Annotated in this window: 47 protein-coding genes and 2 tRNA genes (2 of these 49 running past the window's edge); 22 read left to right on the top strand and 27 right to left on the bottom strand. The window is 43.4% G+C overall.

All coding sequences use genetic code 11. The features are described from left to right. Both I3249_RS03240 and I3249_RS03235 read left to right on the top strand, forming a co-directional pair. Positions 1-884, top strand: the 3' portion of a protein-coding gene (locus I3249_RS03240) for a flavin monoamine oxidase family protein (protein WP_238068546.1). It extends 718 nt beyond the left edge of the window; 884 of the gene's 1,602 nt are visible here — the last part of the coding sequence; the start codon falls outside the window, past its left edge; its stop codon occupies positions 882-884. Positions 885-977: 93 nt separating this feature from the next. Continuing rightward, the gene (locus I3249_RS03235; protein WP_238068544.1) at positions 978-1,667 is read left to right on the top strand and encodes a cytochrome c; all 690 of its coding nucleotides are present in this window, start codon (positions 978-980) and stop codon (positions 1,665-1,667) included. A gap of 57 nt (positions 1,668-1,724) precedes the next feature. Here I3249_RS03235 and I3249_RS03230 read toward each other — a convergent pair whose 3' ends face one another. The 13 genes from I3249_RS03230 to I3249_RS03170 form a co-directional block, all read right to left on the bottom strand. Then, positions 1,725-2,138 (bottom strand): PaaI family thioesterase, encoded by a 414-nt coding sequence (locus tag I3249_RS03230; RefSeq protein ID WP_238068542.1) that lies wholly within the window; start codon positions 2,136-2,138, stop codon positions 1,725-1,727. A gap of 142 nt (positions 2,139-2,280) precedes the next feature. Then, positions 2,281-2,823, bottom strand: a complete 543-nt coding sequence (locus tag I3249_RS03225) for a DUF3124 domain-containing protein (protein WP_238068541.1) — start codon at positions 2,821-2,823, stop codon at positions 2,281-2,283. A 44-nt stretch (positions 2,824-2,867) separates the two neighbouring features. Beyond that, entirely contained in the window at positions 2,868-3,569 is a 702-nt protein-coding gene (locus tag I3249_RS03220; RefSeq protein WP_238068540.1) for a TrkA family potassium uptake protein, read from the bottom strand. An 89-nt stretch (positions 3,570-3,658) separates the two neighbouring features. After that, positions 3,659-5,419 (bottom strand): potassium transporter TrkG, encoded by a 1,761-nt coding sequence (locus I3249_RS03215; protein ID WP_238068539.1) that lies wholly within the window; start codon positions 5,417-5,419, stop codon positions 3,659-3,661. A 209-nt stretch (positions 5,420-5,628) separates the two neighbouring features. Further along, positions 5,629-6,570: a DMT family transporter gene (locus tag I3249_RS03210; protein ID WP_238068538.1), complete on the bottom strand. Its 942-nt coding sequence runs from the start codon at positions 6,568-6,570 to the stop codon at positions 5,629-5,631. 78 nt (positions 6,571-6,648) lie between these two features. Continuing rightward, positions 6,649-7,803, bottom strand: coding sequence for an FAD-dependent oxidoreductase (locus tag I3249_RS03205; RefSeq protein ID WP_238068537.1), 1,155 nt, complete (start codon positions 7,801-7,803; stop codon positions 6,649-6,651). Positions 7,804-7,934: 131 nt separating this feature from the next. Continuing rightward, positions 7,935-8,357, bottom strand: a complete 423-nt coding sequence (locus I3249_RS03200) for a tetratricopeptide repeat protein (RefSeq protein WP_238068536.1) — start codon at positions 8,355-8,357, stop codon at positions 7,935-7,937. A 443-nt stretch (positions 8,358-8,800) separates the two neighbouring features. Then, the gene (locus I3249_RS03195) at positions 8,801-9,289 is read right to left on the bottom strand and encodes a M48 family metallopeptidase (RefSeq protein WP_238068535.1); all 489 of its coding nucleotides are present in this window, start codon (positions 9,287-9,289) and stop codon (positions 8,801-8,803) included. 221 nt (positions 9,290-9,510) lie between these two features. Further along, positions 9,511-11,556: a choline BCCT transporter BetT gene (betT, locus tag I3249_RS03190; protein WP_191114027.1), complete on the bottom strand. Its 2,046-nt coding sequence runs from the start codon at positions 11,554-11,556 to the stop codon at positions 9,511-9,513. A 291-nt stretch (positions 11,557-11,847) separates the two neighbouring features. Continuing rightward, the gene (gene betA, locus I3249_RS03185; protein WP_238068533.1) at positions 11,848-13,548 is read right to left on the bottom strand and encodes a choline dehydrogenase; all 1,701 of its coding nucleotides are present in this window, start codon (positions 13,546-13,548) and stop codon (positions 11,848-11,850) included. 118 nt (positions 13,549-13,666) lie between these two features. Next, positions 13,667-15,169, bottom strand: coding sequence for a betaine-aldehyde dehydrogenase (gene betB / locus I3249_RS03180; RefSeq protein ID WP_238068531.1), 1,503 nt, complete (start codon positions 15,167-15,169; stop codon positions 13,667-13,669). Positions 15,170-15,334: 165 nt separating this feature from the next. After that, complete coding sequence (locus tag I3249_RS03175) at positions 15,335-15,904, bottom strand: TetR/AcrR family transcriptional regulator (protein WP_218870191.1); 570 nt, start codon at positions 15,902-15,904, stop codon at positions 15,335-15,337. A gap of 1 nt (position 15,905) precedes the next feature. Further along, positions 15,906-16,250: a multidrug efflux SMR transporter gene (locus I3249_RS03170; RefSeq protein WP_238068530.1), complete on the bottom strand. Its 345-nt coding sequence runs from the start codon at positions 16,248-16,250 to the stop codon at positions 15,906-15,908. A gap of 504 nt (positions 16,251-16,754) precedes the next feature. On the opposite strand from I3249_RS03170, the gene I3249_RS03165 reads away from it, so the two are divergent. The 3 genes from I3249_RS03165 (at position 16,755) to I3249_RS03155 (ending at position 18,405) form a co-directional block, all read left to right on the top strand. Next, positions 16,755-16,830, top strand: a tRNA-Asn gene (locus I3249_RS03165). Between the two features lie 190 nt (positions 16,831-17,020). Next, on the top strand, positions 17,021-17,350 hold the full coding sequence (locus tag I3249_RS03160) for a hypothetical protein (RefSeq protein WP_057761113.1): 330 nt from the start codon (positions 17,021-17,023) through the stop codon (positions 17,348-17,350). Between the two features lie 323 nt (positions 17,351-17,673). Continuing rightward, entirely contained in the window at positions 17,674-18,405 is a 732-nt protein-coding gene (locus I3249_RS03155; protein ID WP_238068529.1) for a hypothetical protein, read from the top strand. A 107-nt stretch (positions 18,406-18,512) separates the two neighbouring features. Here the strand turns inward: I3249_RS03155 and I3249_RS03150 are convergent. From I3249_RS03150 to I3249_RS03140, 3 genes are all read right to left on the bottom strand, one after another. Beyond that, positions 18,513-18,603, bottom strand: a tRNA-Ser gene (locus I3249_RS03150). Between the two features lie 92 nt (positions 18,604-18,695). After that, positions 18,696-19,844, bottom strand: a complete 1,149-nt coding sequence (locus I3249_RS03145; RefSeq protein WP_238068575.1) for a type I glyceraldehyde-3-phosphate dehydrogenase — start codon at positions 19,842-19,844, stop codon at positions 18,696-18,698. 158 nt (positions 19,845-20,002) lie between these two features. Then, entirely contained in the window at positions 20,003-21,940 is a 1,938-nt protein-coding gene (locus I3249_RS03140; RefSeq protein WP_238068528.1) for an AAA family ATPase, read from the bottom strand. A 507-nt stretch (positions 21,941-22,447) separates the two neighbouring features. On the opposite strand from I3249_RS03140, the gene I3249_RS03135 reads away from it, so the two are divergent. The 9 genes from I3249_RS03135 (at position 22,448) to I3249_RS03095 (ending at position 33,989) form a co-directional block, all read left to right on the top strand. Continuing rightward, positions 22,448-23,974, top strand: coding sequence for an aldehyde dehydrogenase family protein (locus I3249_RS03135; RefSeq protein ID WP_165597406.1), 1,527 nt, complete (start codon positions 22,448-22,450; stop codon positions 23,972-23,974). Between the two features lie 236 nt (positions 23,975-24,210). Next, complete coding sequence (gene adhP, locus I3249_RS03130) at positions 24,211-25,239, top strand: alcohol dehydrogenase AdhP (protein WP_178379299.1); 1,029 nt, start codon at positions 24,211-24,213, stop codon at positions 25,237-25,239. A 200-nt stretch (positions 25,240-25,439) separates the two neighbouring features. Beyond that, on the top strand, positions 25,440-25,766 hold the full coding sequence (locus I3249_RS03125; RefSeq protein WP_101206326.1) for a DUF779 domain-containing protein: 327 nt from the start codon (positions 25,440-25,442) through the stop codon (positions 25,764-25,766). Positions 25,767-25,956: 190 nt separating this feature from the next. Next, positions 25,957-27,585: a GMC family oxidoreductase N-terminal domain-containing protein gene (locus tag I3249_RS03120; protein ID WP_238068527.1), complete on the top strand. Its 1,629-nt coding sequence runs from the start codon at positions 25,957-25,959 to the stop codon at positions 27,583-27,585. 459 nt (positions 27,586-28,044) lie between these two features. Then, a complete protein-coding gene (locus tag I3249_RS03115) occupies positions 28,045-29,685 on the top strand; it encodes an ABC transporter substrate-binding protein (protein WP_102092275.1) in 1,641 nt (546 codons plus the stop codon). Positions 29,686-29,880: 195 nt separating this feature from the next. Further along, on the top strand, positions 29,881-30,897 hold the full coding sequence (locus tag I3249_RS03110; RefSeq protein WP_238068526.1) for an ABC transporter permease subunit: 1,017 nt from the start codon (positions 29,881-29,883) through the stop codon (positions 30,895-30,897). A 140-nt stretch (positions 30,898-31,037) separates the two neighbouring features. Further along, positions 31,038-31,952 carry an ABC transporter permease subunit gene (locus I3249_RS03105; RefSeq protein ID WP_165597402.1) on the top strand — a complete coding sequence of 305 codons (915 nt, stop codon included), beginning with the start codon at positions 31,038-31,040 and terminating at the stop codon, positions 31,950-31,952. A gap of 1 nt (position 31,953) precedes the next feature. Further along, the gene (locus I3249_RS03100; RefSeq protein ID WP_201608112.1) at positions 31,954-33,021 is read left to right on the top strand and encodes an ABC transporter ATP-binding protein; all 1,068 of its coding nucleotides are present in this window, start codon (positions 31,954-31,956) and stop codon (positions 33,019-33,021) included. Further along, positions 33,018-33,989 carry a peptide ABC transporter ATP-binding protein gene (locus I3249_RS03095; RefSeq protein ID WP_238068525.1) on the top strand — a complete coding sequence of 324 codons (972 nt, stop codon included), beginning with the start codon at positions 33,018-33,020 and terminating at the stop codon, positions 33,987-33,989. Before I3249_RS03100 ends, I3249_RS03095 begins: the two co-directional genes overlap by 4 nt. Before the next feature lie 27 nt (positions 33,990-34,016). Here I3249_RS03095 and I3249_RS03090 read toward each other — a convergent pair whose 3' ends face one another. From I3249_RS03090 to serS, 4 genes are all read right to left on the bottom strand, one after another. Further along, the gene (locus I3249_RS03090) at positions 34,017-35,063 is read right to left on the bottom strand and encodes an NERD domain-containing protein (RefSeq protein WP_238068524.1); all 1,047 of its coding nucleotides are present in this window, start codon (positions 35,061-35,063) and stop codon (positions 34,017-34,019) included. A gap of 60 nt (positions 35,064-35,123) precedes the next feature. Beyond that, positions 35,124-35,666: a hypothetical protein gene (locus tag I3249_RS03085; RefSeq protein ID WP_201608107.1), complete on the bottom strand. Its 543-nt coding sequence runs from the start codon at positions 35,664-35,666 to the stop codon at positions 35,124-35,126. 271 nt (positions 35,667-35,937) lie between these two features. Next, the gene (gene tkt, locus I3249_RS03080) at positions 35,938-37,935 is read right to left on the bottom strand and encodes a transketolase (RefSeq protein ID WP_238068523.1); all 1,998 of its coding nucleotides are present in this window, start codon (positions 37,933-37,935) and stop codon (positions 35,938-35,940) included. A gap of 295 nt (positions 37,936-38,230) precedes the next feature. Beyond that, the gene (serS, locus tag I3249_RS03075; RefSeq protein ID WP_238068522.1) at positions 38,231-39,517 is read right to left on the bottom strand and encodes a serine--tRNA ligase; all 1,287 of its coding nucleotides are present in this window, start codon (positions 39,515-39,517) and stop codon (positions 38,231-38,233) included. Positions 39,518-40,015: 498 nt separating this feature from the next. Here serS and I3249_RS03070 point away from each other — a divergent pair, with 498 nt between their 5' ends. Then, the gene (locus I3249_RS03070) at positions 40,016-40,675 is read left to right on the top strand and encodes a YcxB family protein (RefSeq protein WP_101206317.1); all 660 of its coding nucleotides are present in this window, start codon (positions 40,016-40,018) and stop codon (positions 40,673-40,675) included. Positions 40,676-40,941: 266 nt separating this feature from the next. Next, positions 40,942-41,427, top strand: a complete 486-nt coding sequence (locus I3249_RS03065) for a Dps family protein (protein WP_238068520.1) — start codon at positions 40,942-40,944, stop codon at positions 41,425-41,427. A 118-nt stretch (positions 41,428-41,545) separates the two neighbouring features. Here the strand turns inward: I3249_RS03065 and I3249_RS03060 are convergent, their stop codons facing one another. The 3 genes from I3249_RS03060 to I3249_RS03050 form a co-directional block, all read right to left on the bottom strand. Beyond that, positions 41,546-42,250 (bottom strand): DUF2057 family protein, encoded by a 705-nt coding sequence (locus I3249_RS03060; protein ID WP_238068518.1) that lies wholly within the window; start codon positions 42,248-42,250, stop codon positions 41,546-41,548. A 102-nt stretch (positions 42,251-42,352) separates the two neighbouring features. Then, positions 42,353-43,156 (bottom strand): DnaA regulatory inactivator Hda, encoded by an 804-nt coding sequence (gene hda, locus I3249_RS03055; protein ID WP_102093670.1) that lies wholly within the window; start codon positions 43,154-43,156, stop codon positions 42,353-42,355. A 306-nt stretch (positions 43,157-43,462) separates the two neighbouring features. Then, positions 43,463-44,569: an AI-2E family transporter gene (locus tag I3249_RS03050; RefSeq protein ID WP_238068516.1), complete on the bottom strand. Its 1,107-nt coding sequence runs from the start codon at positions 44,567-44,569 to the stop codon at positions 43,463-43,465. Between the two features lie 502 nt (positions 44,570-45,071). Between I3249_RS03050 and purM the strand changes: the two genes are divergently transcribed. Both purM and purN read left to right on the top strand, forming a co-directional pair. Next, complete coding sequence (purM, locus tag I3249_RS03045) at positions 45,072-46,133, top strand: phosphoribosylformylglycinamidine cyclo-ligase (protein WP_238068515.1); 1,062 nt, start codon at positions 45,072-45,074, stop codon at positions 46,131-46,133. After that, positions 46,133-46,825: a phosphoribosylglycinamide formyltransferase gene (gene purN, locus I3249_RS03040; RefSeq protein ID WP_238068513.1), complete on the top strand. Its 693-nt coding sequence runs from the start codon at positions 46,133-46,135 to the stop codon at positions 46,823-46,825. The genes purM and purN overlap by 1 nt, the downstream gene beginning before the upstream one ends. 172 nt (positions 46,826-46,997) lie before the next feature. On the opposite strand, the gene I3249_RS03035 is transcribed toward purN, so the two are convergent. Together I3249_RS03035 and I3249_RS03030 are read right to left on the bottom strand one after the other, a co-directional pair. Continuing rightward, a complete protein-coding gene (locus tag I3249_RS03035) occupies positions 46,998-48,371 on the bottom strand; it encodes an NAD-dependent succinate-semialdehyde dehydrogenase (protein ID WP_238068511.1) in 1,374 nt (457 codons plus the stop codon). 402 nt (positions 48,372-48,773) lie between these two features. Further along, positions 48,774-49,763 (bottom strand): LysR family transcriptional regulator, encoded by a 990-nt coding sequence (locus I3249_RS03030; protein ID WP_057761159.1) that lies wholly within the window; start codon positions 49,761-49,763, stop codon positions 48,774-48,776. Positions 49,764-50,446: 683 nt separating this feature from the next. Here I3249_RS03030 and I3249_RS03025 point away from each other — a divergent pair. Continuing rightward, positions 50,447-52,033, top strand: a complete 1,587-nt coding sequence (locus tag I3249_RS03025) for an isocitrate lyase (RefSeq protein WP_101206309.1) — start codon at positions 50,447-50,449, stop codon at positions 52,031-52,033. A gap of 153 nt (positions 52,034-52,186) precedes the next feature. Further along, positions 52,187-53,797: a CYTH and CHAD domain-containing protein gene (locus I3249_RS03020; protein WP_238068510.1), complete on the top strand. Its 1,611-nt coding sequence runs from the start codon at positions 52,187-52,189 to the stop codon at positions 53,795-53,797. Positions 53,798-53,942: 145 nt separating this feature from the next. Here I3249_RS03020 and I3249_RS03015 read toward each other — a convergent pair whose 3' ends face one another. Then, positions 53,943-54,458 carry a L,D-transpeptidase gene (locus tag I3249_RS03015; protein ID WP_102093075.1) on the bottom strand — a complete coding sequence of 172 codons (516 nt, stop codon included), beginning with the start codon at positions 54,456-54,458 and terminating at the stop codon, positions 53,943-53,945. Positions 54,459-54,598: 140 nt separating this feature from the next. Here I3249_RS03015 and I3249_RS03010 point away from each other — a divergent pair, with 140 nt between their 5' ends. After that, complete coding sequence (locus I3249_RS03010; RefSeq protein ID WP_238068508.1) at positions 54,599-55,867, top strand: hypothetical protein; 1,269 nt, start codon at positions 54,599-54,601, stop codon at positions 55,865-55,867. Positions 55,868-56,012: 145 nt separating this feature from the next. Here I3249_RS03010 and I3249_RS03005 read toward each other — a convergent pair whose 3' ends face one another. After that, positions 56,013-57,251, bottom strand: coding sequence for an argininosuccinate synthase (locus I3249_RS03005; protein ID WP_057761167.1), 1,239 nt, complete (start codon positions 57,249-57,251; stop codon positions 56,013-56,015). A gap of 335 nt (positions 57,252-57,586) precedes the next feature. Here I3249_RS03005 and pyrC point away from each other — a divergent pair, with 335 nt between their 5' ends. Beyond that, on the top strand, positions 57,587-57,671 hold the start of the coding sequence (gene pyrC, locus I3249_RS03000) for a dihydroorotase (protein ID WP_238068507.1). 986 nt of this gene lie beyond the right edge of the window; only the first 85 of its 1,071 coding nucleotides appear in the window; it begins with the start codon at positions 57,587-57,589; its stop codon lies off the right edge, out of view.

Raw genomic sequence — 57,671 nt, 5'->3', positions numbered from 1 at the left:
GTCTTATGCCAGATGCCAAGCCATCAACCCCCATACCGATGGACAAATTACTAGACTCAGGCATGTGGTCGGATATTTATACCAACTATACCGTCCATGTACATCAACCAACGATGTTTCAGCCTGTCGGCGGTATGGGAAAAATTAGTGATGCCTTCACGCGTGAGTGTCGCGAAATGATCACATTCAATGCCAAAGTCACCAAAATCAATCAAGACGAAACTGGAGTTACCATTGACTATGTCGATAGCAACAGCCCTGACGGTGCCACCAAAACCGTGCGAGCAGATTGGTGCATTTGTACTATTCCTTTGTCCATATTGACTCAGATTGATATCAACGTCTCCGCTCCGATGAAGAAAGCAATGGCAGCCGTTCCTTATGATAGCTCTTACAAAGTGGGTTTGGAGTTTAAACGACGGTTTTGGGAAGAGGATGAATGGATCTATGGCGGCATCACTTATACCGATATGCCCATCTCGCAAATCTCCTACCCGTCACAAGATATGTTTAGCTCAGGCTCAGGTGTGTTGCTTGGTGCTTATGGATTTGGGGAAGCCTCATACAAGTTTAACTCGTTGACTCCCAAAGAGCGTATCAATGCCGCGCTCGCCTATGGCAAACAGATTCATCCGCAATATACTAAAGAGTTCCGTTCGGGCACGTCTGTCGCATGGCACCGTATCCCTTGGTCGCTTGGCTGCTACGGTATTTGGAGCGAGTCCAGTCGTGAGCAATATTACGATACGCTTTGCGAGATTGATCATCGTATTGTACTAGCAGGAGAGCATTGCTCGCATATTCCTGCGTGGCAAGAAGGCGCTATATTATCTGGCATGGATGCCGCCAAACGCTTGCATCAAAAGGCCAAAAAGCTTGGATAGCTAAAGCTAACTTTTGAGTAATGAGCTTTGAATAACAACTCTGCCGTTCAAGCAAGGATGATAACAATGAGACTAAGCACATTAGGAACAGTCATGAACATAGTGGTAGTAAATCCAATCAAACCATCTAGCTCGCTCAGCTCGAGCAAAGCAATAATGACGATCATGGTTAGCGGGTCAATTGCATTAACAACGTTGTCAGGCTGTAGTCAGTATAAGGCAAAAAACGCAGCCACTATCGCCAATCCACAGACAGCGCCCATGCTATTTAACAATAGTTTCGACAATCAGGCCAGTCGCAATCAGGGTGCATGGGGCGGCGTATATATGTCCAAAGCAGAATTGGCTAAACCTACTACCAATATCGTCGATGTACGCTCAATACCAAAGATGAACGATGATGCCAGCATGCAGAGATGGCTCACTAAATTTGAAGGCAGCATACAAGGTAAAACTGGGTTCTTTACGATCAATGGCAAAAAGCTCTACGATGACTCTTGTGCAGGTTGTCATATGCAAAAAGGTGAAGGCGCGCAAGGCACAGGCTACTATCCACCACTGGCAAATAATAGCAAGATGCAATCGAAGTACTATATTATTAGTGTCGTTATCAATGGCCTGCGCGGTATGCCATCGTTCCACCGTATGATGAATGACGAGCAAATAGCAGCTGTCACACAATACGTGCATAGCGATCTAAATAGCTTCACTGATACAGTAACTACTGCTAATGTCGCACAGCTACGCCATGACTTCCCACCAGGATCAGACCCTAGTGAGTAAGTAAAATACACTATAAGCTAGCTACCTTACAAAGTATTCGAACTCTTATGCCTAGCTTTAACTACGCTTAGGCGGCACCGAATACGTGCCAACTACGTGAGCCACGATATCATCAGAGCCTTCTGAATAAAGAGAGACCTCGCCTACTATCAGCGTACGCCCTACTTTCATTAAGGTACATTCGGCGATAATACGAGCATTTGCTGATGGCTTACGCAAGAAGTTGATGGTCAAACTCGTCGTCACCGTTAATGGGACAATACCGATTCTTCCGAGTATCGCCACATAGATAGCGACATCAGCAACGGCCATCATGACAGGTCCCGAGACTGTGCCACCGGGACGCAGCTCATTTACACCGATCTCATGCGATAAGGTCGCGCCATTTTCGTTGACCGCCTCGACGACACATTTGGTTTGGGGAAACTCCAATGCCATAAAGGCGCTGATTTCTTCTTTGGTTGCAGACATAACTCTTCCTTGAATTGAACTGTCCATGTTGATTCACTTAATACATGTATACGATCATCGCTAGTTAGCAAAGTAGAAACTATTTTCGCCTATGCTACAGTGCTCTTTTAATACTCTAAACTACGTAACGACAATACATATATCAATGTATCACGGGCGTGCCTTCTGTACTAAAGGCAAATCCTTTATTGCTAAAGTTGCCAATCATGACTGCTTCTATCACTGGTCTGACGGTCTCATCTACACCTTCGACTTCGATGATAAAATTAGCGCCCGACCCGCCTTTATCCTCTTCTTTTTCGACGATATAGTTAAGCGTCGCCATCGCTGGTAGCTCGATAGGCTTATCTAGATATGATTTGACCAATGCTCCATCTGTATCATAATAATCAATTTTATTGATATACAGTGACTTTTTTAGCGTGGTGTTACGTACACTCAGCGTCGCCGATAGCAGCACTTTGCGAGCGTCTCTATCGGTATAAATATCAGAATAAATCGGTACATAAAAGGTTTGCTTGTAACCAAACTGACTGTGATCCACGTCTGAGGTAATCGCCAACTCTTTAATCGGGTCTTTTTGATGCTCAGACAGAAGAACGTTCGGGTCTTGCACGGACTGATCACAACCTGACAGTAGTGCCATTATAGCGATCAGTAGGACAGATATACTTCGCTTATTCATAATCATTTCCCTATACCTTCTGGTATCACTGCGATGACAAGCTGCTATTTGATTTTCACACCTACACTACGTAAGAACTGATTGATGTGTTTGTTGGCACCATAAATCACCAGTACATCGCGCTCTTGCAATACTTGCTCAGGCGTCGCCAAACCTTGAATGCTAGGCTTGCTCTGCGTACGACCAAAACTGTCTTCATAATACTCATAGCGCAACGTACTAAGCAATCGGATATTAAACTTTTGCTCTAACTGTAAGTCTTCGACAGTCTTACCAATCAACACATTTGGAATCTTAATCTCTACCATGCTGAAGTTATCGCTCAATTCGAACGAATCGACAAAATAACGTAGTGACAGACGCTTGGCCCAACGATTGGCCGCTTCTTTTTCAGGGTGAATCAAATCATCCACGCCGATGGCTTGTAGGACTTTTTCGTGTAGCGGATTGATACTACGGCTGATCAAACGTTTGGCTTTTAACGTCTTAAAGAGCGCCGTTGCCATGACATTGGCCCCTTGATCTTCGCCAATCGCCACAATGACAATATCGGTATCAACGATTGGCAATCCGCTAACCGTATATTCGTCCGTGGCATCCATACACAGCGTATGAGAAATCACTTCTTTATAAGCTTCAACCCGTTGCATACTACTATCAATAGCAATCACTTCATGCCCTTGACTGGTCAATGCCGAGCCTAATGATGCACCGAAATTTCCTAGCCCTACGATGATGTACTTCATAACTTAAACAACCTTTTTTAATATTTTTTGCTATTTATTAAGAACGACATAGTCTGTTTACGACGGTTTAATTAACTGTTTACGACGGATTAATTAATCGTTATTTCTTCCGTAGGATAGCGATAATTGCGTTGACGCATATTTTTTAGCAGTGCAATAAAAATTGTCAGCATACTGACGCGGCCAACGAACATAATGACCGAAACCACTATTTTACTAAAATCTGATAAGTCTGCTGTCAGGTTTAAACTTAGGCCCACCGTGCTATAAGCTGAGAAGCACTCAAATACCACTTTAATCAAATCAAGCTCTGGCTGATCATAACTGATGAGTGTCACGCCCGTACCGATGACCAGTAGCGACAGCCACATAATAGAAAATGCGCGGCGAACGGAAATCTCCGCAATCTCTCGTTTAAATACCTCTATCTTGGTCTGACCACGAGCTAGGCTTAATGTATTTAATAGCGCAATCGCAAAGGTACTGGTCTTGATACCCCCACCTGTAGAGTTTGGCGAAGCACCAATCCACATCAGAAATATCGTCAGCATCACCGTTGGAAACGTAAGCTCACCCATATCAATCACATTAAACCCTGCCGTACGCGGGGTAGCCGCAGTAAAAAACCCTGTTACTAGCTTACCGAGGAAACTGGTATGGTCAGCGAGCACATTATTGTATTCAAATATCATCACCCCAATCAGACCGACCAACAGTAATGCGCCTGTGGTAATCAAAGTAATACGACTATTGATATTAAGTAACCAAGGCTGATAAATATAGCGTTGGTCATGGCGATTGATCAGCCGCTGAGCACGATAACGTAAATACCTAAGCACATTGACCACAATAGTAAAACCCATACCACCGAAGATAAATGTCATCGCCAGAATCAGCTGTAGCGAATAATTAAAACGTAGCGAATCATCGTACAAGCCAGCACTAAATGTCGAAAATCCAGCATTACAAAAAGCAGAAATCGCATGAAAGACTGAAAAGAATAGCTGCTCAGACCAATCCATATTGGGTATGTCATAAATACTGATATAAATCAGCGCAGCCGCTACCGCCTCGACCGCAAACGTGACGTATAAGATAGACTTAAGTGTCGACACCACATCACCCATACCGCGCATGTAAGACATCTCGCTGATGCTGGCTTGTGTCTCATAACTGACACCGCCCTTAAAGAAATAACTAAAATAGGTCACAAAGGTCAAAATACCCAAACCGCCAATTTGTATCAGCCCCATAATAATAACTTGTCCAAAAGTCGTAAAATAGGTGGCAGTGTCCACTACGATAAGCCCCGTCACACAAACCGCACTGGTCGCGGTAAAAAGCGCATCAACAAAAGACAGTGGTTGCGTCGTCGCATTGGGCATCATCAATAGCAATGCACCAACCAGCACCACGACTAAAAAGCTTAGAATAAAAAACTGGGCAGGATGTAGAAAGGTACGATTGAGATTGAAATTGTGATCGGAGAGTTCGCGGACGAAGGTGACAAACACCGCTATCTTTATCGCGACAAAGCCATCAACGGCAGCAGATAGGCCCGAACGTACTAAGTCCGTAAAATGCGCGGTCAATAAAATGATAATGGCAATGCTGGTCAGTGCGTCAAAGACGGCGACTTTATTAAGCGTTAATGGCTTTTTGGTATAGATGTAACGCCCAGCGGTCACCATAAAGCTGAGGAAGATAATGACCAAATAGAAAATATGGAACACTTGTTGGAGCCACGTTGGTAGTGTAAAACCACTATCTAACAAGGCAATCGCTACCCCGATGACACTAATAAGAATCGTAAAATTGTTTAATAATCGATAACGCGTGGTTGCATTCATAGCCTGAGTCCATGACAACGATAACCACGATACTTATACTCCTTTTTTATCATATCCACAAAAAGTGATTTAAGTTAATCGTAACCAATTATTGAGTCATCGCAGCTATTGATAAGTTAGACACTGTTAACCAGAGCGAGATAAGAAATGCTTATTAGGAGGTAACGGCTTTAATAACTCTATAGTTTAGTGCTATCGCCTATACACATTTATGAGACTTCTTCTTTTACTTTTGATATTTTTACGCCGCCCCATGTCACCAATGCTACACCAATCGCAATTAAAGTCGCACCTAAAAACAAACCTTCTGGTGGACTCTCCCCTTGCAAAAAAATAGCAACGGGTACGCCGACAATGGCTCCTACCGCACCTAACAAACTCAGCAACACAGGCCCACCTGTCTTTTGCAATAAAAATAACAGTAAAAACTGTCCAGCAAATACGCCTGCTTGTATCGCTATCATGCTTAGCGGCAACCAGTTCTCTAAAGATACAGCGATAGAGAAGTCTGACATCATACTAAATAAACCTAGCAGCAGCGCTGCCGCAATCAACATGCCTGGAGCGAGTGCGCTAGAAGACGCATTATCAGGCCAGCGTAACGTTCGATATATATTGCCAATAGCGAGTAGCACTGGCCCACAAAGCGCGATTAAAATCCAAAGCACACTAGAATCTGGCGCAGAGAGTTTATGTATGGCTAATGCTCCTGCCCCGATGAGTGCTGCAATGACCCCAAGCGCACGGACAATATAAAATTGCTCTATACGTAGTATCAGCGCGCCAAGATAAGTTAGCAGTGGCGGTAATGATAGGATTAAGGCGACGAAACCTGCGCCCACATGAGGAATGGCAGAAAATAACAGTAAGTTGGCGGCCGCGACACTGACAAGCGCCGCGACAAAGTAATACTCTAAGCTGCGCGCATTAAGAGGAGGGAGTTCTTTTCTGATGAGCGCTACTAGTAATAAAATAACAGCAGCACCAATAATCGACCAAAACAAAAACCCTAATGGGGTTAGACCAACATCGATAGCGTACTTTGCCACATTGGTCGAGATACCAGTGAGTGCACCGCCTGCCAGTAGACAAACAAAAGGCACCAGCCAAGTGGTTTTGTGAGAAGTCTCTTGCTTGAGCGAATCATTCATCGACTATCCTATAGGATGACGAACTTTCTTAATCATGTTGAATGGCTTTTATGATAGCTTACAACAGCACCCTCATAGCTACTGGTATAAAATGTCAGCAGGTAGGCTTTGTACAGCAACGGTTGCTGCATCAATTGCTCCAGCGACATAGCCAGGGAACTGCGCTGACCACTCACTACCACAACCTGTTAGACAGTCTTGCCACATGCCAGTTTTTGGTATGGACTGCGGGGCTACTGCATGCTGACCGTTACCGTTGGTATCAGCAGGCATCGCTGTTAATGGATCCTGTGCCCAGTCTTTAAGATATTCAGCTTTCGGAGTACTTGCCTGCTCACCAAATAGTCGCACTAACTGGGCACGGCAATGTTCTTTTAGCACCGTATCAGAGACGCTCTGACGTACTTGAGCAGGAATGCCAAAGAAGCCAAACAATGCCCCATCGCCCTCTAGCGTAGAGGCATCATGTATCTCAGTAAGCGGCCCTATCGCACTGCGCGCGGCACCCGAGAGACCAGCATCTCGCCAAAATGGTGATTCATAAACAGCGACGTATTTGGCATGGGACGCCATCCAAGTGGCTGTCTCGCTCCACTGTTCACTTAAGTTTTGCGGTAGCGTTGGCTGAAATACTATCCGACCTTCTACCAATCGAGGCGGTAACGCAAGTAGCACATGCTGCGCGCGGAACGTCGTCACATGTCCGGTCACATGTCCAGAAGTATCTTCACTCTGTACTTCAATATATTGAGGCGTCCTGTTTAATTGCCTTACGGTTTGACCGGTCATGATACAACTGGCCTCTAAACGAGCATATAGCGCCTCAATCAAAGTGGCCATACCACCGACTAGCCGCACAGAAGGTGGTGCGCTTTTGTAACCTTGCATACGCACAGGTGGCTGATTGGCAGCGCGCTCAACCATCATATCGCCTTCTTCGAACTGCGCAAAACGTGATAAATCTAACGACTCAATAAGTGTGCTTAACTGCGTCTGATAATCCGGCCAAAACCATGACGGCCCTAAATCAAACGCCGCGCTTGATTCTGCTTGATCGATATCAGTACTGTTATTAGTAGCTTGCACATCTGAATATTTAGCAACTGCAATGCGACCACCCAAGGTATCACGCGCCTCTAGCAGTCTATAAGCTATACCCTTTTGCTCTAATAAAAGGGCGGCATATAATCCACTTAACCCACCACCAACGATTATCACAGGTATGTCTTGCATATCGGATTGCTCTATTTATAGTCGGTTCAATATAACTTGGATACAAGGAAGCCTAGTGAAAGTACGACAAGTAGTAAGCTAAGCGAGACTGACACCGTACCCAATTTTTGGAGGACTAACTATAATCAAAACTACTCTGCCAATAGCTTCGTAAGCATCTCATCTATCTCAACTTTAAACTCTTTATCTTCAATCTTATTTGCCGTGATTTTGGCGTTTTGTAGACTTTGAATAGCCGCTTCTTTGTTACCTGTCTCAAGCTGTAGCACCGCCATAGAAAAAGCAATCGATGACATATGATCTTTTGAGTTAATGGCAGTAGCTTTTGCCAGTGCTTTGTCATAAATGACCAGTGCTGCGTCCAAATCTTCTGTGAAGTCAGCGAGCGTTTCCCATTGTTCTGGGTGGTCTTTGTCAGTACCTTCATTATCGGTACAAATGGCGTTTAGTTCAGCATACAGCGAATCAAATTTTTCTTGATTGCTTCTGCGATCCGCTTCTAACAATTCTTCGGCTAAGGTGTAAATGGCTTTATATATTTTAGTATTAATCATTGTTTACAACCTTTTATGGACTATATCGTGTGTGGTTAGGATTATAACGTAATTCTAGGGCGTGTCCTCATTTTAAAAATGGTGATAAAAATGAGATAAATTGCAGTCAAACAAGGAAAATAGCGCAGATCATATCGGGATATTAACCAGCTATTTAACGATGTTTGGCAAAATTTAGCCATTTTTAGCCCGTTTCGATATGATCAATTGAATTGAGGACACGCCCTAACGGCTCAGATGATTGCTACAAAGAAGAACACGATATTTATGTGGCTGTTATTAACATTACTATGAACCTTATCAAGGTTGCTATTCATACTATAGTCGATTCAATTTAAAAGTAGTACAAGACAACCGAGTGCAGAGGTATATTTGATAATTCAAGCGAGGTTAACGCCGTAATACTTTTATAGTGGAATGACTATATTAAGACTATATTAGGGTTACAACTCGCGCCAGTGCAGCCACAAGCGAGTATCCAGCTCAAATTGATGATACTCAGGCTCCATATGGCAGCATAATTGATAAAACGCTTTGTTATGCTCATGCTCTTTGAAATGGGCAAGCTCGTGCACCACTATCATGCGCAAAAACTCTGGCGGCGCGTCTTTAAATAGACTGGCTACCGTGATGCTATTGTGCGATTTGAGCTTACTTCCCTGTACGCGCGACTGCGTCGTATGAATACCTAGGGCATGCTTTAAAACCTTGAGCTTACTGCTATAGCTGACATTTGATAGCTGACCAATCTTACGCATGTATTGGGTTTTTATCTCATTTATATACTGATAGAGCGCTTTGTCGCTTTGGATTTGATGCTGAGTTGGGTACTTTTTTTCCAGATACTCGCCCAACCTACCATCAGTTATAAGCTGAACAGCTTGAGTTTGAAGATGCTCTGAGTAATGCGCTATGTACTTTAATTTGGTCACAAATGTATCCTTTGCTAATACGTTGCAGCGTATCAGTCGATCAATTTAATCTTAATGAATTTTACCTTATATTTGCGGTGCTTGTTTGCCACTTATTTGGGATATATCCTCAACTTAAACGACAGTGATTTATAAATAGTTATTCATAAAAAAACCCCATAAGCTGCGTTCAACTTATGGGGACATTCTTACTGATAGTTTCACTTAGAAAGTGTGTCTGATTAACGCTCTAAATGCAGATACTGCAAGTGACGCTCGTACTGATTTAAGATATCAACCAATACTTGCTCTTTTGAGTAGCCAACCAAATCATACTCTTGCGAGCCTTCACTCAAGAAAACTTCCGCACGGTAGTAGTACTCTGCGTGCTTGGTAGATGTGCTCAATGTAAAGTTAGGACGATGAGCTTTAATCAGATTGACTTCATAAATAAAGTCATCTTCATCACCATGACCGACACGCAGTTTTAGACCGTCTACCTGACCACTGTCTTGATCCATACCTGCATCGATACCTTCGCCGATACTAGCAAGGTTTTTGGTATCTAACGATGTTTTGAGACCACCTGCTTTAAACTCTTTTTCGACCTCAGACATCGCTGGCATCACGACCGTATGCAAGAATTTTTCAACCTGTGCATGTCCTGGGAAGCTCACAATACGTTGCAAGCGCGCTTTCCAGCTCTTCCCGCTGTCCAATACATTTGCTGTGCCGATTGTACTGGCTTTACGCTTGTTGCCTTCTTCTTTTAGCGACTTCCACATAGACATCATGTAAAGCACAAGAATGATAGAGAATGGCAAGCCTGCAATGACAGAGACAGATTGCAATGAGGCAAAACCACCTGCAAATAGCAGTCCTAACGTAATAAGACCAGTCGCTGCTGCCCAAAACAGACGTAACCAAACAGGAGCATCGGTATCATTGGTCATACCTCTTGAGCTCAAGTTCGCTAATACTAAAGCGCCTGAGTCAGCAGAAGTCACAAAGAAAATAAGACCAATAACCACACCAGCAAATGACAATACTTCACTGTAAGGGAAGTACTCAAACAGCGCAAACATGCCCATTGCCGCATCATTGACCGCGATTTCGCCCAGCTCTGTTGCGCCATTGGCAACCAAATCTATCGCTGAATTACCAAAGATAGAGAACCATGCAAAGATAAAACCAAGCGGAATGAACATCACGCCAAATACAAACTCGCGCAACGTACGGCCACGGCTAATCCGTGCAATAAATAGACCTACAAATGGTGCCCAAGCAACCCACCATGCCCAGAAAAATATCGTCCACCAAGATTTCCATTCGGCACCAGCAGCACCGTCATAAGCATAAACGTCAAAGGTTTTATAAATGATGGTTTGGAAATATTGACCGATATTTTGAGTAAAGGTATTTAATAGATACACCGTATTGCCCATTACCAATATGGCAAGCAACAGCAGTATTGACGACAACATGTTGAATTCAGATAGACGACGAACACCTTTTTCGACACCTGTCATCGCAGAGATAGCAGCAGCCGCGACAACACCCACAATGATGAGCGCCTGAACCGTTTTGCTAGATTCGATACCAAACACATGGGTCAAGCCAGCATTTGCCTGCAATACCCCAATACCCAAACTGGTCGCAATACCCATCAATGTACAGACGACGCCAAAAGTATCAATACCATCGCCTAGCCAGCCCTTGATTAAACGTTCACCAAATATCGGTGTCAGCGGCGAGCGTAGCGCGAGTGGCATATTTTTGCGATAAGCAAAGTAAGCCAGCGCCATACCTATCAGCGCATAAATACCCCAACCATGCAGACCCCAGTGCAAGAAAGTCTGAGCAAGTGCTTCGCGCATGGCCTCAGCACTCGCAGGCTCTAGGCCTGTATGCGGGGTCAAATAATGCATCAAAGGCTCAGAGGCACCAAAGAACAACAGATCAATACCGATACCCGCTGAAAACAGCATAGCCGCCCACGCTAAAAACGGAAATTGTGCTTTTTCGTGGTCCTGACCAAGCTTTATATCGCCGTACTTAGAAAAACCAACAAACAACGCAAAGATACTATAAGCGGCAACCACCAACATATAATACCAGCCAAACTTGTCTGATACCCAAGTCATGCTCGCGCTCAGCAAGGCCTCACTATAATCTGGAAAAGCGATGGTCCAGATTATCAATAAAATAGAAATAATAGCTGAGCCCATAAACACGGTTTTGTTTAGGGTCAGAGGTTTCGTCACATCTTGTGATGGCGAACTGTACATAAAAGACCTCAATAGGTAAATTAAACAGGGTCCGATATTGCTTTGTCCGGCATCGTCTAATAGTAGACTGATGATCTATAACCGTATACGTAGAACCAACCGCATGACGGACAAAGCAGTACCAATAAATAAAAAGCTAATAAAATTATAAACAAATTCAACCTGAACGGTATTCATTATTCTAATACGTTAGCGCTGATAGAAAAGGCCTCTACTTGGAAAGGCCCTTTTGTTGAAATTTTCTCATATCATTATTTATTCAGTATCCTGCATGCAGGTTTATATCGCAGCCTACACCGACGAGAGATAATCACGCATTGGCTCTGAGCGCAGCGGTGCACCATTAGCCACGTAATAATCTGCCGTTGAACGTGGCAACTGTACGCCTCTCATCTTGTCGACGATTTTTTCTGCTAACATAATAGTTGTAGCATTGAGATTACCACTAATAATGTTTGGCATGATAGACGCATCGACGACTCGCAAGCCATCAATACCATGTACCAGACCTTCGCCGTTTACTACCGAATCGTTATCTTCACCCATCGCACAGGTACAAGATGGATGATAAGCCGTCTCACTATGATTGCGTACGTATTCATCTAATTGGGCGTCGGTGACCAGATCATCGGTCGGTGCAATCGCACGACCACGATAAGGGTCCAGTGCTGGCTGATGCATGATTTCACGCGTGATACGCATTGCAGCACGGAACTCTTGCCAGTCTTGATCATGCGACATGTAGTTAAACAAGATACTTGGATGTGCTTTCGGATCACGTGATTTTAGCTTGACGCGGCCACGGCTTGGTGAGCGCAGTGAGCCGACGTGTGCTTGGAAGCTGTGTGATTTCACAGCACTGCGGCCATCGTAGCGTACGGCTAGTGGCAAGAAATGATACTGAATATTTGGATGGGTAAACTTCTCATCCGTACGGATGAAACCGCCGCCTTCGAATTGGTTAGACGCACCAAGACCTGTGCCATTGAATAACCATTCTGCACCAATCGCAGGCTTATTCCACCATTTATTGGCAGGCGCGATTGACACTGGCAGTTTACATTCATACTGCATATACAGCTCTAGATGGTCCTGTAAGTTATTACCAACACCTGGCAGATCCAATATTTCAGTCACGCCAGCGTCTTTTAACCACTGACCAGGGCCGATACCTGAACGCTGCAGTAGTTGCGGCGAGGCAATCGCACCAGATGAGACAATCACTTCGCGAGCGGCATGGAAGCTTTTGATCTGGCCTTCGTGTTCGACTTTGACACCGACAGCGCGTTTGCCGTCAAATAAAATTACGTCAGTCAATGCACCTGTCAAAATCGTAATGTTGCTACGCGGTTTGGCACGGTCAAGATAGCCGCGAGCCGTTGATGCACGGCGACCGTTAGGCGTCACGAATCGATCCATCGGACCAAAACCTTCTTGCTGATAGCCGTTTAGATCTTCGGTACGTGGATAGCCTGCTTGTACACCCGCTTCAATCATAGCTTGGAACAGTGGATTGACCCCTGGCTTTGAGGTAGTCATTTCAACAGGACCGCCCACGCCGTGATAGTCGTTCTCGCCAGCGTCACAATTTTCTAGCTTTTTGAAGTAAGGTAAGCAATCCGAATACGTCCAGTCTGACAGGCCTTTTATCTTAGACCAATCATCAAAATCTAGCGCATTACCACGGATATAGCACATACCGTTAATCAATGATGAGCCACCTAGCCCTTTACCGCGACCACAGTCCATGACACGGTTATTCATATATGGCTCAGGATCTGTCTTGTAACCCCAGTTATAAGTCGTCCCTTGTAGCGGCATGGCAAGCGCAGCTGGCATTTGCGTGCGGAAATCAAAACGATAATCTGGACGACCTGCTTCTAACAACAGTACCTTAATATTGGCATCTTCGGTCAGACGTGTGGCCAGCACATTTCCTGCTGAGCCTGCTCCGACAATAATATAGTCATACTCAGGTGTGGTTGATGTCATAACATACTCCATAATATTGAAAAAACATAAATCGTTTAGGGTCAGTAAGGTGTCCTAAAAAGGCTAAATAAAAGCTGATAAGCAACCTTACTGGCTTCGTTTTTCTCAATAAGATTGATTAAAAGACAGATTCAAACGCACCCAACTCTACTTGGATAGATTTGGTCTGAGTATAGTGTTCGAGTGCTTCGATACCGTTTTCGCGGCCGACACCAGAATGCTTGTAGCCGCCTACTGGCATTTGTGCTGCCGACTCGCCCCATGTATTCAACCAGCAAATGCCAGCTTCTATCTGAGCGATGACTCGATGCGCGCGTTTTAGATCTGCAGTCACAACCCCAGCTGCCAAGCCGTAATCGGTATCATTGGCTCGGCGAATAACCTCTTCTTCGGTCTCGTACGTCAATATTGACATCACTGGGCCAAAGATTTCTTCGCGTACAATAGTCATATCATCCGTGCAATCAGTGAATACTGTCGGTGCGACAAATGCGCCGTTTGCAAGCTCGTTTGTCGTAACGCGTGCGCCGCCCGTTAGCAGACGCGCGCCGCTTTTTTTACCTTGCTCAATATAGCTAAGCACGCGCTCCATATGCGGGAAGCTAACTAGCGGACCCATATTGATGTTCTCATCCATAGGGTCGCCCAGTCTAATACGCTCAACACGGGTTAAGATGGCTTGCTCAAACTTCGCTTGTAGCGCTTTAGGAACAAATACGCGCGTACCATTGGTACATACCTGACCAGTACTGTAGAAGTTGGCCATCATAGCGATGTCAGCAGCGGTATCGATATCTGCATCATCAAATATGATCAATGGTGATTTGCCGCCAAGCTCTAAAGTTACGTCTTTTAGAGATGAGCTTGCCGCGCTCGACATGACTTTTTTACCAGTTGGTACGCCACCTGTGAACGATACTTTTGCGATATCTGGGTGTTCAGTTAGCGCTTGACCTACTTCATAGTTACCTTGCACCACGTTAAATACACCATCTGGCAATCCAGCTTCTGTCAATATCTCTGCCAGTTTCAATGCCGTCAACGGTGTCACTTCTGATGGTTTAAAAATCATCGCATTACCAGCAGCCAGTGCAGGTGCTGCTTTCCACATCGCGATTTGAATCGGATAGTTCCATGCGCCAATACCTGCAACCACGCCAAGTGGCTCGCGGCGAGTATAGACAAAGCTAGTATCACGCAATGGAATCTGACGACCCTCAATCATAGGCGCAAGCCCTGCATAGTATTCAACGACGTCAGCACCAGTGACGATATCGACGTACTTAGTTTCAGAATAGGCTTTACCTGTGTCTTTGGTCTCAAGTAGTGCCAACACATCATTGCGATCGCGCAATATCTCAACAGCCTTTGATAAGATGCGACCACGCTCGACTGCTGTCATCGCCGCCCAAACTTTTTGACCTTTATGTGCGGCTTTTACGGCCTCGTCAATCTGCTCATTGCTCGTTTGCTGAATCGTTGCCAATACTTCACCAGTGGCTGGATTGATATCTTCGAAAGTCGTCAGCGATTCATCAACCGCTAGATAGCGACCGTTGATATAGGCTGTTTGTACTTGGTCTAAATCGATAATATCTGTCAAATTATTAAAATCAGTCATAAATTCTCCTTAGGACGATTGGCAAAAGTAGCTATATAAAAGTAACTATGTAAAAGTACTGAAGCCGAATAGTATCGTCGTTAGTTAAGTTTCAAAATCTAGTCTTTAAATAGTGAAGTAAAAATTATTTTATAAATCAGAATCGTTTTATAAATCAGCAACGTTTTACAAATCAAAGTCTTGTTGTGTCATTTTTATCAAGCGATCACGTAATGACTGTTTGTCTGCGATATCGATACCTGAAAAGTCTGAGAGCCAAATACCGTCAGCGACAAGGCGAACCATACATAATGTCTCGGTATTATCCGTTGCTGCATGTTTTTTGAGTTGCTCATTCGCCCACTTAGCCCACAATTCACGCAGCTCACTATCGCCTAGCATTAGCACATATAGGGTCGCTTGATTGTCATACTCTTCCTGCCCTTGCTCGCCGAGGCTGATAGTGGCATCTATATAAGCGCGGGTAAATGAACCGTACTTAACAGGATCGTCAGCCATTGCTGCGTTTACTTCTGCCTCAAACTTAGCCATTGCATCATTGAAGACTTCTAGCACGAGTGCGTTTTTGGTAGAAAAATGATGCATCACACCACCCTTTGTCACCCCAACCGCATCAGCGACCGCCTGAAAAGTCACTTTAGATAAGCCCTGCTCCAATGTGATACGTGCTGCTTGATCTAACAACGCACGACGAATAACTTCTGGCTGTTTTTTACGCTTATAAGCATTTTCCATATCAATGCACCACAGAATTAGACAATAAGTTCATCACAACAACACCGCCGACGATCATCGTGATACCGACCACTGCTGCTGTATCGAGATTTTGCTTGAATAGCACTACACCAGCAAGTGAGGTTAGTACGATTCCGAGTCCACCCCACAGCGCGTACGCAATACCTAGCGGTATGGTCTTAAGCGTCTGAGCCATTAGATAAAATGAAACCGCATAGAGCGCGCCCATTATCAAAGTTGGCACCAAACGGGTGAACTGCTCTGACTTCATCAAAAAAGTAGTGCCGATCACTTCACAAATGATGGCAATGGCTAAGTAACCATAAGCAATAGTAGTAGGACTCATCTTTAGAACACCCGCTTTCGTTCAACGCATGCTATGAAAAAACATAGCAAAGAAACCACATGGTCGGTATTTTATAGAAATCTACTGCCAATGTGAAGGGCTGTCTTGCAACTTTATTGTGTCAAACGGTATCGCACCACCCTTGTATTCAAAAACACAAAGCCTTAAATCCAGTTTTACTTTGCCGAATCTACGTCTGGTTCTATATTCTTATCGTTTGTCCAGGTGCCGTATAAAATTTTCTGAAAATATTTTTTATTTCTAAAGCACATTTTATTTTTAAAACACATTTATCGTCATTTTCTACTAAGTTCTGCCTTGAAATAGCCTATCTGATAAGGGATTGACATTAATTTTCAATAATTGCGATAATATTTATAATTAAACGCATAATAAGGTTGACAGCCTGTGGTGACTTGGCTAAAATGTGCCCCACATAACGCAAACAAGCTAATTAACTGCTTTAATATAAAGCATCAATAACTTGCTGTTATGACCAGCTATTCTCCAATAGCTCAGTTGGTAGAGCAACGGACTGTTAATCCGTGTGTCCCTGGTTCGAGCCCAGGTTGGAGAGCCATATACTAAAAACCTTCATCATAATTTGATGGAGGTTTTTTTATTGCTGTGTCTTTTATATTTACTTCTAATAATATTAGCACGGCTGTGGTGTTCTTTTAGACATTTTTGTTGTATGGTAAGATTAGTTTTGATTGGGTTCGTTTTTGTTTGAGTGCTTCGCTCTTACTCACTAAAAGTAATGGTTTATTATGATACCTGTACGTATAAAAAATAAGTTTTCTGATCATCCGCAAAAGATCATGCGCCCGATTAGTATTCGTTTGTCTGAAGAAATGATTGGCCTATTAGAAACGACGTCATCAGACTTGGGCTTTAAGCGCATTCAAGGGCTTATTCGTCTTTATATTCGTCAGGGCTTGGATCGTGACCATCAGGATTATACGCTCGCCCATGATGAAGTATTCATCGAAACGCTACGTAAGCGCGGCGTTAGCCAGCATATTATTGATGAAGCGATTGTAGTGACTCATAATAACAACATCACTCATCCGCTATCTGAGTTACAAGACAACGATTAAACAATTAATAGTATCGTTGCTAATTAATAGTAACGCTGCTAAATAGTATTAAAATAAAAAAGACCAAGTTTGCTAACGCGAGCTTGGTCTTTTTTGTGGCTGTTATAAAAGTTAAGGCTTTACTGATATTTCTCTAACTCTCCTCTTGTTATGCTCTTCTTACATTTAATCTACAGTAAGTATGTTTTTAAGTACTCTGCGATATTTGCGGTTTTAGTTAGCCATAACTAAACACAACAGAGGTTTAAACAAGGTATATTAAATATGTAGTCGCGACTATTTATAAGGTTTCAACATAATAAAGATCTGTAAGGAGGGGTACGATGACGGGCTTACATCAGCGTTTCAACAAAACTTTGTTTTCAACCATGACGGTAGCAATGCTAGTGATTGCAACTGGCTGCTCATCGCCGCAGACTGATCCAAGTAAAACAACGATACCGACAGATTCTGACCAATGGCAAAAAAAGCTAGGGCAAACTTTTGAGCAGTTGTCTGAGGCCGATCAACAAGTACTCAGCCGATATATGCTGCGTATGAAATTGAGCGATGCTTATGAATCAGGAGCCATGCCGCGTACCACTATCAAGCAAGCGCTAATACAACAGCGTGAATATGAACGTCTGCATCCAAACAACCCAACAGGTAAGAAAAGCCCAATCGTCAAAGGTCAGGCGGCGAACGCTACTGCACAGATGTATCCTGTCGCCCTGCTCCCAGTGAAAACCAGTGATAGCGATAGCTTAAATCAAGTCAAAATGCAGTTTATGCTATCTAATCATGGCAAAGGCGCGATAAAAAGTTTTAAAGGGACGCTGACCATGAAGGATGCCAACCTGACAAAGGGCAAAAACTTTAATGTGCCTTTGACAACGTTTGACCCACCTATCGCACCAGAACAGTCTGGCAAGATCATTATTGAAAGCAGCATTGAGGATATCAATGTCATGCGCGCTATCAAAAATGCTAGTGGCATCACTATCGAGATTAATAAAGGCATGCTTATCTTAGTAGACGATCAGACAATCGAATTTGAAAACTCACTAGTGAAGTAGCTGTACAACCTACTATTGAGGATTTTATAGAAGGTACTAATTAATACTTTTACCAATGCACAATAAAAAAAAGCCCCAATCATTGCTGATTGGGGCTTTTTCGAATTTGGCGGAGACGGAGAGATTCGAACTCTCGAAGGGCTATTAACCCTTGTCGGTTTTCAAGACCGGTGCATTCAACCGCTCTGCCACGTCTCCATTGGTGCATCATTATATAGATATCATTTTATAATGCAAGCCCCTAAACTAAAAAAATTCAATTAATTTTCGAACACTTGTAAATTGGTGCATTATCGCTTGCTTGAGGCCAGATGTAAGCACATATCGAGCAACCTATTGGCATAGCCCCATTCGTTGTCATACCATGCAAAAACCTTATATTGACCGCCTACTTGCATAAGCTGCTGACCATCAATGATAAGCGACTCAGTCTGATGGATGAAGTCACTAGATACCAATGGCTCATCGGTATAAGCCATGATGTCATGCAAATGTGCCTGACTGGCAGATTTAAGTACCTCTCGTACTGTCTCGACATCGACATCTGGCGTATCAAATACAAAGGTGACATCAATCGCAGCCACATCGATAGTGGGCACCCGTATCGAATGACCATTTATTTTGCCGACCATGGCTGGTAGCACCCGTTCTGTCGCAGCGATACTACTGGATGTCGTTGGGATAATATTGTAGCCAGAAGCACGCGCCCGTCTGGGATCTCGATGCGCTTGATCGAGCACCGTCTGATCGGCGGTAACCGCATGAATTTCTGTCATCATAGCGGACTTGACGCCGAACGCTTTATCCAATGTGTCAATCAGCGGCACCAGTGCCTGCGTGGTACAAGAAACGCTGGAGATAATCGGTAAATCAAGCGTGAGCGCATCTGTATTGACCCCCATAACGATACAAGCATCCACATCATCGAATGGTGCTGCACCAATGATTACTTGCTGTGCGCCTGCATGGATGTGTAGCGTCGCTTGCTCATACGAGCGAAAATGCCCAGTACACTCTAAAACCACATCGACCCCTAGCGACTGCCAAGGTAGGTTTTGTGGATTGGGCTCTGAGAGCATATTAATGCAATAGGTCAGATTGTTTTTGGTCAGACATAGCTCAGTCTTGCTCATATCACCTGACTCACTCTCTACAATCTCAGCATTGACCCCTAATCGACTGAGGCGGCCATGTGTGCTGTCAAACTTCAATAAATGCAATAAGATATCCGCTGGCGCTAAATCATTAATTGCCACTACATGAATCGCACGGCCTAATACTTCAAAGCGCTCTAGCAAAGCGCGAAGTACATTGCGCCCTATCCGACCAAACCCATTGATAGCGACTCTCAGTGGCTGTGTGTGCTCACCAGTGGTACGGAACGTCGCCGCTGTCAGGTCAGAGGTCAATTGATAAGTAGCGCTCGAAAAATCAGGCATAACATCGGACATAAAGGGTATCGCTATAAATAGGTGTAAAAACTGAGCGTTATCACGTTGAGTACGCTAATGATTGCTAAATACTAAGAAATAGCAAAAATAAAGCCTATAAAACTAATGGTAAAAAGTTATAGGCAATAAAATTATAAGCAGCAGAACTACGGCGTGATAAAAATCAATGCGAGGCGAATGGTATTGTAGTCAATACTTTGCTTAAGATGATCATATATCGGACGCAGCTTGATGCTACCGTCATCATTGAAGTCATTTGGATTATTAGCGACTTTAATGGCGACATAGGCATTACCAACGGCTGTCATTACCTCATCATCTGGGCGCAGATGATCGCAGGCAAGACTGGGATCTTGTGATTTTAGGTCAGCAATATGACGCATGATGGTCGATTGTGACAATTGACGTGCTTCTGAAATCTCCGCAATGGTCAAACTCTCCTCCAATAACACTCGGGTTGCACGCAAGGTGCTTTCTGACTTATCAGTGACCTGATTGCCTAACTTCTGTTTCTTATCGATTTTCGCTTGCTGTTGTTCGCGGCGCTTTTTTTGTAGCGTGGCGTAAGCATCGATTACCGACTTGCTTAATGTCCCACCTGACTTCAGGACGAATTTTTCATGTGCCTGCTGCATACTTTCTTCATCTAGCATCGCATAATTAGCATCCGCTTCTTCAGACAGTACCAAAAACCGCTTATCTGCGCCGCGAGCCAATGGATCTAGTTGCAAGCTCATGTCGTTCATACCAAGCAGCTGTAGGCCAGATAGCGACTTGAGGCGTGATAATGCCACATAGCCTTGTCCCAACTCAAAAGTACGCGACAAATCGATTTCAGCTGCATCGAGGGTCATGCCCTGGGATTTATGGATGGTAATCGCCCATGCTAGACAGAGTGGCACTTGTAAATAACTTGCTAGCACATCACCCGTTTCATCTTCGATAATCCACTCTTCAGGCTCAGCGATGACTTCTCGTCCTGAATTAAGCCGCACGACAGGCATTTTCTGGGTCGTTGGTTTCTTCGACTTTGGTTTTTCTTTGTCTTTTTTAGCAGCGGACTTCTTACCTTTTGTCGTTTTTTCGCCAGCAGCCTCTTCATCAACGTCATCGCTGCTATCGTCTTCGATTAACGCGTCACTACTGTCTTTATCCTCTATCTTGACAGCAGCAAACCCAATCAACTCGCCCATCGTTCCGTTAGAGACACCAAGCTCAGCATTGTTTTTGATAAACATTACCTTGGCGCCGACTTTTAGAATCAGCTCGTCTTGGGTACGCACGGTCTTTTTTAGCGTTTCAACCAGCTTACTATCGCCTGTTGCCGTCGCCTCAAAACGCATCATATCGCCATCTAGAGACGCCAGTTCTTTGTCATTGATTTTATTGACATTGAGATTGTGGGTATACAGACGAGTACGCTTAATATCGACGCTTTGGTCATACGTCGCTTCTAAAGCGGCAATCGCCTCAAAGGTCACTTCCTGACGACGAATTTGATTAAGAATATCATCTAGATCGAGACCGCCATTGGCTGCATCGCTGACTTGACGATGCTGCTCAGACAAGTAGCAAATATGGAATTTGGCATCGAGCCACGCCTCAGACATAAAGGCGAATTTTTCACGATTCGTCTCACCTTTACTGCCAATTGGTGGTAACTGAAAAAAGTCTCCTGCGACTATGACCTGAATACCACCAAACGCTTTGTCATTTTTGCGAATATGCTTGAGGACTTGGCTGACTAAGTTAAGCTGCTTGGCATGTAGCATCGATATCTCGTCAATAACCAACACAGCCGTGTCTTTTAGTCTGTCTGCTAAGAACTGCTTGCGTGATAAATTTGTCAAATCTCGATCAGACAGCTCATCCTTGATACCAATACCCGACCAACTATGAATCGTTGTGCCGTTCATGTGTGTGGCAGCAATACCGGTACTGGCAGTCACCGCAACAGGCACACGGCGAGCGCGTAGATAATCAATATATTGATTGAGCGTATAGGTCTTACCTGAGCCTGCTGAGCCCGTTAAAAAGACATTTTGACCTGTTTTTAAGATATCGAGAGCAGAAGATTGACGCATAGATTCAAACCAGCCAGTAATGTGAAAAAAGAGAATAATAAAACCATCATCATAATGGAAAAAAACGCAACATTTGCCTAAAATCACCTAAAATTTGCGGGCTGTGCAACCTTGAGGTATCGACAATAAAATAAACAATTGTCAATAGAATATAGATAAAAAATGCTTTATTTTTTATAAATGCAAAAAATCAATAGCTTATCTTTTAATTTTGTCCGTAAAGTATCTGCTTTGATCATAAATACCAAGCCTATGCATTCTAGGCTTTACAGCAATAAAATCATGGCCATTAAAGCAAACTTCCTGTTATGTGTTAACTCATCAGTCATTATAAAATTTTAGTATGATTATCAGCAGAAGCTGAGTAGTATGGAACGTGTACAGAGAGCAATTGATGTTAATCAATCACAACATCAACTGATATTGTTTTGCGATAACAGATATTAGGATAGATAAAATTGCGCTTGTATTATCCGATAAAACAAACAACACAACAAGGAGTGTTTCATGCTGTATGCAAATCCCAATACGGAAGGTAGCCCTGTTCAGTTCCGCGAAAAATACGATAACTTTATTAATGGTGAGTGGACCGCTCCTATCGATGGAGAGTATTTTGATAACACAAGCCCCATCGATGGTAAAACTATTTGCCAAGTCGCCCGCTCAAAAGAAGCCGATATCGAAAAAGCCCTAGACGCGGCGCATGCTGCCAAAGACGCATGGGGCAAGACCAGTGTTACTGAACGTGCCAACTTGTTACTCAAAATTGCTGACAGCATGGAAGCCAACCTAGAAGCGATTGCGATTGCCGAATGTTACGAAAACGGCAAACCTGTTCGTGAGACACTCGCAGCCGACATCCCTCTAGCCATTGATCACTTCCGTTATTTTGCCAGCGCCATTCGCGCACAAGAAGGCGGTATCAGTCAGATTGACGAAGACACTGTGGCTTATCATTTTCATGAGCCACTTGGTGTCGTCGGTCAAATCATTCCTTGGAACTTTCCTATCCTAATGGCCGTATGGAAGCTAGCACCTGCCCTTGCTGCTGGTAACTGTGTCGTTCTAAAGCCAGCCGAACAAACGCCAGTTTCTATTCTGTTCATGTTAGAGACCATCGGCATCGCTGATATTTTACCAAAGGGTGTACTGAACGTCGTCAATGGCTTTGGGGTCGAAGCGGGTAAGCCACTTGCGTCAAATCCGCGCATCAATAAAGTTGCCTTTACAGGTGAGACTACCACTGGCCGCCTCATTATGCAGTACGCGAGCGAAAACATCATTCCAGTGACGTTAGAGCTTGGTGGCAAAAGCCCTAACATCTTCTTTGCCGATGTTATGGATGAGGACGATGACTTCTTGGACAAAGCGGTCGAAGGTCTAGTGATGTTTGCACTGAACCAAGGTGAAATCTGCACCTGTCCATCGCGGGCACTCGTTCATGAGAGCATCTATGATGAGTTTATCAAACGCTGTATCGCCCGTGTCGAGGCCATCAAAATGGGCAACCCACTCGATACCGACACCATGATTGGCGCGCAAGCCAGCTCAGACCAACTAGAGAAAATTTTATCTTATCTCGACATCGGTAAAAAAGAAGGCGCAAAAGTGCTCGTCGGCGGAGAGCAAGCTAAGCACGATGGCGACTTGACAGACGGTTACTACGTCAAGCCAACGATCTTTGAGGGCACCAACGACATGCGCGTGTTCCAAGAAGAGATCTTTGGACCTGTCCTTGCCGTGACTACTTTTAAAGACGATGACGAAGCCATGCAGATTGCCAATGACACCTTGTATGGTTTAGGCGCTGGTGTATGGACCCGTAGTGTACACAAGGCATATCGCTTCGGACGTGGTATCCAAGCAGGCCGCGTATGGACCAACTGCTATCATATTTATCCATCACATTCGGCGTTCGGTGGTTACAAACAATCTGGTATCGGACGTGAAAACCATTTAATGATGCTCGACCACTATCAGCAAACCAAAAACATGCTGGTGTCGTACAGCCCTAAAAAAATGGGCTTCTTCTAAACCATCATTTCTAATCATGGAGCGGGTTATCACAAGTGTTACATAGCCCGCTCGCTACAACGATCTAAATAAAAAACTGAGACGAATTTTTATATCCTCTAATGCGCTTAGGCGCACAGCAGGAAAAATTTGTAGCAGTCTTGCGTTCAAAATAAGGTGTTTGCATATTTTGAATGCAATATCGCAACAACTTTTTATATCAACATTTATCAATCACCCATAAAAGAGAGCTTATTATGACTAACAAAATGAAAGCCGCTGTATTACATGAGTTCGGTCAAGACTTAAAAATCGAAGAAGTCGACATTCCAACCGCAGGTGCTGGGCAAATAGTTGTCAAAATGCACGCCTCAGGCGTCTGTCATACTGATTTGCATGCGGTTGAGGGGGACTGGCCTGTTAAGCCAAGCCCACCATTTATCCCAGGTCATGAAGGTGTTGGCGTGATCACGGCGGTCGGTGACGGCGTAACTCATGTCAAAGCAGGTGATCGCGTTGGTGTGCCATGGCTATACTCTGCTTGTGGTCACTGTACGCATTGCTTGGGTGGCTGGGAAACCTTATGTAAAAAGCAAGAAAACTCTGGTTACTCAGTGAACGGTAGCTTTGCAGAATACGTCCTTGCAGATGCCAACTATGTTGGCATTATTCCTGAGAGTGTCGACTCCATTGAGATTGCCCCTGTTTTATGTGCGGGCGTCACGGTATATAAAGGTCTTAAAATGACCGACACCAAGCCAGGCGACTGGGTTGTTATTTCAGGTATCGGCGGCCTTGGTCACATGGCTGTACAATATGCCATTGCCATGGGGCTCAATGTTGCTGCTGTTGATATTGATGACGAAAAACTTGAATTCGCCAAAAAGCTGGGGGCAACAGTGACGGTAAATGCCAAAAATACAGACCCAGGCGAGTTGCTACAAGAAAAAATCGGTGGCGCTCATGGCGTGTTAGTCACTGCAGTATCATCAAAAGCTTTTGATCAAGCCTTAAGCATGTTACGTCGCGGTGGTACTTTAGTATGTAACGGGCTCCCCACTGGCGACTTCCCGGTGTCAATCTTTGATACTGTACTCAATGGTATCACCATACGCGGCTCTATCGTTGGCACACGTCTTGACTTACAAGAGTCGTTAGATATGGCAGCGGCTGGCAAAGTCAAAGCGACCGTCAAAGCTGAGCCGTTAGAGAACATCAATGATATTTTTGAGCGGATGCGTAATGGCAAAATCGAAGGTCGTATCGTCATCGACTATAATCAATAACGGATAGTAAAATGACAGTGTTATAAGCTTATTACATAGTTATTCCAACTGTCAATTATCAGCCGAAGGTCGTATCTTTTTAGTCATATGCCAGTTGTGATGTGTCTGAAGATGATGCGACCTTTTTGATTTGACTGTGGCATACTGATACTAGAGAGCAATTATATAAACCATGGATGGGCCATAAGAAGGAGTACGATATGAAACTGGCAGCAACAGAATCTTGTAAAGCGTTAATTGAGCTATTGAAATCTAAGCACGGTGAGCTGATGTTTCATCAATCAGGTGGCTGCTGTGACGGTAGCTCGCCCATGTGCTATCCATTAGGAGAGTTCAAAGTGGGTGGTCAGGATGTGTTGGTTGGTGAGCTTGCTGGCTGTCCATTTTATATGGGTAAGGCACAGTACAATCTATGGCAACATACGGATCTCACCATTGATGTCGTCAATGGGCGCGGTGCGAGTTTTTCGTTAGAAATCCCTGAAGGCAAACGCTTTATCGTACGCTCAGAAATCTGTGCGATATAAGGACGTTTGACGCAACATTAAGTAGCATTAATTCCAGACGATGTACCGAATATAACAGTCTTAGCTTGTCCTACGATATTGACGCAAACAGATACCGCAGAGTCATTTTTATTTTATTATTTCAGCAGAATAATAGTTACTGTAAAGCGTACCCTATTTTAATTAGCATGGATGCTATAAGGAATATAAAATGGAATTTGACACAACATTTGACTATGTCATCGTCGGTGGTGGATCAGCAGGTTGCGTGCTCGCTAGCCGTCTCACTGAAAACCCAGATATCAGTGTCTGTTTATTAGAGTACGGCGGTGATGGCAAAGATCTAGCAGTACGCGTACCTGCTGGACTGATTCTGATGGTTCCTGGTAAACCGCTGAAATTGAACAATTGGTGCTTTCATACTACTCCGCAAGAGCACCTTAATAACCGTAAAGGTTTTCAGCCGCGTGGACAATGTTTGGGCGGATCATCAGCTATCAATGCCATGATCTATACACGTGGTAGTAAGCTAGATTATGAGCGCTGGGTGGAGCAAGGCTGTACTGGCTGGGGATTTGACGATGTACTGCCCTACTTTATCAAAGCTGAAAATAACGTTCGTGGTAGCGATGACCTACATGGCGATAGCGGGCCGCTGCATGTTAGCGACCTACTCAGTCCACGAGACATCTCAAAAGCATTCGTAGAAGCTGCGATTGCCAATGGCCTAGATCATAACACCGACTTTAATAGCGAAAAGCAAGACGGTACAGGATTGTATCAAGTCACTCATTTCCATGGTGAAAAACAAGGCCAACGCTGCTCTGCCGCGGCCGCCTATCTACATCCTGTCCAAAACCGCTCCAACCTAACTGTCATCACTCATGCGCAGGCTAACCGCGTCATTATCGAAGACAATCAAGCGACAGGCGTCGTCTACGAAAAAGACGGTGTCGAACATACTGTCACGGCGCGTCATGAAGTCCTACTATCAGGTGGCGCATTTGGTTCGCCCAAAGTCCTGATGCTCTCAGGTATTGGCCCTGCAGAGCATTTGCAGTCTCATGGTATCGATGTGGTAGTAGATGCACCTGAAGTCGGTGGTAATTTGCAGGATCACTTAGACATCGTCTTTGATTACGAGGTCAATACGACTGACGTCATCGGTATTGGCATGGCATCGATTTCGACATTGACCAAAAGCATTCGGCAGTGGAGAAAAGACGGTACAGGGCTGCTGTCTACCAACTATGCAGAAGCAGGTGCGTTCTTTAGCGTCGGTGATGACCCAAAGGAGTGGCCAAATACACAGCTGCACTTTGTCATCTCGCGCGTGATAGAGCACGGTCGCGATCTCAGACGCGGATTTGCTGTCTCTTGTCACAGTTGCTACTTACGACCTGAAAGTCGAGGCACTGTACGACTGGACTCAGCCGACCCCTCCGATGCTGTCTTGATCGATCCAAACTATCTGTCGCATCCAAAAGACGTAGAGTATATGGTTGCCGGTGCCGAGCGTACTCGCGCCATCATGCAAGAGTCTGCACTCGCTAAGTACATCACTGAAGACTACCCTGCCCCTTACCTCGAAAAAGACGGCATGCTCGGCTATATCCGTAATAAGTCAGATACCATCTATCACCCAGTAGGCACTTGCCGCATGGGCTCAGATGACAGCTCTGTGGTGGATTTGGAATTGAAGGTACGAGGTGTGAGCGGATTGCGAGTTATCGACGCTTCAGTGATGCCAACGCTTATTAGCGCCAATACCAACGCGCCAACTATCATGATTGCCGAAAAAATAGCCGATTTAATTAAAGCGAATCATAGCCCTGTTTAACACTGTATTGGGTAAACGGCTTATATTTGGGCACGTCAAAGGGACATAACTTTATTATTTCTAATTGTTTACACTTAGTAAAATTTTAACTGGTGAGCAATTTAAAAGCGTGTCTCTTTGCTACTTAGAATAAATAAACATAAAGCCATAGAATCTAGTATTTAATATCTTATTGATACTAAATACGGCAAAACCGTGCATTTTTTATCAAAATTAGTCTATTTATAGCTTGCATTATCACAGATTAAGAGAGTATATTCGAACGACTTATTTATATTTTTAGTTTCCATCTATATAATTTAAAGTTATAACAACCTTTAATATGTTTTATTTTGTATATATGAAATAATGCATAGATAGATGCTTTAGAGGTCATTAAACGCTTTCTCATCGTATTCATGCTCGAGTATGAACATATGGATAGATGAGTACCTACCTACCATTACATAGGATGTAATAATGCAAAAATCACTCTTCAAACTTACAATGTTGGCGACGTTTGTCTTAGGTATCAGCGCCTGTAGTGGAGACAACAAGACCACCGACGATTCTGCTGCTAGCTCAGATGCCAAAGCCGCCAAAACATTGCTCTATTGCTCAGAAGGTAGCCCTGCTGGATTCGATCCAGCGCAATATACTTCAGGTACGGATTTTGATGCGAGTGCCTTCCCTATTTATAATGGCTTGGTAGAATTCAAAAGAGCGGAGACTGAGATTCAACCAGGACTTGCGGAGAGCTGGGATATTAGCGAAGACGGCAAGACTTATACCTTTAATCTACGTAAAGGGGTTAAGTTCGGTACAACTGACTACTTTACTCCAACTCGCGATTTCAACGCGGATGATATTGTCTTTACGCTAGAACGTATCACTGACCCAGACTTTGAATTTAACAAAGCTTATCCTGCTGAATTCCCATATTCGGTCGGCATGGGACTACCTGATATTATCTCTAATATTGAAAAGATTGACGACTATACGGTAAAAATCACCCTTAGCGAAACCAATGCGCCGTTCCTACAGAACCTAGCGATGCCTTTTGCTTATATTGGTTCTGCTGAGTACGCAGATCAATTGCTAGCCTCTGGCAATGCTGCTGATATCAATACTAAGCCCGTCGGTACTGGACCTTTCGTCTTTACTTCTTATCAAAAAGATGCGCAAATTCGTTATACCAAAAACCCAGACTATTGGAATAAAGACGACATCTATATCGACAACTTAGTGTTTGTCATCACTAAAGACTCAGCTGTTCGTGCTCAAAAAGTGCAAGCTGGCGAATGTCACGTGTCCGCTTATCCAAAACCTGCCGAAATCGAATCTGTTAAAAAATCAGGTAAAGCCACCGTTCTGGATCAGCCTGGCTTCAACGTCGGCTATGTCGGTTATAACGTAGAAAAACCTCAACTGAGCGATCTTAAAGTGCGTCAAGCATTAGATATGGCGATCAACAAAGACGCTATTATCAATGCGGTTTATCAGAGCGAAGGCCTCAAGGCAACCAACCCAATGCCGCCTACGCAGTGGGGCTATGATGAGTCACTTAAAGATGCGCCTTACGACGTCGAAAAGGCAAAAGCACTAATCAAAGAAGCTGGCGCGGATAATCTTTCTATCAATCTGTGGTATATGCCAGTTCAGCGTCCGTACAACCCAAATGCCAAGCTAATGGCTGAAATGCTACAAGCCGATTGGGCGAAGATTGGCGTCGATACCAAACTTGTGACTTATGAGTGGGGCGAGTACCTAAAACGCGCTGCTAAAGGCGAGCCTGATGTCATTCTAGCAGGTTGGACTGGCGATAATGGTGATCCAGACAACTGGCTTGGTTCGTTATTGTCTTGTGACGCGGTCGGTGGTAACAACTACTCGCGCTGGTGTAACAAAGACTTCGATAATTTGGTGACCAATGCCCGTCAGATTAACAATCAAGATGAGCGTGTCAGTGAATATGAGCAAGCTCAGCAGATATTCAAAGAGCAGCTTCCTTGGACAACAATGGCACACTCGGTAGTGACCGTATTCACCGCACCAAACGTTGTCGATTATAAAATCAGCCCACTTGGCTCAATACGCTTCGATGGTGTAAAAGTTGAATAACCTTGACTGATTAATTCCGTTACGACGTAAGCAATTTATTCATTTTATTCATTCATATAAGTGCGGCTGGGTCAGATACTCTGCTCCAGCCGAATTTATATAAATGATATGAATAATATGAATTAAGCGCTTTGTCGCGGATCTCTTCATCATCGCTAATACTCTAATCATTGAAACACAACTATTGAGCAGCCCATGCTACTTTATATTCTGCGTCGAATCGCTATTCTCATTCCTGTCTATCTTGGCTTGACCCTATCGACCTTCACTCTGATTCGTCTCGTCCCTGGAGATGCGGTTGAGATTATGATGGGCGAGCGTATGGTCGATCCAGAGCTACACGCTCGCGCCCTAGAGCGACTGGGGTTAGACAAACCTCTTGTAGCCCAATATTGGGATTATCTGACTGGAATCTTGACGGGTGATTTTGGCGAGTCTTTTCGTACTCGTACCCCCGTATTACAAGATTTTTTTGCCCACTTTGTTCCTACTTTAGAGTTGGCGTTATGCGCTATTGTTATCGCTAGTGTCATTGGTGTTAGCTTAGGCATCTTTGCTGCCTTGCGCCGTGGTACATGGATTGATTACACCCTCATGTCAGGCGCGTTGGCAGGCTACTCTATGCCTATCTATTTATTAGGTCCCATCCTGACTGGTATCTTCGCTCATTATTTAGGTCTACTGCCCGTCGCTGGGGTGATATCTGTCGCACAGTTTTTAGATGTGCAGCCACTGTATGGGTCATGGTTACTCGGCTCACTAAGCTCAGGAGAGCCTGGCGCGTTTTGGAACGTGGTCAAACACTTTATATTGCCCTCTATTGCCTTATCGACCATTCCGTTAGCCATGATTGCACGGATGACACGCTCTGCGATGCTAGAGGTGTTAGATGAGGATTATGTGCGTACAGCACGAGCCAAAGGCTTATCTCCACGCCGAGTGATACTGGTCCACGTGATGCGTAATGCCCTGATTACTGTGGTTACCGTCGTTGGCTTACAGATGGCAACATTGCTCGCAGGTGCCATTATTACCGAGACCATCTTTAGTTGGCCAGGCGTTGGGAATTGGCTACTTGATGGATTTTTCACTCGTGATTATCCTATTGTACAGAACGGTATTTTACTGGTCGCCACTGCCCTGATTTTGGTTAGTTTATTTATTGATATTTTGTATGGTCTTATCAACCCACGTATTCGACATACTTCTTAATCTAACATTAGTAAATACTCATATTATAAGTAGTGACGAATAGCGATTGCATGGTTTTGAAGGTTTTTGGCAGGTTTCTAATGACTGTTAGGAAGGAAGCCCAAACGAATCCAATGCGCTAGCCACTATAGGAAATGCTCATGAAGCCTTCTGTTCTCCCCTCTGATGTCAACCTGATGGCAGCCATACCGCCGTCATCTTGGCAGCTATTTTTATCGACGTTCTGCCGAAACAAAGGCGCCGTGATTGGTTTTATTGTACTGGCATTAATGGTTCTAGTTGCCATACTTGCGCCTGCTATTGCCCCTCACGATCCTTATGAGTTGTTCACTGGTCAAGAGCAATTGCCGCCTGCCTTTTTAGATGGTGGCAATGCGATGTTTTGGCTAGGTACTGATGATGCGGGCCGAGATACATTGTCTCGAGTGATGTATGGCGCACGTTATTCATTATTTATCGGTCTAAGCGCAACGACTCTGGCGATGTTGGTTGGTATCTCATTAGGTTTGAGTGCAGCATTTTGGCCAAAGGTCTGGGGCAAGGCGGTCATGTTGGTCAATGATATCCTGATGTCATATCCGAGCTTGCTATTGGCGATTATCATTGCCGCTATCTTAGGGCCATCTATGACCAATACGATTATTACGATCGCACTGGTCTGTACACCGCCTTTTATTCGTCTGACTCGTGCCACAGCAATGGTAGAGCTACAACGTGAGTATTTTATTGCCTCACAAGTGATGGGCGCTGGCGTGCTCAGATTGTTGTTTATTACTATTTTGCCCAACTGTATGGCACCGCTTATCGTACAGGCAACGATGATTTTCTCGTCTGCTATTTTAGAAGCGGGTGCGATTGGTTTCCTAGGTTTTGGCGTACAGCCACCTGATGCCGAATGGGGTGCGATGCTAGGTACGGCGCGTCAATATATTCAAAGTAATGTTTGGCTAGCAATCTGGCCGGGTGTCGCTATTTTCTTGGCTGCACTATCGATTAACCTGACTGGTGATGGCTTACGCGATGCGCTAGATCCTAAATTAAAGCAGGTGACTTAAGATGACTGAACCATTAATTAATACGCCTATCACTCATACGTCTATGAATGGCGCATCAACAAAAGACTCTCCGTTATTGCTAGATATCGAAAACCTGTCGGTTACTTTTGGACAAGGGGTGCGTGCCTTTCGCGCAGTCGACGATGTGTCTTTAAAGATAACCCAAGGTGAAGTCATCGCTGTCGTCGGCGAATCTGGCTCAGGTAAATCGGTCACTATGATGGCGCTGATGGGTCTATTACCACCTTCTGCGACCGTTCGCGCACAGCGAGTGGTCTTTGATAATAAAGACATGCTCAGTATGTCAGCCAAAGAGAGACGCGGCATCATTGGTAAAGACATCTCTATGATTTTTCAGAATGCGATGTCTTGCCTAAATCCAAGCTTTACGGTTGAGATGCAGCTAGGTGAAGTTCTACGCAAGCATCTTGGTTTACGAGGCGCAGCAGTACAAACACGCATCTTAGAACTGCTAGAGTTGGTCGAAATGCCCGATGCCAAAAACCGTCTCAAAGTCTATCCGCATCAGCTATCAGGCGGTATGAGTCAACGGGTTATGATTGCGATGGCCATTGCTTGTGAGCCAAAACTGCTTATCGCAGATGAGCCAACCACTGCGCTCGATGTCACGGTACAAGCGCAGATCATGGATTTGCTGAGCCGATTGCAACGCGAAAAACAAATGGCGATGGTATTGATCACCCACGACTTGGGACTGGTCGCACAAAACTCGCGTGATGTCGCGGTTATGTATGCGGGACAAGTGGTTGAAACCAGTACCGTGCCAGAGATTTTCCAAAATCCTGCTCATCCTTATACCGAGGCATTACTGCAAGCCATCCCAGAGCTCGCTATCGGTCAAGACCGTCTAAACAGCTTGCCCGGTGTCGTGCCAAGTCAATACGATCGCCCAAGCGGCTGCTTACTGTCTCCTCGTTGCCCGTATAAAGAACCTGCTTGCGAAGTACCGCCACCTATTTTAGATACACCCAATGGCAAGGTGCGTTGTATTGATTCTAATATTACTTCTCGCCCCTCTCACGCTGCTACCTTGGAGTCACAAGTATGAGTAATAAAGTGGTCCTAAAAGCAGATAATCTACACAAGCACTACCCAGTATCACAAGGTCTGGGCAAAGCAAAAGCGTACGTGAAAGCGCTCAATGGTGTCTCTTTCGAACTTGAAGCTGGCAAGACACTGGCCGTCGTTGGTGAATCAGGCTGCGGAAAATCTACCCTTGCCCGCCAGTTGACACTGATTGAAGCGCCCACACATGGTGAGCTATTTATCAACGATGAAGGCACCACTGGCTATAGCAGAAAGGCACTAAAAGAGTTGCGTACCGAAATTCAAATGGTCTTTCAAAATCCTTATGGTAGCTTAAATCCGCGTCATACCATTGGCTATCAATTGACAGAACCATTGGATATCCATACCAAACTGTCTAAAGAGGAAAAGCGCGACAAAATCAACGAGATGATGAGACATGTCGGTCTACGTCCCGAACACGCTGGTCGTTATCCGCATATGTTTTCGGGTGGTCAGCGTCAACGTATTGCCCTCGCCCGCGCCATGATGCTCAACCCTAAAATCGTCGTCGCTGATGAGCCAACTTCCGCACTCGATGTATCTATTCAGGCGCAAGTCTTAAATCTATTTATGGATTTGCAGGATGAGTATCGTACCGCTTACGTTTTCATCTCGCACAATTTGTCGGTCGTGCGCCACGTCGCTGATGATGTGATGGTGATGTATTTGGGTCAAGCTGTTGAACACGGCCCGAAAGAAGCGATTTATAATGCGCCAAAACATCCTTACACCATCGCGTTACTAGCTGCTGCACCAAAGGTAAACGGCCATAAAAACGATTTGACCCTACAAGGTGAGCTACCAAGTCCGCTTAATCCACCAAGTGGCTGTGCGCTACATAAACGCTGCCCCTATGCCAAGCAGCAATGCAGCGAGGTAGAGCCACAACTGCGCGAATGGGACGGTCGATTGGTTGCTTGTTTACGTTTAGAAGAGATATATGGTTAAGGTGAATAAGATTAAGGTAACTAACGATTAATCAATATTCACCACACCCCAACATTTAGGAAACTGGCTACAACCAAAAAAGGTCTGACCTTGATTCAGGCCTTTTTTTGCCACACGCTTTATCATCTCACCGTTACACCTTGGGCAGGTTGGTGTTTGAATTAAATCAGCTTTATGGTCTATCACCTCAACTGTCGCAGAGGAACTCGCTGCTAGTTCAGGATCCATAACTTCAAACGGCGTAAGAAAAACCTTATCAGCAATATCGTGCGATGTAATTGTATGCTGAGTGACTGCCTGCTGAGTGTCCATACTATCAATTGGTAACTCGGTAGATTCAACTTCAGTCTGACCAGACCATCGATGCACTTCTCTACTTTTTAGAATAGCTCGTTTAGCGGTCTCTTTTACTATCGGCTCGGATATAGGCTTATTAGCCACTTTAGCAATTGGTTTATCATTAGCGTTACCGCTAGGCTGCTTATTCGTATTTTGGCTTGGATTGCTATGCTTGTCTTTTAGATAGGCTTTATGCTCTCTATTGGTACGCCAAGACTTACTAAATCTATTGCTATTAATCTGCTCAACGATAGATGCAACCTCATCTTCAGTGAGTATCTTATCTTGCTTTTTCTTTACATACGAGACCATCCCACTCGTCAATACATACTCGGGCAACTCATCGCGGGTTTTTAATTCGCACTCACCGATGAAAGCAATCATCGAATGGAAGTAGCTCAGCTCTAAGCCTAATAAATCTGCGAGCGTCTTAATGTGCAAGTAGTTTTGGCGCAATGGATTTTGGAATTTGAATTTACTTCCATTTTGGAAAACTTGTGTCCACTGTCTTTGGTTCTCGCTACCATATATCCAGCCTTTATAGTTTTTGGTCTCAATCACAAAGATGCCGTACACAGAGACGATGATATGATCGATTTGGGTACTGCCACCATTGGCTCTTGGCAAGGTAATACCGTTTAATCGGTGATAAACATCTTTTTCAAGCTTGAGCCACATGGCAACATTGATGACGGTTTCACCTAGGAAACCTTTAAAACTGGATTTTAGGGACATAATAGCGATCTTTAGAATGGTTATAGAATGTGCTAAGCGTAATACCAAAACTCTTTAAATTTAATTAATCAGCACTCTCTTACGATGCTTTAAAGGCTTGGCATAAGCAGAAGAACATGATTTGATATGTTTATAAAAACTCTTATAAACCCGATCATATTCTTCATCAAGCTGTTTAAGTACATCTAAAGTACTATCGCTAGGATTAACTTCATGTTCATGCTGTGCATTTATCAGGTTTCCCCCTGCATTTAAAAACAACTCATATTTTTTCTCAAGCTCTGGAAAATATAAAGCTATTAATATTTCTATCTTGCCACCTTCTCTATAAAATTCATCAACGTCTAAAGCTTCATCGCAATTGCTTGAAAAACTTTTGGATTGAACTTCCTGAATAATGGCTGCAAAATCAACCAGTCTAAAAACCACTTCCTCAAACTTTATTCTCAAAAAGGCTTCATACTCCTTCTTGCGTTCAGCTCTCTGAGTAATGAGAATACCGCACAGTCCAAATATTCCGATTATGCAGGCTGCTATCAAGCCTTCACTTAGTTCAATCTGTTTTAGCCATGTAATAGCATTTGCCAGTTCGATACTATCCATCTAATTTTTCCAGTTCTGTAGTCATATAATTTATTTTTATATGAGAGCTGCACAAGCCGTGAAACTTAGCTTCGTGAGCAATCAGTCTATTCTAATTTACCACTAAATCATCATGTTGAGGCACAGAATTTAGTACTGATTGCAGCAGTTATTTTACCGATAGCCATATTGATGAAAGCAGACCAAAAGAAAAATCAAAGATTAAGCCATAAAAAAAGCCACCAGATTTCTCTGATGGCTCTTTTTTTAAACACTAACTAAGTTAGGTCTATCACACCAAACTATTTACCGCTTCAATCACAGCATCCGTCGTGATACCAAACTCTTTATACAAGTCGCTAGCAGGAGCAGATTCGCCATAAGTCGTCATACCGATGACTTTGCCATCTAGACCAACGAACTTATACCAGTAATCTACATGCGCGGCTTCTACTGCGACGCGAGCACGAATATTGGCAGGCAATACCGCTTCGCGATAGCTAGCATCTTGCTCGACAAAAATCTCAGCACATGGCATAGACACTACACGTACGCCAACACCATTTGCGCTTAGTTTTTCATACGCTTCCATCGCTAAGCCAACTTCTGAACCAGTGGCGATGATGATTGCTTGTAGCTCGCCTTGCTCTTTTGCCAGTACATAGCCACCTTTGGTGATGTTAGCGACTTGCTCGCTATCACGTGCTTGATGTGGCAAGCTCTGACGGCTAAAGATCAATGCTGATGGGTTGTTTTCTGATTTGATTGCTTCTACCCAAGCACTCGCAGATTCAGTCGCATCACACGGACGCCATGTACGTAGGTTTGGCGTGGTACGTAGGCTAGTTAATTGCTCAACTGGCTGATGCGTTGGGCCATCTTCACCCAGACCGATAGAGTCATGGGTATAGACGTGGATGACGCGCTGCTTCATGAGTGCGCCCATACGTACTGCGTTACGTGCGTATTCCATAAACATGAGGAACGTCGCTACGTAAGGGATAAAGCCGCCATGCAATGCGATACCATTGGCAATCGCAGTCATACCGAATTCGCGTACACCGTAATAGATATAGTTGCCGTCAGCATCTTTTTCGATGCCTTTAGCACCTTTGAATAGCGTCAGGTTCGAGCCAGCTAGGTCGGCTGAACCACCCAATAGTTCTGGCAATAATGGCTGCAAGCTGTTGATAGCGTTTTGGCTCGCTTTACGGCTAGCAACATCCCCACCCGCTTCTTGCGTTTGCTGAATATAGGCTTGCGCTTGACTAGCAAAGTCAGCAGGCAATTCACCATTTAGACGGCGTGATAGTTCTGAAGCAAGCTCTGGATAGGCTTTTTGATACGCTTCAAAGTCTGCGTCCCAATTCTTTTGCTGAACGTCGCCTTTGGCTTTAGCATCCCACGCTTCATAGATTTCGTCATCTAATTCAAATGGAGCATGCTTCCAAGATAGTGCATCACGGGTCAAGGCGATTTCGTCATCACCAAGTGGAGCACCATGACTGGCGGCTAGACCTTGTTTGTTCGGGCTACCAGCACCGATCGTGGTTTTACAAATGATTAGACTTGGCTTAGCAGTCTCTGCAATCGCTTGCTCAGTCGCTTGCGTAATTGCATCAGTATCATGACCGTCAACTTTGATCACTTGCCAGCCGTAAGACTCAAAGCGAGCTTCGGTATCATCGGTGAACCAGCCTTCGACGTTACCATCGATTGAGATACCATTGTCATCATAGAAGAATACCAGTTTGCCAAGACCCAACGTGCCAGCCAGTGAGCAAACTTCATGACTGATACCTTCCATCAAGCAGCCATCGCCCAAGAACGCATAGGTATGATGATCGACAACGTTATGACCGTCACGGTTGAACTGTGCGGCTAGCGTCTTTTCTGCGATTGCAAAACCAACGGCATTAGCAATACCTTGTCCTAGTGGACCAGTCGTCGTTTCTACACCAGGCGTGTAACCAAGTTCAGGATGCCCTGGGGTTTTTGAATGCAGCTGACGGAAACCTTTAAGGTCATCAACGCTCACATCGTAACCTGATAAATGTAGCAATGAATAAATAAGCATCGAGCCATGACCGTTTGACAGTACAAAGCGATCACGGTTGTGCCAATTAGGATCAGCTGGATTGTGCTTCAAAAATTTGCGCCACAAAACTTCGGCAATATCAGCCATGCCCATTGGCGCACCCGGATGTCCAGAGTTGGCTTTTTGAACTGCGTCAAACGACAGTACACGGATGGCATTGGCTAGTTTACGTTCGCTAATTGGAGCTGGCATAGAGTGTCCTAATATTCGAATGAGTCGTATAAAGATAAGAGGAGAGTTTACTCAGAGGATAATCCATCAAAAACGCGACAGGCGTCCTCAATGGATAGGCTATAAAATAAAAATGCAATATTAACATATTTGCTATGAGCCTAGCCAAAAATGCGGTGACAAGACCGTTTATATTTAGCAATGACTCACATCAGTTTTGTTAAACGATAAGCAATGACGGACTTTGATTTAAGTTATAAACAACAAGCTGCGAGTGATCTAAGTGACAAGCAGCTCATTACTTATAGTCAGTTTATTAAACTGAAATAGTCTCAGCACCGCCCATAAACGGACGTAATACTTCTGGAATCGTAATGCTGCCGTCAGCGTTTTGATGATTTTCCATCACTGCTAGTAGCGTACGACCAACCGCTAGACCTGAACCATTTAAAGTATGAGCTAAGCTGGTTTGCTTACCATCTTTGACACGCGTACCCATACGGCGCGCTTGGAAATCACCACAGTTAGAGCAACTAGAGATTTCACGATAGGTATCTTGGCTTGGCAACCATACTTCGATGTCATAAGTCTTTTGTGCGGCAAAACCCATATCGCCCGTACATAGCTGTACAGTACGGTATGGCAACTCAAGCTGCTGCAAGATATATTCAGCCTGTCCTGTCATCGCTTCTAATAGGTCATCAGACTGATCGCTAGTACCGACATTGACCATTTCCACTTTTTCAAACTGATGCTGACGAATCAAGCCGCGAGTATCACGCCCGTGTGAGCCCGCTTCACTGCGGAAACATGGCGTATGCGCGGTGAATTTTAGCGGTAGCTCTTTAATATCCAAACGCTCGCCACGTACCAAGTTGGTCATTGGCACTTCAGCAGTTGGGATCAAATAAAAATCTATCTCATCGTTATTCGTGTGATTGCTCAGCTTAAACAAATCATCTTCAAACTTAGGCAACTGACCCGTACCTTTCAAGCTATCGCTATTGACGATATAAGGCACATAAGTCTCAAGATAGCCGTACTTCATCGTGTGCGTGTTCAACATAAATTGAATTAGTGCACGATGCAATTGCGCCAATTGTCCTTTTAACACGTTAAAACGGCTACCAGTCAATTTGGTCGCTGCCTCAAAGTCCAGCATACCAAGCGTCTCACCGATATGCGTATGATCTTGAATTTCAAAATCAAACTCACGCGGCGTGCCCCATTTGCGCACTTCTACGTTATCGTCTTCTGACGTACCGACTGGTACATCCGCCGCCGGAATATTTGGAATTTGCAAGGCTGCTTGAGTGATACGCTCCTGCAGAGTACGTAGCTCGTCTTCCGCAGCTTTAATCTCACCGCTAACGCTTTGCATCTCAGCCAATAGCTCACTGGCATCTTCGCCTGATTTTTTTAGGGCACCTACTTGCTTTGCACCAGCATTACGGCGCGATTGCAACTCTTCGGTTTTGACTTGTAGAGACTTGCGCTCGTTTTCAATCGTCTGCCAGAACTCCATATCAAGCTCATAACCACGGGTGGCTAGCTGCTGCTGTAGGTCGCTTAAATCGCCGCGTAAGAGTTTCGGATCAATCATAGTAGTTGCCTGTAACACTAAAGGTGAGTAAAAGGTTTAAAAGTATTATTTATAGAGTAATTGCCTAGCGCATCGCTATCACAGTCTTTGTGATAACCGGCTATGACGTTATGTTTTATATCAACATATCTTGTAGACGCTATAATACCAAGACACGGCAGATTTGACCATGTTTTGGATATCTTTGACTGCTTTTCCCTGTTTTTGGCTGACTTTCACTAGCTTTTGTTCATTATGCCAATCGCTTATCGCAAGTTATTCTAATTCTAATTTCTCACTTTTGCTTTCGTCTAGTCTGAATAAACTGAGTATAGAGCGTGAACTACGTCATTAATATGACATCTATCCGTGAACAGTCTTGCTTATATGTTTCATTTAGGAGTACTTTTCGGTAAGATAAGCGCATACCTTTATTCACTTCTAGCCAAGTACAGCATCGCTGCTTCGCTTTGGCAGTTTTAATCCAACGCTTTTAATATAAGTATTTGAGAAACCTTTATGGCCCTGTACCCCTACACGCTCCAACCTGTCGCCTTAAACCTAACTGAGGCTGAATTCCACCAAGCACAGTATGAACTGTTTGCCAGTGCCAGCCCGTCTTTTGGTTTATCAAGCTTTAAGACCAAAGAGTGGATCATCATGGCAGTGGTTGTGGTACTTGCTATTGCAGGACTTATCTTTGTAACAGGCTATTCAACCATTATCTTTTGGTTAATGCTGGTTGGTGTGGTGATATATCTATTGGCGCGTACTTTAGGTTTTAAATGGTACGTAAAAAGAGAGTTTGACAAACAAGTGGCCGACCAAGAGATGCCAGATGAAATGCGCCAAATGAAGTTAGGTGTACAAAAGCATGGTCTAGTCATGGCGATGCCAAGCAACCAGCCTGATATGATGAAAAACTCGCAAATGCGCGGTATGCAAATGCGTGCAGGCGCGACTCAGCAAGCAGTTATTCCTTGGACCTCTATCAAGAGCTGGGATGAGACTGATGACTATATCTTTATGATGTTTGAGCTAAAAGGTCAACAAGGTAGCCAAATCGTACCGAAACGCTTGCAAGCACAGAAGTTTCCTATCGATACGATACGTCAACATTTACAAGAAGTGGTTCCTGTGAAAGGCTTAAATCCTGAAAACTTGCAGCCACCAGCGTAAATGTAATGAGGTCTCTCTATCGTTTAGAAAAACAGTAAAGAGACTCGGTTTTAGTTTTATAAAACCAATCGTAAAATTGTATTTATTAAATTTAACTTATTAATAATAGTTTGCTATTATTATAAGCATCAAAGGAAGCAATAGAGTCTATATTGATAGATACAGATGAAAAATAAAGTATTTTTCGCTGTATCTTAATTCATGAGAGCCTTTATTTTTCTTTATTTATTATCATATAACTACACTCACACTATAAGGACAATACTATGAGCAATTCTAACAATGCTACTAACCAGATCGGTCTAGAAAAAGCAGACATGAGCGAAGTCATCGCCAAGTTAAACAACCTACTATCAACGTATCATGTGTTTTACTTAAATGTACGTGGCTATCATTGGAATGTAAAAGGTGAGCATTTCTTTACTTTGCATCCAAAATTTGAAGAGCTATATACGTCACTACAAATCCAAATTGATGAAATCGCTGAGCGTATCTTGACTTTGGGTGGTACACCACTTCACGCTTATAGCGATTTTACGCAGCATACTAGTATTAGTGAAGACAAAAACGTTAAAGATGGCACAAGCTGTGTCAAAGGCGTGGTCACTGGCTTACAAGCGTTAATTGCAGAGCAACGCCAAGTATCAGCGTTAGCAGAAGAGAGCGAAGACCAAGGTTCAGCTGACCTAATCGATGCTTACGTACAAGAGCAAGAAAAACTGGTATGGATGTATAACGCGTTTTTGGGTTAAGAGCTTTTAGTTTTTATTCGGCTTAACCTTACCAACTCTAATGATTATCAAATTCTAAATAATAAAAAAGCACCTAATTAGGTGCTTTTTTATTGTCTATCTTTTATAGAAGATTGATTTATTTTTGGATCCATTGACGCATTTTTTCACGTTCAACAGGCGTGGCTTGTAGCCAAACTTGCATAAACGTATCTAACGTACTAGTAGAAGTATTTACGCTAGATGTTTGCTTAACAGTGGTCGTGCCAGTGTTGACGTTGCTAGTAGAATTTACTACTGGTTGATCTAAAGAGGCGATAGCACGTTGGTTCTGTAACTCTGCATCACCTGCACCGCCGAACACGCCGCCTAGCGCTTTACCAAGGCCTGAAAATAGACCACCTTGGTTACCGGCCATACTTTGCTGGCTAGCAATGACAGTATTGTTTTGTTGCACAGCGAGCGTAGGCTGCTTGGCATATTCTCTAGCAGCTTCATAATCTTCTGGTTGATTAGGCATCGTCAAACGATATGTTTGATTGTCGGCCAATTGTGCCGTCACACTGACATTACCTGAACGCAAATAATCATGCTCATCACGACGCAAGTTATATAAACGGTCATACTTAGCAGTAATAGCATGTTGTCCAGGCTGTAACGTAAATGTTTTCTGCAGCGGCTGAAAAGCGCTCTGCTGAATTTCCTGTCCATTAATAGCGGTTACTTTGATATGGTCATCAACCTGTAGGGTCACTGCTGCCTGTGACAACATAGAGACCGAGGCAGCCCCTGCCAACAACGTACCTATCGTTAATTTTTTTAGCAAAAGAGTATTCGATTTCATAAGTTATTCCATTAATAGTAAAAGCGAGTTGGACAAAAGATTCGTATTCTTACGGCTATTCATTTTTTGCTGCTAAAATTTTTACTGCTAGAAGTCTTACTGCTAAAAATCAAGTGGCATCGTATGTTGGTCTTGATCAGGCGTGTCGTTATCTACTTGCGTCTCTTGAGCGATATCCGCCAGCTCCGCGGCAAGCGTTTGCTCATCGATGGTACGCAAAGCATCACTTATGACTGCTTTTGAGATATTACTGCGACCAAGGTTAGAAAACATTGGTTGAATATAATTAAGTACTTCCATCATCGCACCGATACGATGCGGTCCATCAGTTAGTAAGTGATCAATAATTCGATCGTCAAACTGCCATCCGCGCCGACGCAAAATAGACTGTAATAATGCTTGTCTGTCTGCCAAATCATGACCAGTAGGCACTTTAAAGGTAGGTGCTTGTGCCAAACGCGTCATTAAATCCCTTAACTGAAATGGTAAGTCGTCGGCTGGTTTATTGGCGGCAAACAATAACTGGCGTTGCCCTTCTCGGCTACGATTAATCAAATGAAATAAAGCTTCTTGCCACTGACTGCTTTGCTCAAGCACTTCCAAATCATCGATAGCAATCAGATCAAAATTTTCTAAAGATGATAGTACGTGGACATCTGTATGAATCAGCTCATTAAGGGACAAACAGATAGCCGATTTGTCCATTTCGATAAATGACTCACAAATAGCGGACAGCAAATGGGACTTACCTGTAGCAGGGCTACCAAACAGATATAGTTGACCGATCAGGCCGACATGTAACTGCCGTACTGCATCAATAATCGACATCCAACCGGGACCGGCAAAGTCGCTGAGACTTGCATCATGCTTAATGTCCAGATTGAGACTTAGCTGTGCTTCTGCCATGAATCATCAACTCGTGTTGCGTAGTGCAATGGAAAATATAATAAAAAAAGATAGGTTACTCTGGGCTGTATTCATTACTATCAATACTAGCCGATACAAATGTATGTGATGGCCTATAGCCTTGCAAAAATTGGTTAGTGACTTTGTCGAAAACAAGTTAGCAAAACTGGTACCAAAACGGCTGATACTATCAACACTGCGCCTATATATAACATATTTACAAAATGACTGACAAGTCTTTTACCCATTAAGCCTTATCAATCATTGTGTTCATATCTTAATTTAGTATGTTCAATCATAAAGTAATTATTTTTTTTCAAACAATGCCAGTTGTTTACGGCCTTTATAAAAGTCAGTGGTCCGATAATAGTTATATAAATGGCGGAACAGGACGTTTAAGACAGCGGATACTGGTAAGGCGATCAACATACCGACAAAACCTAATAGACTGGCACCTGCCAATACGGCGAATATGACCCATAATGGCGATAAACCAATCTTATCACCTAACAGCAATGGTTGTAGGATATAACCTTCTGCAGCTTGTCCAATCAAGAACGCACCTACGACCAATGACAAATACGTCCAGTCCAATCCAAACTGAAATAGGCAGGCGATAATAGCTGCGATAAAACCAATACCAAACCCTAAGTACGGCACAAAACTGGCAATGCCTGCTACCATACCAATGATAAGCCCAAGCTCTAGCCCAATGAGCTGTAACTGTACAGCATAAATAGCGCCTAGCAACACCATCACCAGTAATTGACCTTTGATAAATGCCATCAATGCCAGATCACACTCTTTAGCTATTTCAGTCACTTTTTGACAGTAAGCACCTGGTATCGCCATTTTCCAGTTATGCAAACGCTGATCCCAATTAAATAGGAAGTAAAAGGTCAAAATAGGCACTAATACAATCAGACCTGCATTATTGATAAAGTTCATACTTGAGGTCAGTATTTGGCTCATCATGGTACTTGCATCAGCGAACTTATAGTTCGTTTGCATATAATCGACGAGAGTATCGGAAAACTCTTTAGATTCTAATTGGGGCAGTTTGATACGAGTATTACTATTGAACCACTCTCGTACGACTTGGTTATACCAATTAAATATCTTTGGCAAATAATCCCAGGCCGCTTGCAGCTGATGCCATAGTGTCGGTACTAACCACCATAATAATAACGCCATCCCCAAAGTAATTGTCGAGTAGACAATAATAATCGCGACCCAGCGCTTGATGTATTTTGATAGGCGCTTGACTAGGGGATTAAACAAATAAGCCAACATAAAAGCAAAAACGAAAGGCACGATGACGGGCATCACCATGTATAAGAGAAACACCGCCACAACTAACGCCACAACAATAAATAAACGCCGAAAAAAAGGATCTATTGGTTGGTTCATCATGACAAGTAATCCTATAGTTGGACGGGTTTAAAAAAGTGATAGTGAGTCAGTCAGTGATAGTAAGTTCTAAACGATATAAATACAGTCGTTAGGATGTATCACTAGGCGAATTGCTTTTTTCTCATTAGTTTTAGCTAACTAAGCTGAGACGTATCAAAGCTTTCAAAAAAGTCTAATTTTTAATAAATTTATGTTTAAGACTGTGTTTTTGTCAATCACATATGAACTTGTATTAAAGTCTTTATTGACAATAAATTTAGCGTTCTATTATCGCAGAGTACAACAAAAGATCAGTCATTTTTTGTTTCTTAACCGCTTATTTGCCACTTAATGCAAATCTTAGTCAAATATTGGCAAGTTGCTTTGCGAGTACGGTCTGTTTTTGGGTATAATGCGCGCACTGTCTTTAAACTTTGCTTTTGAACGTTATAACGCTGTTTTTTGCGTGCTCAATTACTTTACCTTCTAATCCCAATTATCTATCCCCAACTGTGAGATGACTATGAGTGACAAGCCTTCTTTAAGCTACAAAGATGCCGGTGTTGATATCGATGCAGGCGATGCTTTGGTTCAGCGAATCAAGTCCGTTGCAAAAGCCACTACTCGTCCTGAAGTCGTGGGTGGACTTGGCGGTTTTGGTGCGTTATGCCGTATCCCGACAGGTTATACCTCACCATTATTGGTTTCTGGCACTGATGGCGTCGGTACCAAACTAAAATTGGCGCTACAGCTGAACCGTCATGACACGATTGGCATTGATTTGGTCGCGATGTGCGTCAATGATCTATTGGTTTGCGGCGCAGAGCCATTATTCTTTTTAGACTACTATGCAACTGGTAAGCTGGATGTTGATGTAGCGGCGACTGTAGTGACTGGTATTGGTGATGGTTGTAAACTAGCGAACTGTGCGCTTATCGGCGGTGAAACTGCTGAAATGCCAGGCATGTATCAAGATGACGATTACGATCTAGCTGGATTCTGTGTAGGCGTGGTTGAAGAAGCAGAAGTCGTCACTGGTGAAAATGTCGCAGAAGGCGATGTACTGATTGCACTTGCCTCAAGTGGCGCGCACTCAAACGGCTACTCATTGGTTCGTAAAGTCATCGAAGTTAGCGGTGTGGATGTTACGAATAGCGACGAGCAACTAGACGGTCAGCCTATTCAAGATGCTCTAATGGCTCCTACCCGTATCTATGTAAAAGCAATCAAAGCATTACAAGACACGCTTGGTAGCTCAGCTTTGCATGCGATGTCACACATCACAGGTGGTGGTCTAACGGATAACTTGCCACGTGTACTACCTGATAATCTAGCGGCTAGCATCGATACCAATAGCTGGCAGTTCTCAGAGCTATTCACTTGGCTACAGACCCAAGGTAATATCGCGCAGAGCGAAATGTACCGTACCTTTAACTGCGGCGTTGGTTTTGTCATCGTTATGCCAAGAGACAAAGCAGAAGCTGCTATCCAGACTTTAACTGACGCGGGCGAAACAGCTTGGCAACTAGGTGAAATGGTCAAACGCAGCACTGATGGCCAGGCGGATGCAGTGGTGTACCGTTAATGTCGACTGATAACGCAAGCCAGCCTATCAAACCGTTGCGTATTGCTGTTCTAGTCTCAGGAAGTGGTAGCAACCTGCAAGTGTTAATCAATGCCATGCAAGCAGGTGCGCTACCAGTTGAAATCGTTGGTGTCATTAGTAACCGTGAAGATGCTTATGCATTGACACGTACTAAAGATGCCAATATTCCAGTTGCGGTATTGTCACACGTTGCTAATGGTAAACGTATGGGTATCAAGACGTTTGAAACCCATGCCAACGAGCAGCTAATAGCGTGGCAACCTGATTTGATCGTCTTAGCTGGGTTCATGCGTGTATTAAGTGGCTCGTTTATCGATAATGTACCAGCGCCCATGATTAACCTTCACCCTTCTCTACTTCCGGTTTATAAGGGTTTAGATACTCATAAACGAGTCATACAAGCGGGTGAACGTCGTCACGGCTGTAGTATTCATAAAGTGACAGCGGAGCTTGATGCAGGTCAGGTGTTGACTCAAGCCGTATTGAATGTCGATATCAACGACACCGCAGAGAGTTTACAGTCACGGGTTCAGAAGCTTGAACATCAATTGCTGCCTTGGACGATTTTACTCCTAGCAAAAAATGTATTATCACTTGAAGCAAATAATACACTATCGCAAACGGAGACTTACCTACCGACGTTACCTTTGCAATTGCTTATAGATGGATAAAAAATCTTAGCTTATTAAACTGCTTTTAATACCACTTTATATAGCACAATAAAAAGCCCAGTTACTCATTATGAGCAACTGGGCTTTTTTATTTGATAACTATTTATTATTTACTATCATTTAAAATCGTAAATAGTTATCTATTTAGCTAATTTGTCTAATTAGTTCATTCTTAAAATACATGAACTGCTTTAATGTTGACAAACTCTTTGATACCGAAGCCACCATGCTCACGACCATAGCCTGAGTTTTTCACGCCACCAAATGGCAGTGCAGGATTGGCAAGACCATAACCATTGATATAGACCATACCTGTATCGAATTGCTCACGTGCTAGACGAACAGCTTTCTCTTCGTCTTTTGAGAAAATCGCGCCACCTAAACCATAACGACTGTCATTAGCGATGCGCATTGCATCGTCTTCATCTTTTGCACGAATTAGTGAAGCGACAGGACCAAATAGTTCGTCATCGTATGCAGGCTGACCTTTTTCAACGTTCTCTAGGATAGTTGCTGGATAGAAGCTACCTTTACCTTCAGGTACTTTACCGCCAACAGCGATCGTTGCACCTTTAGCCACACTTTGCTCTACTTGCTCATGTAGCTGCTCACGTAGATCTGCACGTGCTAATGGACCGATATCTGAGCTGTCATCCATGGGGTCACCCGCTTTGGTGCCTTCAAATTTCTCAACGATACGCTTACGGAATTCGTCATATACGCTATCGACTACGATAAAGCGTTTGGCTGCTACACAAGTTTCGCCGTTATTGATTAGACGTGCTTGCGTACAGGTTTCTACTGCAGTTTCGATGTCAGCATCTTCTAATACGATAAATGCATCATTTGAACCTAGCTCTAATACAGCTTTCTTAATCGCCTTAGCTGCTTGTTGTCCAACGATTACACCTGCTTTGTCACTACCTGTTAGTGTCACGCCGCGTACTTTGTCGTTGCCAATCAATGCTTCTGACTGGTCATGATCAATGATAATCGTACGGAACAAATCACTTGGCAATTCAGACTCGTGAAGGATTTTTTCAATTAATAAACCAGAGCCTGTTACGTTAGATGCGTGTTTTAATAAGACACTGTTACCCGCCATCAAGTTTGCGATGGTATAACGGAATACCTGATACGCTGGGAAGTTCCAAGGCTGCATACCGTAGATAATACCAATAGGTTGGTACGTCACTAGCCCTTTTTTCATGCTTTCGATATCACGTACATCATCAGCCAAAGAAGCAACACCGTTTTCAGCAGTGTAATCACAGATGGCTTTACAGAGATCAATTTCTTGCATGCTCTGGCTGTATAACTTGCCGCGCTCTTCAGTCATCAGTTTAGCCAGCTCTTCTTTGTATTCCATCAGCTTATCACCGATAGACTTGATGACGCGACCACGTTCTTCGTGGCTCACTGTACGCCACTCTAAAAATGCGTTATGTGAAGCATCGACAATCTTGTTGACTTCGTCATTGCTCATATAATTGTAGTTACTGATTTCTTCGCCCGTGGTTGGGTTAATAGTAGTAATGTCTGACATAGTTACTGTCCTTATTATTCGAATTTACATTTGGGATTTATAATCGGGTTTACTGTCACTTATAATTATTTTGCTGTGACAGTTTTAATTATTAAATTTACGTCGATAGCACAATCTATTGGTAGCTCGTTTTCTATCTGCCGTTATCTTAACAAGCTATTTGATGAAGAGTTTTACAATATATTGTGAAGTGTGTTGAAGATGTTAATAGTGTGACTAACTTATTAAGTATAACTGAATATTACATACTAACTATTAAACGCTAGAACACAAAAAACCAGCCTAGTGGCTGGTCTAATAACTATATAGAGTGGAATCTAAAGAGAAATACTTTTATAAAAAATTCAGATAATCAGGAATATTCCGCTCTAATAAAAGATAGATTCAACTCACACAAACCAATCAAAACAAATGATTAATAACCGGTATCTCTTGTGGTGGATTTTCTTCTTCAGCAACGACTTGTCGTGCCACATGCATAATTAACTGACGTAACCAACGATGGGCTGGGTGATGCTGCAATAGAGGTGACCATGCCATCGTAAGCTCAAACTCAGGAATAAAAAACGGCGGATCTTCCATCATGATACTGTCGTTATTTGCCTGCATTCTTGCCACACGCGTGGGCAAAGTCGCTATCAAATCTTTATTTGCTGCAAGCATAGCAGGCATTTGATAATGTCGAGTAAAGACACTGATTTGGCGTTTTTGACCAAGGCGCTGCAGGGCTTGATCGATAGATCCTAGTCCACCAGATTTTTCTGGATTGACCCCAAAGCCCACGCCCATCCCTGTTTTAGATACCCAAACGTGCTGTGCTTTAAGGTAGTTTTTCAGATTAAAACGATTGGCATAAGGACTGTCAGAAGATAATAGGCAACTAAAAGTATCACGCCATACTAGAACCTGATGAAAGCTTTGAGGTATCTCGTTAAAACGGTTAATCGCTAAATCAACTCGTCCCTGCTCCATATCTCGATAAGAGACGTCTGATGGAGTCAAAAAGTCCAAAATCACATTAGGCGCTTCAGAACGTAGTGCTTTTACTAGCTTAGGTACTAGGGTCGCTTCGGCATAATCCGATGTCATGATACGGAACACACGAGAGGTACTATAAGGGCGGAATTCAGTACGCGGCTCCAACACTTGAGTCAAGTCAGCAAGTATCTCGCGGATACGCGGCTGTAATTCAAGGGCGCGTTCAGTCGGCGTCATACCCTCAGATGAGCGTACCAATAATGGATCATTAAACAGCTTACGCAAACGGCGCAAGATATTACTCATAGCAGGCTGAGTAATCCCAAGCTGCTCGGCTGCGCGAGTGACGTTTTTTTCTCGTAGCAACACATCTAGATGGACTAATAAATTTAAATCAACCCGCTGCAAATTCATATTTGGTTCTCTTGGCTTTTGAATAAACGCCATATTAAGGCTGGCATTTGTAGTGCTGCTACGATGATTTGTGCGCTATAACAGCATAATTTCATTATTTTTTACTAATTTGGTTCTATTTTTTTCTGATAGAGCTGCATTATAACTCATTAAACCTATCGTAAGACGCTGTTATATAAACATTATATCATACAGAAATACCAAAGATAACTATCATAAATTAGATAAATCTTGGTAAGGTGGTTATAGTGAGTTCTATAAAGGATTTGCAGCATAGAGGACGAACCTTAGGTTCATAAGCTGCTTTTATCCGATTAAATATTGTCGCTAAGTAATATATTAATGGTTTTTATCAGTCGTTAAATACGGTTAATTGACCTCATTATTGTAACATCTCTTGCTACCAATTATGACATCACTGGCTATTAAGTATTCAGATACCTTTTAGATATATAGTGAGAATCGATAAATATTTATAAACCAGCAATTATTTTCAACTGTTGAGTTCAGCAAATTTCTTGTAATAGCCTAGCGGTTTGTTTAGGGTAAATAGAGCTTCAATAGATAAACGATAGACCAAATTTTGAATATTACTTTTTAGTACAAAGATTTTAGTAAAACGACAGACCCATTATTTTAACAATTAACTTATTTGTTTTTACACCCCACCAAGGAGACTATAGATGTCAACTGCATATAAATCAGCGATCGACTTAGTACGTGAATTAAAGCAAAAGCACGGCAACTGGCAGAACATTAGCGAAGTTGATGCTGCACGTATGATGTCACAAAACCGTTTCAAAACGGGTTTGGATATCGCAAAATATACTGCAAAAATCATGCGTCAAGACATGGAAGATTATGACAATGATACGTCTCAGTACACGCAGTCTTTAGGTGCATGGCATGGTTTTGTTGCACAGCAAACTATGTACGCTAAGAAAAAATATTTCGGTACGACGTCTAAAACTTACATCTACCTTTCAGGTTGGATGGTAGCTGCTCTACGCTCTGAGTTTGGTCCACTACCTGACCAATCTATGCACGAAAAAACATCAGTACCTAAGCTAATCGAAGAAATCTACACCTTCTTACGTCAAGCAGATGCTAAAGTATTGAACGACTACTTCCGTGAGCTAAACGCTGCTGAAGAAGCTGGCCAAGACACTTCAGCTATCCTAGAAAAAATCGAAAACTTTGATTCACATGTTGTGCCAATCATCGCTGATATCGATGCAGGTTTCGGTAACGAAGAAGCTACTTACTTATTGACTAAGCAAATGATCGAAGCTGGTGCTTGTGCCATTCAGGTTGAAAACCAAGTATCTGACGCTAAACAATGTGGTCACCAGGCTGGTAAAGTAACGGTACCGCATGAAGACTTCATCTCTAAGCTAAACGCTATCCGTTATGCATTCCTAGAGCTTGGTGTTGAAGACGGCGTTATCGTTGCTCGTACTGACTCTGAAGGCGCCTCACTAACGCAAAAAATTCCAGTATCAAATGAGCCAGGCGATCTTGCTTCTAAATACATCGATTTCATCGAAATGGAAGAAGTAACGCTAGAGAACGCTCAAGAAAATGACAGCCTACTTAAGCACAACGGCAAACTAGTACGCCCGGTTCGTCTACCTAACGGTCTATATCAGTTCCGTGAAGAGACTAACATTGACCGTGTTGTACTTGACTGTGTAACGGCTCTAGAAAACGGCGCTGACCTACTATGGATCGAAACACCGACTCCAGACGTAGAGCACATCAAAATGATGGTTGACCGTATTAAAGAGCAACAGCCTAAAGCGAAGCTTGTATACAACAACAGCCCATCATTCAACTGGACACTTAACTTCCGTAAGCAAGTTATCGCACAGTGGGAAGAAGAAGGCAAAGACATCTCTGCATACAATAAAGATGACTTAATGAGTGCTGATTATGACGGTACTGAGCTTGATGCTGCCGCTGACGTAGCCGCTAAGAACTTCCAACGTGATGCGTCACGTGAAGCTGGTGTATTCCATCACTTAATCACGCTACCGACTTACCACACGACTGCTCTTAGCGTTCATGAACTTGCTAAAGGCTACTTCGGTGAAGAAGGTATGCTTGCTTATGCAGCTGGCGTACAGCGTAAAGAAATCCGCGAAGGCATCTCTTGTGTTAAGCACCAAGCAATGGCTGGTTCTGACCTTGGCGATGACCACAAAGAAATCTTCTCAGGCGATAACGCTCTGAAAGCTGGCGGCGGCAAGAACACGATGAACCAGTTCTAATAACCGACAGACTAGCAGTATTTATCAAAAAACCGTCCTACATCATGTAGGGCGGTTTTTTATTGCGGTTTAAATAATCAGAGAATGGTAGACTAATAATTGTTTATCACAACCATCGATCAGAGCCATCAGTCAGAATTATTAGGAGCTAATATGCAAGAGATAGAGCTGAAGTTTTTGGTACCAGAGTCACGGCTAAAGGGTTTAATGCGTCAAACGCACGTTAAATCCTCACAAGTGACACAACTGGCTGCACATTATTACGATACGCCTGACCAACAGCTTGCACAGGCAGGTATCGGTCTGCGTATTCGCAAAGAAGGCGATACATGGGTACAAACCATTAAAGCTGGTGGTGATGGTATTGCCGCACGCTTGGAGCACAATGCCGTACTCGATAATGAGCAAGTACAAACGATGCTCGATAATAATGAGCTAATGCCTGATTTAACGATATATCAAGACACTCCAGTCGCTGCAGCATTGGCTGATTTTAAGCTCAAAAAGCTAGCAAAGACGCTAACACGACTTTATGTGACTGACGTCGAGCGCACTACGCGGTTGCTAACAGAAAGTAATGAGGATGAAACCGATAACTGTATCGAAATGGCTTACGATCAAGGAGAAATCATCCATGGTACTGATGACTCGCTACGCAAAGCCATTCAAGAGATAGAGTTTGAACTGGTGTCAGGAGATTTAGATTTTCTATTTACAACTGCCAAAACATGGTGCAAGCGCTATAAGCTGTGTCTATCTACCGTTACCAAAGCTGAAAACGGCGGCTTACTTATTAACGGACAAAATCACAGTCCAGCAGTCAACGCAAACCTAAGTCAATTGCAAATAGACAAAGACAGCAGTGCACCTGCATTTATACGTGCGGTCGTACACAATTGCTTATTACAGATATTACCAAACAGCAGTGCTATCGTCGCTGGCAGCATAGATGATAATCATATTCTACAGTTAAGAGTTGGTATTGATCGCTTGCGTACTGCGTTGAAAGCATTTGCTGAATTCTCTGATGAGATTAATCCTGAATGGCTGCCGATACTAAAGCAAACTGCAACCTTGCTTAGCGACTACTATCAACTTGCTTATATCAATGCACAGATCGAACCTGAGCTACAAGCATGTGGCGCGCCTGCCGTTGACTGGACAACAGATATTGAAAATATCAAAATTACGCCTATCAATACGTTGCAAGCCAATGACTTTCAGATAACCTTGCTAGAGCTGATTGCCTTTACTATGAGCGACCCAAGCATTGAACCTCAGACTGATCAGCTTGCCCGCGATAAGCTAACGAAAGTCCTCTCTAAACAATATAAAAAATACCTTAAAACTAATAAAAAAGCTGACGAAATAAGTGATGAAGTAAGTGACGAAGTAAGTGTTGCTGAGCTTGTGAGCGATGACATCGAGGTAAACACAGACATTGCTGATAATGACCAACCTGAAAGCGAGCGGCTTAATCAGTTAAGAGATTTGCGCTACATCAGTGAATTTTCTACGCCTTTACTAAGTAAGAAAAAAGCTAAAAAGAAAACGAAACGTTGGTTAAAGCGTCTGATAAAAGCACAAAAAGCATTAGAACAACTGAACGATGATAATCAATATCAGCAGTTTTATGAATTGAAATCAAAAACAGATACTAATGCTTTATATGGTACGGGTTGGTTTACGGCCATACTAACTGATGACCAGAGTCATATTGATGCACGTTTAGCAAAATTTGCAGATAGCTCAACGTTTTGGTAATAGTAGTATCATTTTTATGAGGGGTACGGCTTTCATAAAGTAAAGCCACTCCATAAAAAAAGACAGCTAGTTATATAACTAGCTGTCTTTTTTTATTGTGTTTAAATAGCTTCTGTCAGCGCCATGGCTAAATGTGCAACACGACCTAATTAGCCACAATCGTAACAGGCATACCCTCTTCTACTTGCTCAAATAATTCTACAATATCTTCATTACGCATACGGATGCAGCCATGTGATAGCGGAATACTCATTGGTTCAGTATCTGGTGTACCGTGAATATAGATATAGCGCTCATAAGTATCGCAGCCACCTTGGCTATTGCTACCTTTGTTTAACCCTTCTTCAAGACCGCTTAACCAGAGAATACGGCTCAATATCCAGTCACGCTTTGGATGTAGCTCACCAAGATTTGCATCGTATATCTCACCTGTCGGCACACGCCCAACAAATACCGCATTCATAGGCTCGCTACCACCTATTTTTTGTTCAATGATATGCCTACCGAGCGGTGTGCAACCACTATCCTGCTGACTACCAATACCATTCTTTGCAGTGGAGACTACGTATCTCGCAACCTCAGTTTGCTGCTGGTACATCGTCAATGTTTGCTCAGCGATATTAATCACGAGTTGTTTATCAAGCGTCTTATTATTGGTCATAAATGCTTCCGACTATCAGTCATTCATCAGATTACTATCAAGGTTATTAGTAAAATGATTGAAAATTTCTATTATCAAGGGATTGTATCAAGACATTTGGCACCGTAATATAGGGGCACACTTTTTGATGCTAGCAGATTATGACGACTATTTCACCGACACGTGTGTCGATGTATGATTTTTTATATCATGATACCCAGCCTATGCTGTCACTTTTGGCCGATGCGGCACAGCTCTCTCTACCGCAAGCTCGCTTAGGGATGGATGCCAGTCTACAAGCCATCGTAAGTGCGCTTCTCGCCTATCAGCAGCGTCATCAGGGACAGGCAGTCAGCAAAAAGCTGTTTGGTCGTAGTGCTGTCAAAGAGTTACGACAGTATAACTCAATGAACTTTGCAACCATTAGCGCCACACTCTACCATCGTCACGATGCAGCAGATGCTGTATTTAGTGATAACGCCCGTGTCATAAAGGCAAGCGAACATATCGCTGAGAAGATTGATGCAACGACGCAGCAGGCTCAAACTCTACTCACCTCTTTATGCGTGATTGTGCTGCGTGAATTGGCTATCCTGACAGAATACAGTCAACTAGACAGTGATGAGATCAATAAATGGTTTGCACTACAACCACAGTTTTTATCAGCGGCCCGATTTAGCCCAGAGCATGCGCATACCTTGTCTGCTGAAACAGAAAGCAACAGTGACCTGCCCGAATCAACTACTAAAGCTGTTGAAGCGATAGAGAATAACTCAGAGAGTAATGCGGAACGTACTTTATTAAATGCTGAGCAGTTATCAAGCACTCCACCTTCTTTTGATCCTTACTGGTATGAACTGTCTGGATTCAAACCCGAAAACTATGAACCTGTGCAAGACATGCAAATGGCGACAGGCAATTACCTAAAAGCCATTGGACGCTCACCTGACAATCTACAGCAAGGTCGTCACAACGATATGCTAGTATTTACCGAGATGCATGCCGTTGCCTTACCACATCAACGCTGGCTGCTACAATTAGCCAAAATATCAGATATCTATCTCAGTCGAAATCGACTACGCGTTAACTCTGAACCAGCCAATCCACCTAAACCGCCTTTAGTAAGTTTGGGACTAATCGGCGGCAATAACGACAATACGCCAACCACCACTAGTGAAAAGCCTATCGAATATGAGGCTTCCACACCACTATGGAAAAATCCTGTCATTCTTATCATCATACTTGTCGTTGGTGTCCTTGGTGCACTCGCTACCTTGAAATACCAATCGCAAAAATCTGACGGTGCGATCCTGGCAACTGAAGAAGTGTTAGAACAAGATGCTATTGATGAGCGTCAACAGCAAGATGTGGCCATTGTAATGGTAGATGAAGACGAACCTGACGCTGCAAATACAGAAAAATCTGAGTAAAGCGTTTTACTTTTGAAATAGCTACCCTCAAAGCAACCGTTTTAGCAACCATTTACTAGCCATAAAAAAAGAGACCCTATCAACATAGAGTCTCTTTTTTGTTGTGCGATCTAAGTTACGAATTGACTATAAGCAGCCCAAAAACTTACTTAGATAAATCGCGACCACGGCTAGCTTCGATAGCTAAACGTAGGCCATTTAGACGGATAAAGCCTTCTGCGTCTTTTTGATCATAAGCGCCCGCATCATCTTCGAAAGTGGCGATTTTTTCATCAAATAATGAATCGTCAGATTTACGGCCGACGACGCTCACGCTACCTTTATAGAGTTTTACGCGTACCGTACCGTTGACGTATTCTTGTGATTTGTCAATCAATGCTTGTAGCATCATACGCTCAGGGCTGAACCAATAGCCATTGTAGATAATTTTTGCGTAGCGTGGCATTAGCTCATCTTTTAGATGGGCAGCTTCACGATCAAGCGTTAGTGACTCAATACCGCGATGCGCTTTTAGCATAATAGTACCCGCTGGCGTCTCGTAGCAACCACGTGATTTCATACCGACGTAACGGTTTTCAACGATATCTAAACGGCCGATGCCATGTTTGCCGCCGATTTCATTCAGCTTAATCATGACTTCATAAGGCTTAAGCGCTTCGCCATCGATAGCAACGATGTCGCCTTTTTCGTATTCTAGTTCTAGATATTGCGCTTCATCAGGTGCTTCTTCTGGGCTGACAGACCAGCGCCACATGTCATCTTCTGCTTCAGTATACGGTTCTTCTAGAACACCGCCTTCATAAGAGATATGTAGTAAGTTAGCATCCATGGAGTAAGGAGATTTTTTCTTATTGCCCGCATAATCAATGGCGATATCATGCTCTTCAGCATATTTCATTAGGCTTTCACGGCTTGATAGATCCCACTCGCGCCAAGGAGCAATGGTTACTACGTCTGGTGACAAAGCGACAGCACCTAGCTCAAAACGAACTTGGTCATTGCCTTTACCAGTCGCACCATGGCTGATAGCATCGGCATTATGCTCTTTAGCAATCTCAACCAAGCGCTTGGCAATCAACGGACGGGCAATAGACGTACCTAATAAGTACTCACCTTCGTAAATGGCGTTAGCACGGAACATAGGGAATACATAATCACGAGCGAACTCTTCGCGCAAGTCTTCGATATGAATATGCTTGATACCCATTGCTTGAGCTTTGGCTCGTGCTGGCTCAACTTCTTCGCCTTGACCGATATCAGCGGTAAAGGTAATTACTTCCGCATCATAAGTTTCTTGTAACCATTTAGCGATGATTGAGGTATCAAGACCACCTGAATAAGCCAAGACGATTTTATTGATATTTTTTGGATCAAGTTGAGCCATGAAGAACTCCCATTATGAAATATAGTTTTAGAAAAGGCGACGATCAAATCGAAAGCAAGTCGAACGATAATTACCTGCTCAGTGTACATCATATTTACTATGGGCAAAAGTCTAACTGCCATAAGGCGTGCGCTTTTGACTTAAATTCTAGTCAACCTCATTTTTGCCACCAAAATTTAAACATCATTTAACGACAGGATACTAACCTTAGCTCGATGAATTATGTACAGATATCTAGCCTTATATTTAGTCAAGTGGGCAAATCTGTTATGATAGACCCACAGTATCACTCCCTTTTGTTTCCTTTATTTGACGATATAGAGCGCTTTGACACTATGACTGATTCGATTAGAGAATTGACCATCCTTCAGCCAGATGACTGGCATATTCATTTGCGTGACGATCTCGCTTTGAGCACGA

This window comes from Psychrobacter sp. Ps1 (genome assembly GCF_022129425.1).
Classification (GTDB): Bacteria; Pseudomonadota; Gammaproteobacteria; order Pseudomonadales; family Moraxellaceae; genus Psychrobacter.
The sequence above is the reverse complement of the archived record's forward strand: the minus strand, read 5'-3'. Positions and strand labels throughout refer to the sequence as shown.

Excerpts from the sequence above, each read along its gene's own strand:
- I3249_RS03235 (WP_238068544.1), top strand. The coding sequence starts at position 978 with ATGAACATAGTGGTAGTAAATCCAATCAAACCATCTAGCTCGCTCAGC.
- I3249_RS03230 (WP_238068542.1), bottom strand. The coding sequence starts at position 2,138 with ATGTCTGCAACCAAAGAAGAAATCAGCGCCTTTATGGCATTGGAGTTT.
- I3249_RS03225 (WP_238068541.1), bottom strand. The coding sequence starts at position 2,823 with ATGAATAAGCGAAGTATATCTGTCCTACTGATCGCTATAATGGCACTA.
- I3249_RS03220 (WP_238068540.1), bottom strand. The coding sequence starts at position 3,569 with ATGAAGTACATCATCGTAGGGCTAGGAAATTTCGGTGCATCATTAGGC.
- I3249_RS03215 (WP_238068539.1), bottom strand. The coding sequence starts at position 5,419 with ATGAATGCAACCACGCGTTATCGATTATTAAACAATTTTACGATTCTT.
- I3249_RS03210 (WP_238068538.1), bottom strand. The coding sequence starts at position 6,570 with ATGAATGATTCGCTCAAGCAAGAGACTTCTCACAAAACCACTTGGCTG.
- I3249_RS03205 (WP_238068537.1), bottom strand. The coding sequence starts at position 7,803 with ATGCAAGACATACCTGTGATAATCGTTGGTGGTGGGTTAAGTGGATTA.
- I3249_RS03200 (WP_238068536.1), bottom strand. The coding sequence starts at position 8,357 with ATGATTAATACTAAAATATATAAAGCCATTTACACCTTAGCCGAAGAA.
- betT (WP_191114027.1), bottom strand. The coding sequence starts at position 11,556 with ATGTACAGTTCGCCATCACAAGATGTGACGAAACCTCTGACCCTAAAC.
- betA (WP_238068533.1), bottom strand. The coding sequence starts at position 13,548 with ATGACATCAACCACACCTGAGTATGACTATATTATTGTCGGAGCAGGC.
- betB (WP_238068531.1), bottom strand. The coding sequence starts at position 15,169 with ATGACTGATTTTAATAATTTGACAGATATTATCGATTTAGACCAAGTA.
- I3249_RS03175 (WP_218870191.1), bottom strand. The coding sequence starts at position 15,904 with ATGGAAAATGCTTATAAGCGTAAAAAACAGCCAGAAGTTATTCGTCGT.
- I3249_RS03170 (WP_238068530.1), bottom strand. The coding sequence starts at position 16,250 with ATGAGTCCTACTACTATTGCTTATGGTTACTTAGCCATTGCCATCATT.
- I3249_RS03160 (WP_057761113.1), top strand. The coding sequence starts at position 17,021 with ATGATACCTGTACGTATAAAAAATAAGTTTTCTGATCATCCGCAAAAG.
- I3249_RS03155 (WP_238068529.1), top strand. The coding sequence starts at position 17,674 with ATGACGGGCTTACATCAGCGTTTCAACAAAACTTTGTTTTCAACCATG.
- I3249_RS03145 (WP_238068575.1), bottom strand. The coding sequence starts at position 19,844 with ATGCCTGATTTTTCGAGCGCTACTTATCAATTGACCTCTGACCTGACA.
- I3249_RS03140 (WP_238068528.1), bottom strand. The coding sequence starts at position 21,940 with ATGCGTCAATCTTCTGCTCTCGATATCTTAAAAACAGGTCAAAATGTC.
- I3249_RS03135 (WP_165597406.1), top strand. The coding sequence starts at position 22,448 with ATGCTGTATGCAAATCCCAATACGGAAGGTAGCCCTGTTCAGTTCCGC.
- adhP (WP_178379299.1), top strand. The coding sequence starts at position 24,211 with ATGACTAACAAAATGAAAGCCGCTGTATTACATGAGTTCGGTCAAGAC.
- I3249_RS03125 (WP_101206326.1), top strand. The coding sequence starts at position 25,440 with ATGAAACTGGCAGCAACAGAATCTTGTAAAGCGTTAATTGAGCTATTG.
- I3249_RS03120 (WP_238068527.1), top strand. The coding sequence starts at position 25,957 with ATGGAATTTGACACAACATTTGACTATGTCATCGTCGGTGGTGGATCA.
- I3249_RS03115 (WP_102092275.1), top strand. The coding sequence starts at position 28,045 with ATGCAAAAATCACTCTTCAAACTTACAATGTTGGCGACGTTTGTCTTA.
- I3249_RS03110 (WP_238068526.1), top strand. The coding sequence starts at position 29,881 with ATGCTACTTTATATTCTGCGTCGAATCGCTATTCTCATTCCTGTCTAT.
- I3249_RS03105 (WP_165597402.1), top strand. The coding sequence starts at position 31,038 with ATGAAGCCTTCTGTTCTCCCCTCTGATGTCAACCTGATGGCAGCCATA.
- I3249_RS03100 (WP_201608112.1), top strand. The coding sequence starts at position 31,954 with ATGACTGAACCATTAATTAATACGCCTATCACTCATACGTCTATGAAT.
- I3249_RS03095 (WP_238068525.1), top strand. The coding sequence starts at position 33,018 with ATGAGTAATAAAGTGGTCCTAAAAGCAGATAATCTACACAAGCACTAC.
- I3249_RS03090 (WP_238068524.1), bottom strand. The coding sequence starts at position 35,063 with ATGTCCCTAAAATCCAGTTTTAAAGGTTTCCTAGGTGAAACCGTCATC.
- I3249_RS03085 (WP_201608107.1), bottom strand. The coding sequence starts at position 35,666 with ATGGATAGTATCGAACTGGCAAATGCTATTACATGGCTAAAACAGATT.
- tkt (WP_238068523.1), bottom strand. The coding sequence starts at position 37,935 with ATGCCAGCTCCAATTAGCGAACGTAAACTAGCCAATGCCATCCGTGTA.
- serS (WP_238068522.1), bottom strand. The coding sequence starts at position 39,517 with ATGATTGATCCGAAACTCTTACGCGGCGATTTAAGCGACCTACAGCAG.
- I3249_RS03070 (WP_101206317.1), top strand. The coding sequence starts at position 40,016 with ATGGCCCTGTACCCCTACACGCTCCAACCTGTCGCCTTAAACCTAACT.
- I3249_RS03065 (WP_238068520.1), top strand. The coding sequence starts at position 40,942 with ATGAGCAATTCTAACAATGCTACTAACCAGATCGGTCTAGAAAAAGCA.
- I3249_RS03060 (WP_238068518.1), bottom strand. The coding sequence starts at position 42,250 with ATGAAATCGAATACTCTTTTGCTAAAAAAATTAACGATAGGTACGTTG.
- hda (WP_102093670.1), bottom strand. The coding sequence starts at position 43,156 with ATGGCAGAAGCACAGCTAAGTCTCAATCTGGACATTAAGCATGATGCA.
- I3249_RS03050 (WP_238068516.1), bottom strand. The coding sequence starts at position 44,569 with ATGATGAACCAACCAATAGATCCTTTTTTTCGGCGTTTATTTATTGTT.
- purM (WP_238068515.1), top strand. The coding sequence starts at position 45,072 with ATGAGTGACAAGCCTTCTTTAAGCTACAAAGATGCCGGTGTTGATATC.
- purN (WP_238068513.1), top strand. The coding sequence starts at position 46,133 with ATGTCGACTGATAACGCAAGCCAGCCTATCAAACCGTTGCGTATTGCT.
- I3249_RS03035 (WP_238068511.1), bottom strand. The coding sequence starts at position 48,371 with ATGTCAGACATTACTACTATTAACCCAACCACGGGCGAAGAAATCAGT.
- I3249_RS03030 (WP_057761159.1), bottom strand. The coding sequence starts at position 49,763 with ATGAATTTGCAGCGGGTTGATTTAAATTTATTAGTCCATCTAGATGTG.
- I3249_RS03025 (WP_101206309.1), top strand. The coding sequence starts at position 50,447 with ATGTCAACTGCATATAAATCAGCGATCGACTTAGTACGTGAATTAAAG.
- I3249_RS03020 (WP_238068510.1), top strand. The coding sequence starts at position 52,187 with ATGCAAGAGATAGAGCTGAAGTTTTTGGTACCAGAGTCACGGCTAAAG.
- I3249_RS03015 (WP_102093075.1), bottom strand. The coding sequence starts at position 54,458 with ATGACCAATAATAAGACGCTTGATAAACAACTCGTGATTAATATCGCT.
- I3249_RS03010 (WP_238068508.1), top strand. The coding sequence starts at position 54,599 with ATGACGACTATTTCACCGACACGTGTGTCGATGTATGATTTTTTATAT.
- I3249_RS03005 (WP_057761167.1), bottom strand. The coding sequence starts at position 57,251 with ATGGCTCAACTTGATCCAAAAAATATCAATAAAATCGTCTTGGCTTAT.